The organism is Pseudomonas sp. No.21 (genome assembly GCF_054558415.1).
In genome coordinates, this window is record NZ_BAAJNO010000003.1 from 217357 (window position 1) to 271277 (window position 53921).

Genomic DNA, 53921 nt, shown 5'->3' on the forward strand with positions numbered 1-53921 from the left:
TTTCATCGGCCTGGCGCTCAACCACACCTTCTGAGGATAGGGGGGACGGAAGGGCGGCTGCGGCCGCCCTTTTCCGTGGTGGCGCAGGTAAACTGCGCGGCATTCCCCCGCCCTTCAGGAGCCCGTCATGCCAGGCCCGGAAACCACCCTGCCGCTCGCCCAGCAACGTCGCCCCGTGCGTGTCGCCACCGTGCAGTGGGCGCTCGGCCAGAGCAGCGAGTTGCCGGCCCTGCTGGAGGCCCTTGAACACACGGTGGCGACCCTCGCCGGCTATGGCGTCGAGCTGGCGGTGTTCCCCGAGTTCTTCCACGTCAACCTGCTCAAGGGCGCGCGCTTCGCCCAGGGCCCGGCGCAGATGCGCAAGCTCGCCGAGTACACCGAGCCGCTGCTGGCCGCGTTCTCGCGCCTGGCCCAGCGCTACCGGGTCAACCTCTGCCCGGGCAGCCTGCCGCTGGAGGAGGGTGGGCGCCTGCTCAACATGAGCTGGCTGTGCCACCGCGATGGCAGCCAGGACCGCCAGCCCAAACTGCACATCACCCCCAACGAGCGTGAGGCCTGGGGCCTCGAAGGTGGCAACAGCCTGCAGGTGTTCGACAGCGATGTGGGCCGCGTCGGCATCCTCGTCTGCTACGACGTGGAGTTCCCCGAGCTGCCCCGGCTGCTGCGCGAGCAGGGGCTGGAGATACTCCTCGTGCCGTTCTGGACCGACACCCGACACGGCTACCTGCGTGTGCGCCTCTGTGCCCAGGCGCGGGCGGTGGAGAACGAGTGCTATGTCGCCATCGCCGGCGGCGTCGGCCTGTTGCGCGGGGTGGAGAACGTCGACACCCAGTACAGCCAGTCGGCGATCTTCAGCCCGGCCGACCTGCCATTCCCGCCCGATGCCGTGCTGGCCCAGGCGGATGCCAATATCGAATCCTTCGCGATCGCCGACCTGGATCTCGCCCGCCTTGCGCAATTGCGCGAGGCGGGCGCCGTGCGCAACGGCCGGGACCGGCGTCGCGATCTCTATCAGTTGTCCTGGACCGCTATCCGATGAGTCACGCCGTTTCCCGCCTGCGCGCCGAGCTGCTGGCGCGCAGTACCCGCCCCTTTGTCGCCCGTGGTGCCCGCTCGCCACGCTGCCCGGGTTGCCGGGTGATCGCCCCCTACTGTTTCTGTTCCCTGCGCCCGCAGGTGGATGCCCGCTCCGGCATGTGCCTGTTCATGTACTACTCGGAGCCGATGAAACCCAGCAACACCGGCTGGCTGATCGCCGACACAGTGGCCGACACCAGTGCCTTCAGTTGGTCGCGCACCGAAGTCGATCCGGCGATCATCGCTTTGCTCGACGACCCGCAATGGCAGCCGTACCTGGTATTCCCGGGGGAGTACGTCGAGCCGCAATCGCGGGTGGTCAGCGACGTGCAGGTGGAGGCGGGCAAGCGCCCGCTGTTCATCCTGCTCGACGCCACCTGGAACGAAGCCCGCAAGATGTTCCGCAAGAGTCCCTACCTGGATCGCTTCCCGGTACTCAGCCTGCAGCCGGAGCAGATCTCCCGCTACCGCCTGCGCCGCTCCAACCGCGACGAGCACCTGTGTACGGCGGAAGTGGCCGCGCTGTGCCTGGAGCTGGCCGGCGACGAGCGCGCCGCCGGGGCGCTCAATGCCTACCTAGATGTGTTCACCGAGCACTACATCGGCGCCAAGCGCGCGTTGCCGCTGGACCTCGCCAGCCCCGCGCACCAGGCGCTCGTGCCCTATCTCTGAGCGGGCGCGGTCTCTGCGCGCTCGGCCGCGACCTTCGGTTGCGGCCAGAGCTGCGCCACCAGCATGCCGACGAACATCAGCCCGCAGCCCAGGTAGCCACGGGCATGCAGCGACTCGTCCAGCAGCAGGGCGCCGGCGATGGCGGCGAAAACCGCCTCCAGGGAGAGAATGATCGCCGCGTGGGAGGCGATCGCGTGTTTCTGTGCCACCACCTGCAGGGTGTAGCCGATGGCCACGGCGATGACGCCGCCGTAGAGGATCGCCGGGCCGGCGGTGAGGATGGCGTCGAGGCGGATCTCCTCCAGCAACAGCGCCAGCACCATGCTGATCACCGCGCAGGTGATGAACTGCAGGATGGCCAGGCGGATCGGGTCGTAGCGGCTGGCGAAGAAGCCCACCAGCAGCACGTGCACGCCCCAGACGAAGGCGCCGGCCAGTTGCAGCCAGTCGCCCGAGGCGACCTGGAAGTCGTCGCCGACGCTGAGCAGGAACATTCCGGCCACCGCCATCGCGGCGCCCAGCCAGGTACCCGTGCCGGTGCGGTGCCCCAGCAGCAGCCCGAGCAGCGGCACGATGATCACGTACAGCCCGGTGATGAAGCCCGAGTTGGTCACGCTGGTGAACAGCAGGCCGACCTGCTGCAGGTTGATGCCCAGCGACAGGGCCAGGCCCATCAGCACGCCGCCCAGCAGCATGCCCCGGTTCAGCGGTGCTTTCGGTGCCGGGCGTGGCAGCAACAACAGCAGTGGCAGCAGCACCAGGGCGCCGAGGGTGAAGCGCAGGCCTGTATAGAGGAAGGGCCCGACGGCATCCATGCCCAGTCGCTGGGCGACGAATGCGGCACCCCAGATGGCGGCGGTGATCAGCATCAGGATATCGGCGCGCAGGGCATGGCTTCGCATGGTGATTCTCGGCGGGCAAAGGCGCAGACTTTGCCGTAAAGATGCCTGCTTGACCACCCCGTTGCGGGTCGGCATGCTGAGCGCCGCTTTACGGCCAACCCGTAAGCATTCAGGGCTTGGCAGAGGCGGCACCTCCCCCCGTGCCGGGTGTTTCCGACAGGATCGGCAGCATCTCTGGGCCCACAAGAAAAAGGACTCGCCCATGGCCGCATACGAAATCCTCATCGCCGATGATCACCCGTTGTTCCGCAGTGCCTTGCACCAGGCCCTGACCCTCGGCCTCGGCCCGGATGTGCGCCTGGTCGAGGTGGCCAGCATCGCCGAACTCGAATCGCGCCTCGCTGAAAAGGCCGACTGGGACCTGGTCCTGCTCGACCTGAACATGCCCGGCGCCTACGGTTTCTCCGGCCTGGTGCTGTTGCGAGGCCAGTATCCGCAGATTCCCGTGGTGATGATTTCCGCCCAGGAAGAAGCGGCGGTGGTGGTCCGCTCCCGCGAATTCGGCGCCAGCGGTTTCATCCCCAAGTCCAGCCCCCTGGAAGTGATCCAGAGCGCCGTGCGCGCGGTGCTCGATGGTGATGCCTGGTGGCCGCCGCAGGTGGAGGAAAGCGTTGCCGTTTCCGCCGAGGCCAAGGCGGCCAGCGCCGGTCTCGCCAGCCTGACCCCGCAGCAGTTCCGCGTATTGACCATGGTCTGCGAGGGCTTGTTGAACAAGCAGATCGCCTTCGAGCTCAGCGTGTCCGAGGCTACCGTCAAGGCCCACGTCACCGCGATCTTCCGCAAGCTCGGCGTGCGCACCCGCACCCAGGCCGCCTTGCTGTTGCAACAGATGGAATCGATTCCCTCGGCCTGAGCCGGCGGTTTTCACGCAATTTTGATTCGTCGCGGGTTAGCCTGCGGCCTCCTTACCAAGCAGTCCCGCCTCTATGTCATCGCCATTCAAGGGCCAGACCGGCCTCAAGCGTATCCTCAATGCCGCCGGCTATTCCCTGGACGGCATGCGCGCAGCCTTCACCGGCGAAGCCGCGTTCCGCCAGCTGGTGCTGCTCAACGTCGTGCTGATCCCCATCGCCTTCTTCCTCGACGTCAGCCGTGGCGAGCGTGCACTGATGATCGCCGCCTGCCTGCTGGCGCTGATCGTCGAGCTGCTCAATTCGGCGGTGGAGGCGGCCATCGACCGTATCTCCCTGGATCGCCACCCCCTGTCGAAGAACGCCAAGGACATGGGTAGCGCCGCCCAGTTCGTCGCCCTGAGCCTGATCACCGCCGTCTGGGCCACCATCCTGCTGGGTTGATCAGGCGATCGATGGCAGCACGATCTGGTCGCTGCGTTGCACACCCGCCGTCAGTTCGCGGCACTGGTCGAGGAATTCACGCATCGCCGCGGTCTGGTACTTCTGCCGGTGCCAGATGAAGTAGAACTGCCGGCGCAGGTCGATCCCCGGCGTCTCCAGCGGCACCAGGCTGCCCCGGCGGAAGGCGTCGCGCAGCGCCAGCCGCGAGATGCAGCTGATGCCCAGGCCCGACTCCACGGCACGCTTGATCGCTTCGGTGTGTTCCAGCTCCAGGCGGATGTTCAGCGGGGTGGGGTGGTGACGCATGGCCTGGTCGAAGGTCAGGCGCGTGCCCGAGCCCTGTTCGCGGAGGATCCAGGCCTCGCGGCTGAGTTCCTCCAGCGAGGCATGGCCGCTTTCGGCCAGGCGATGGCCGGGGGCGCAGAACACCACGAGTTCGTCCTCCACCCAAGGCAGGACCTCGATATCCGGATGCTGGCAATCGCCTTCGATTAGACCCAGATCAAGTTCGTAGTGGGCGATCTGCTGGACGATATTCATCGTGTTCTGCACATGCAGCCTCACCTGGCACTCCGGGTGGCGCTGCATGAAGCTGCCGATCAGCAGTGTCGCCAGGTAATTGCCCACCGTGAGCGTGGCGCCGACCGCGAGGGAGCCGAAGCCGCTCTTGCCGTTGAGCAGCGCCTCGATCTCCCGGGCCTGGTCCAGCAGCCCCACGGCCTGGGGCAGCAACTGGTGGCCCAGGGCGTTGAGGCTGAGGCGCTTGCCGACGCGATCGAACAGCTGGCAGCCGGACTGCCGCTCCAGTTCGGTCAGCGAGGTGCTCGCCGCGGACTGCGACAGCGACAGCGATTCGGCGGCACGGGAGACGCTGCCCTGCTGGGCGACGCTGACGAATACCTGGAGTTGACGGAGTGTGAATCGCATATCGATATAACCGATAACCTATATCTTGATAATCCAGTTAACAGATATTGTGGCTATCAATACAATGTCGCGCAATTGCGCCCCGAGGCGCTGGCGACATTCCAATTTTCGGAGCCCCCGTAAATGAGCAACATGAACTCCGAGCGCGTCCTCAGCGTTCACCACTGGAACGATACGCTGTTCAGCTTCAAGTGCACCCGCGACCCGGGCCTGCGCTTCGAGAACGGCCAGTTCGTCATGATCGGCCTGCAGCAGCCCAACGGCCGCCCGCTCATGCGTGCGTATTCCATCGCCAGCCCCAACTGGGAAGAGCACCTGGAGTTCTTCAGCATCAAGGTGCCGGATGGTCCGCTGACCTCCCAGCTGCAGCACCTGAAGGAAGGCGACGAGATCATCATCAGCAAGAAGCCCACCGGCACGCTGGTGCTCGACGACCTCAACCCCGGCAAGCACCTGTACCTGCTGAGCACTGGCACCGGCCTCGCGCCCTTCATGAGCGTGATCCAGGACCCGGAAACCTACGAGCGCTTCGAGAAGGTGATCCTGGTCCACGGCGTGCGCTACGTGAACGAGGTCGCCTACCGCGAGTTCATCACCGAGCACCTGCCGCAGAACGAGTTCTTCGGCGAGGCGCTGCGTGACAAGCTGATCTACTACCCCACCGTCACCCGCGAGCCCTTCGAGAACCAGGGCCGCCTGACCGACCTGATGCGCAGCGGCAAGCTGTTCACCGACATCGGCCTGCCGCCGATCAACCCGCAGGACGACCGCGCGATGATCTGCGGCAGCCCCAGCATGCTCGACGAGACCAGCCAGGTCCTCGACAGCTTCGGCCTGAAGATCTCCCCGCGCATGCGCGAGCCCGGCGACTACCTGATCGAGCGTGCATTCGTCGAGAAGTAACCGCCGCCAGCGTCATGAGAAAGCCCGCCGATCGGCGGGCTTTTTCGTTTCCGTGATCCTGGTCCGGCCTTCATCCCCGCGAACGCGGGGACCCTCTGAATGCGTTCAGAGCGGCGAGCCGAAGCGTTGGCCGGAGATTGCCGGGTGGTAGATCGGCTGGATCTTGTTCCCCGCCGGGTCCAGCATGTGGAAGCTGTGGGCGCCGTCGCCATGGGCGAAGGGACGGTCGAGCAGGGTCACGCCGCAGGCCTTGAGGTAGTCGTACCAAGCGTGTAGCTCGTCCAGGCTATCCACCACGAAGCCATAGTGATCCACCGCCTGCATGCCGCTGCTGGGCACGTCGGAGCGGCCCAGGGAAAGGTTGTCGTTACCGCAGGTGAGGTAGACCAGGTCCTCGTGGGCGCGGTTGAGCACCTGCATGCCGAGGATGTCCACGTAGAAACGTTCGCACTCCTCGAGGTTGGGTACCACGATCGCCAGGTGGCGGAGACCATTGAGGCGGCTCGGACGGACAGGCATGAGCGGGATTCCTTTTTTTGTATACAATTTCCAGGAAATATAAAACAAAAGGAGTCAAACGTGTATTGCCTTCTGCTCAAGACCCAGCTCAAGCCCGGCAGCCTCGATGCCTTCATGGATGCCATGCGCGTCAACGCCGCCGCCTCCGTGCGCGATGAACCCGGCTGTCTGGTGTTCGACGTATTGCGTGATCGCAGCGACCCGGACCTGGTGTGGCTTTACGAGGTCTACACCGACGAGGCGGCCTTCGAGGCGCATATGGAGACACCGCACTTTCTCGCCAGCCGCCCGCTGGTGAACCCGCTGATCGTCCAGCAGGACGTCATCGAGGCGGATGTGCTGGCGCTCAACGCGGCCCGTTAGGGAGCGTTCAGGCCGAAGGGCTGATTTCCAGCACGCGGATCAGCCCCGGGCGCGGGTAGTGCCAGCGCACGTCCAGGTCCCAGAGGCGCGCGCCATAGCGGCGCTCCGGCTCCGGCTGCTGGTAGGCCGGACGCGGGTCCTGGCCCAGGCACTGCTCGACCAGCTCCACCAGCGGTTCGCCCAGGCGCAGGGCGTGCTCGCGGGCCTGGACCAGCGCCGCGTCGTCCCACTCCACCGGAATCGGCTCCGGCGCCGCCTCGGCGATGCGGTTGGTGGCGCCGTCCTGGCGGTCGACGTAGGGGACATAGGGCTTGATGTCCAGGACCGGGGTGCCGTCCAGCAGGTCGATGCCCGAGAGCCAGAGCCGCCCGGCTTCGACCTTGTCCAGCTTCACCACCGACTGGCCGATGCCGTTGGGCCTGTGGGTCGAGCGTGTGGCGAACACCCCCAGGGAACGGTTGCCGCCCAACCTGGGCGGGCGCACTTTCAGGCGCGGTTTGTCTTCCAGCGCCTGGTGGAAGAGGAACAGCAGCCAGACGTGGCTGACCTCCTCCAGCCCCTGCACCGCATCGCCGCTGTCGAAGGGCGGCAGCAGTTCCAGTATGCCGCGCGCGGCGGGCGCCAGGTGCGGCTGGCGGGGGATGGCGAATTTTTCCTTGAAGCAGGAGCGAACGATGCCCACGGGCGAGACGGAATGCGACATGACGATGGGCTCAGCGGCTGCGGATCGGAGCGTCGAGGGGAACCCGGCAACCCGCGTCGCGGTAGGGGCCGCTGTGGCGCAGCCAGCCTTCGCCAGGTTGCACCTGGGCGCAGCTGTAGCGGCCATCCTGCTTGCTCTGCCAGAGGTAGAACGGCGCCGGCGCGGCGAAGGCCGGGGCGGCGAGGGCGAGCGAAAGGAGCAGGGTGAACAGGCGCATGGTGCGGGTATCCGGGGCGGTGGCGGGGCTACCCTAGCGCCCCGGTGGCGCCTTGCGCAAGCCGCCGTCGCCCGGCGGCCTGCGCAGTGCCATCAGAGGTGGAAGCCGCCGTCGATGGGGATGATGTTGCCGGTCATGTAGGCGCCGGCGGTGCTGGCCAGGCTCAGGGCCAGGGCGGACATCTCCTCCTCGCGGCCCCAGCGTTTCATGGGGATGTGCGCGACATCGGCGGCCAGGGCCTCGCTGTCGTTGGCGATGAACTGGGTCATCTTGCTGGGGAAGCGGCCGGGCGCGATCACGTTGACGTTGATATGGTCGGCCACCAGCTCCTTGGCCAGCATGCGCGATAGCTGGTGCAGGGCCGCCTTGCTCGGGCCATAGGCGTAGGCCTGTTCGCCCAGGGAGCTGATGCCGGCCACCGAGCCGATGTTGATCACCCGCGCCGGGTTCTGCGCGCTGCCGGCCTTGCGCAGCAACGGCAGCAGTTGCTGGATGCAGCTGAACACCGAGGTGACGTTGAGCTGCATGACCTTTTCCCAGCCCTTGACCGGGTAGCTTTCCAGGGGCGCACCCCAGGTGGTGCCGGCGTTGTTGACCAGAATGTCGAGGTGCTCGATGCGCCCGGCCAGCTCGCTGGCCAGGGCCTTGGCGCCTTCCTCGCTGGAGAGGTCGGCGGCCAGGCCGATGCACTCGCCGTAGACGGAAAGCTCGGCCGCGGTCTCGGCACAGGCCTCGGCGTTGCGGGCACAGATGAACACGCGGGCGCCGGCTTCGAGGAAGCCCTGGGCGATCATCCTGCCGATGCCGCGGGTGCCGCCGGTCACCAGGGCGGTGCGGCCCTGGAGGCTGAAGTAGTGATGCATGGAAACCTCGTCGCTGATCGGGTGAGGTCGATACCCTAGCCTGGCGCTGCCTCACGCGGCGGCATTATCGAGGGGCGGAATGCGCCGGCATTCCGCCGTTTCGCCTCATTCCGCCTTCTGGCTCTCGGCGAGCTCGACGTCCCTGGCCCTCGCCCGTTGCACTGCGGGGCGTGCGAGGAAGCGCTCGACGTAGGCGCGGAACACCGGCCGCTCGGGGATCAGGCCGAAGGCCATGGTCCAGTTCAGCGCGGTGCCCCAGAGCACGTCGGCGACGCTGTAGCTGTCCCCCAGCATCCAGGTCCGCCCCTGCAGGTGGTTGGCCAGGGTATCGAGCACGGTGGCGAAGTCGCCATAGGGCGAGCGGGAGGGCTCCACGGGCGCGCGTTGCAGCGCGTGATCCACCACCGCCGGTTCGAAGCAGGTGCCGGAGAACACCATCCAGCGCAGGAAAGCGCCGCGCTGCGGGCTGTCCAGCGACGGCGTGAGCCCGGCGTCGGCATACAGGTCGGCGAGATACAGGTAGACCGCGACCTGCTCGGTGATGATGGTTTCCCCATGGCGGAGGGCCGGCACCTTGCCCATCGGGTTGATCGCCAGGTAGGCGGGCTGTCGCTGCTCGCCCTTGTGCATGTTCATCAGGTGCAGCTCGTAATCGGCGCCCAGTTCCTCCAGCAGCGTGAGGACGCCGGACGAGCGGGTGTGCGGGCAGTGAAAGAGGGTGACGTGGCGGTTCATGGCATTTCTCGCGATCAATAGAGGTGGGCGTAGCCGTATTGCGGGCCGATCCCCAGGCTGGGTTTCATGCCCAGTTCGATGATGTGCACCTGCACGTCGGTGAAGGTCTGCTTGAAGGCGTTGATGCTGTGGGGCACGCAGGTGCCGCAGCAGTCGATCTCGCTGACCAGGGTCACGTCGGTGAGATGGCCGATGAAGCCCGGGCGCCCATGGATGTAGTTGATCAGCCGGGGCTCGGTGTGGAACTGGCCCATGCCGCCGCAGGCGAAGGTGCGGATATGGGTCGCCACGTCCGGTACGAATTCCACGCCCCACTCGTGCACCAGCTTGTTCAGCGCCGTCTTGCTGAAGGAGCTCATGGCCGAGAAGGAAAACAGGTTCAGCGGCGGGGCGTTGTTGAAGGTGCAGTGAGCGATGCACAGGTTGTGGGCTTCGGGGTCGAAGTTCGAGAGCTTCTGGTTCTTCTCGAAGGATTCGTTGACGGCGTAGCGCAGGGTGGCGATCAGCTCGTGGGCGTCCTGGTGGTTCATCTTCGGCATGTGGGTCTTCCTTGGTCGAGAGCTTCCTGTATAGGCCAGCATCGCTGGGGTGCAAGGTCGAGCCGACAACGGGCGCGAGCCAATGCCAACCCCATCCCACCGCAGCCCGGACTTCAGCCCGGTTTTCCGCCCCCCATGAAAAAGCCCCGCATCGGCGGGGCTTTTTCATGGCTCAGCGCAGTTTCAGACGCGCTCGGCCCAGAGGTCGTACTCGTCGGCATCGACCACGCGGACCATCACCTTGTCGCCCGGCTTCAGGTCGGTGCTGTCGATGAATACGCTGCCGTCGATCTCCGGGGCATCGGCGAAGGAGCGGCCGACCGCGCCTTGCTCGTCCACTTCGTCGATCAGGACCTCGATCTCCTTGCCGATCTTCAGTTGCAGGCGCTCGGCGGAGATCGCCTGCTGGTGCGCCATGAAGCGCTCCCAGCGCTCCTGCTTGATGTCGTCGGGCACCGGCTCCAGGCCCAGGTCATTGGCCGGGGCGCCTTCGACCGGGGAGTACTGGAAGCAGCCGACGCGATCCAGCTGGGCTTCGCTCAGCCAGTCGAGCAGGTACTGGAAGTCTTCCTCGGTCTCGCCGGGGAAGCCGACGATGAAGGTGGAGCGGATGGTCAGCTCGGGGCAGATCTCGCGCCACTTCTTGATGCGCGCCAGGGTCTTGTCTTCGAAGGCGGGGCGCTTCATGGCCTTGAGCACCTTCGGGCTGGCGTGCTGGAAAGGGATGTCCAGGTAGGGCAGCAGCTTGCCGGCGGCCATCAGCGGGATCACGTCGTCGACGTTCGGGTACGGGTAGACGTAGTGCAGGCGCACCCACACGCCCATGCTCGACAGCGCCTGGCACAGCTCCAGCATGCGGGTCTTCACCGGCTGGCCGTTCCAGAAGTCGGTCTTGTACTTGACGTCGACGCCGTAGGCGCTGGTGTCCTGGGAGATCACCAGCAGCTCCTTCACGCCAGCCTTGACCAGGCGCTCGGCTTCGCTCAGCACGTCGCCCACCGGGCGGCTGACCAGCTTGCCGCGCATGGACGGGATGATGCAGAAGCTGCAGGTGTGGTTGCAGCCCTCGGAAATCTTCAGGTACGCGTAATGGCGGGGAGTCAGCTTGATGCCTTGCGGCGGCACCAGGTCGATCAGCGGGTTGTGCTCGGCTTTCGGCGGGATCACCTCGTGCACCGCGTTGACCACCTGCTCGTATTGCTGCGGGCCGGTGACGGCGAGCACGCTGGGGTGCACGTTGCGGATGCTGTCCTCGGCCACGCCCATGCAGCCGGTGACGATGACCTTGCCGTTCTCGGCGATGGCTTCACCGATCACGTCCAGGGACTCGGCCTTGGCGCTGTCGATGAAGCCGCAGGTGTTGACCACCACGACGTCGGCATCCTGGTAGGTCGGGACGATCTCGTACCCTTCCATGCGCAGCTGGGTGAGGATGCGTTCGGAGTCGACCGTGGCTTTTGGGCAACCAAGGGATACGAAACCGACTTTGGGCGTTGCGGTGGACATTGGCGGCTAACCTCGAAGGGCACCTCGCTGGGTGCCTCTGATCAAAAAGTGCGCAATTCTAGCGGCAGCCCGCGCACTTGACCAGCTTCTTTGGGACAAGCTGTCGCAGGCCGGTCAAGGCTCGCGATGCCCGGTAATTGTAGGGGGCAGGCTCTATAGTCAGTCAGGACCACACCGCCCGACTCTTGCAACGACGAATGGGTCGGAGCAGGATGCGCGGAATTTTTCTTGAGGAATCTTGTTACATGTCCGATGCAAGCGCCGGCGCCGTTGAACATGAACAGCCCCATTCCAGCTCCGCGATCGGCCTGATGGTCGGCGCCGTGGGCGTCTGCTACGGCGATATCGGCACCAGCCCGCTGTACACCCTGAAGGAAGTCTTCATCGGTGGTTATGGCGTGCAGGCCAACCACGATGGCGTGCTCGGCGTGCTTTCGCTGATCTTCTGGTCGCTGATCTGGGTGGTGTCGATCAAGTACGTGATCTTCGTGCTGCGCGCCGACAACGAGGGTGAGGGCGGGGTGATGGCCCTGTCGGCGCTGGCCCGCCGTGCCGCTGCCGGGCGTCAGCGCTTGCAGGCGATGGTGGTGATCGCCGGCCTGATCGGCGCCGCGCTGTTCTACGGTGACAGCATGATCACCCCGGCGATCTCGGTGCTCTCCGCCATCGAGGGCCTGGAGATCGCCTTCGACGGGCTGGAGCACTGGGTGGTGCCCCTGTCGCTGATCGTGCTCGTCGGCCTGTTCCTGATCCAGAAGCACGGCACCACGCGCATCGGCATCCTCTTCGGGCCGGTGATGGTGGCCTGGTTCCTCGCCCTCGCGGCCCTGGGCATCTATGGCGTGTCGCAGGAGCCGGAAGTGCTCAAGGCGATGAGCCCGACCTGGGCGATCAATTTCTTCGTCTCCCACCCCGGCATAGGTGTGGCCATCCTCGGCGCCACGGTGCTGGCGCTGACCGGTGCCGAGGCGTTGTACGCCGACATGGGCCACTTCGGCCGCAAGCCCATCGCCCGCGCCTGGTTCGCCCTGGTGCTGCCGGCGCTGGTGCTGAACTACTTCGGCCAGGGCGCGACCATCCTGGTCAACCCGGAGGCTGCGCGTAACCCCTTCTACCTGACGGCCCCCGGCTGGGCCCTGCTGCCGATGGTGGCGCTGTCCACGGCGGCGACCGTCATCGCCTCCCAGGCGGTGATTTCGGGCGCTTTCTCGCTGACCCGCCAGGCGATCCAGCTCGGCTACGTGCCGCGCATGTTCATCCAGCACACCTCCAGCCAGGAGCAGGGACAGATCTACATCCCGGCGGTGAACTGGGCGCTGATGGTCGGCGTGGTACTGCTGGTGCTGGGCTTCGAGTCCTCGGCGGCGCTGGCCTCGGCCTATGGCGTGGCGGTGACCGGCACCATGCTGATCACCACCCTGCTGATGGGCGTGGTGATCTGGTTGCTGTGGAAGTGGTCGCTGTGGCTGGCCGTGCCGTTCTTCCTGCTGCTGTTGCTGGTGGATGCGCTGTTCTTCGCCGCCAACCTGCCCAAGGTCATCCAGGGCGGTGCCTTCCCGGTGATCGCCGGTCTCGCCCTGTTCATCCTCATGACCACCTGGAAGCGGGGGCGCCAGCTGCTGGTGGAGCGTCTCGACGAGGGTTCGCTGCCCCTGCCGCTGTTCATCGCCAGCATTCGCTCGCAGCCACCGCACCGCGTGCAGGGCACCGCCGTATTCCTCACCGCGCGCTCCGATGCCGTGCCTCACGCGTTGTTGCACAACCTGCTGCACAACCAGGTGCTGCACGAGCAGGTGATCCTGCTTACCGTGGTCAACGAAGACAGCCCGAGGGTTCTGCCGGAGCGACGCTTCGAGGTGGATGCCTATGGCGAGGGCTTCTTCCGCGTGGTGCTGCACTTCGGTTTCATCGAGGACCCGGACATCCCCCAGGCCCTGAAGCTGTGTCACCTCAACGAGCTGGATTTCAGCCCCATGCGCACCACCTACTTCCTCAGCCGCGAGACGGTGATCCCGTCCAAGCTGATCGGCATGGCGCGCTGGCGCGAGGCCCTGTTCGCCTTCCTGCTGAAGAACGCCAACGGCAACCTGCGCTACTTCAACCTGCCGCTCAACCGCGTGATCGAGCTCGGCACCCAGGTGGAGATCTAGCCGGCGACGGTGTTCGCCGCGATGAAAAAAAGCCCGGGCATGCCCGGGCTTTTTCATGGATGGGACCAGTCAGCGGCCCGGGCACGGGCCCGGAGGGCAGGACTCAATCCCGCCCCGGCAGCATGCGCCGCACGGTGTCGTCCTTGCTGATGAAGTGGTGGAACAAGGCCGCCGCCGCGTGCAGGCCGATCAGCCAGTAGCCGAGAACGGCCACGGTCTCGTGCACTTCCTTGATCTGCCCGGCGAGGTCGGGGTTCTTGTCGATCAACGGCGGCAGCTCGAAACCGAAGAAGGGGATCGGCTTGCCGGCCGCGCTGAGGATCAGCCAGCCCGCCAGCGGCAGGCCCAGCATCAGGCCGTACAGCGCCAGGTGCGCGAGTTTGGCCAGGGCGTTCTGCCAGGCCGGCGGGTTCGGTGTGATCGGCGGGGTGGGCGAGAGGAAGCGCGCGGCGATGCGCACCACTACCAGGGCGAACACCGAGAGGCCCAGCATGAAGTGCCATTGCTTGAGCAGTTCGCGGGTTTCGCTGCCCTTGGGAAAGTTGCCCTTCAGCTCGATGGTGGCGTAGACGGCGGCAATCAGCAGCAGCATCAGCCAGTGCAACGCGATTGAGAGTGTCCCGTAGCGGGACGTTTGGGTGGTCATCACGGCTCCTTGTTGTCCCGCATCGTAGCGGCGGGCTTGTTCCCAGTTTAGCGGCCGTGGCTTAAGTGAAAATGAAGCAGATCAAGGGTCGCGCTGCCCGCTACCTGGCGGGTAGCGGGCAGGCGGCGTCATGGGGTGGGCTGGCGCTTGGCGATGGCGGCGACCAGGCGTTCCGCCAGGGCGGGGTAGTTTTCGTCGTAGTGGTGGCCGCCGGGCAGCGCCAGCACTTCGCCTGGGGCGCCGGGCTGGGTGCAGCCGCTCTCGCCGGCCTCTTCCTTGCCATAGACGCAAAGCACCTTCTCGGCCGGCAGCTTGATCAGCTCCGGGCCTGTGGGCGCTTCCTGGCCGGCCTTGCCGAGCCAGCCCTGTACCTCGATCTCGAAGCTGCCACTGCGCGCCAGCGCCAGCAGGAGGACGGCGTCCACTTGCTGCTGGTCGGCCTTGGGCAGGCGGTTATAGAAGGCCGGCAGCACGTCGGCGCCGAAGGAGTAGCCCGCCAGCACGAAGCGTTGGGCTCCCCACTTTTCGCGGTACTGCTTCATCAGGCGGCTGAGGTCGGCGGCGCCCTGCTCGGGGCTCTTGTGCTGCCAGAAATAGCGCAGCGCATCGATGCCGACCACCGAGTGGCCGCGCTTGGCCATTTCCTCGGCCACGGCGCGGTCCAGGTCACGCCAGCCGCCGTCACCCGAATAGAACAGGGTGACGGTGGAGGAGGGCTTGGCGGCGGGTACCTCGACCACCGGCATCGGCGTGCCTTCGCCTTGCAGCAGGGCGTGCAACTGCTCATCGAGCAGCTGGGGCAGGGTGGTGTCGTAGTCGCTGATGCTGGTGTCGGCGTTGGCCTGGCCCCGGGCGAAGGCGGCACTGGGGTCGTCCGGGTTGTCGTTCCAGGCGATGGTCCAGTGGCCATGGGGGGCGGCCTTGGGCAGCGGGGTCGGGCAGTCGGCGTGTTCCAGGCTGAAGTCGATGGACAGGGCGCGTGCCTCGTCCTTGTCCTGGCCGGCCAGCCAGCGCCAGGCGAAGGCGGCTCCCGGGCCTATGCCCGCCACCAGGGTGGGTTCGCCCTGGAGCAGGTCCCGCGCGTTCTGCAGCAGGTGCTGCTGGGCATCGCAATCATTGGCCGGCAGGGCGAGCTGGACGATGCGCGCCGCACCGTCGTGGGCCAGGGCCAGCAGTTCGGCTTCCTTCGGCTGCTGGTCGCTGTCCACCAGGACCAGTACCCGTGCCTTGGTGTCCGCCGGCGGGCTCGCCAGTGTCGCGGAGCTGCCATCCGCCAGGCGCTTCTGCTCGACCCTGGCCTGGGGCGCGGGGCGGCTCCAGAGCAGCAGGCCGACGCCGATGCCGAGGAGGAGGGCGACGACCAGGATGCGCTTCCAGTTGCGTTTGAGCATGGTTCCCTCAGCGTTTGACCAGTCCGGTGAAGCCGCCGGCGATGAGCGCGGCGGTATCGGCCAGCGCCACCAGCGGGTCGAGGCCTGCGGGAACCGCCATGTAGCGTGGCTCCCACTCGGGCTGGAACTTGTCCTTGAAGCGGCGCAGGCCCTGGAAGTTGTAGAACTGCTCGCCACGGCGGAACACCAGGGCCCCCAGGCGCTGGGTCAGCGGCGCGCCACGGCGCGGCTGCAGGCCGGCCAGGGGCACCATGCCGAGGCTGAAGCGCTCATGCCCGCGCTCCTTGAAGTGCAGCAGCAGGTTGAGCATGAGGAACTCCATGGTCAGCTTGGGCGCCTCGGGGTGCACGCGCATCAGGTCCAGACTGGCCAGCTCGCTGCTGCTGGTCTCCAGCAGGTTGGCGAAGGCCATGGGTTGGCCTTCGAAGGAGACCACGGCGATGCGGAAGTGCTTGAGGTAGTCGGGGTCGAAACGGCCCAGGGAGAAGCCCTTCTCGCGCACCTGCTTGCCCTGCATCCAGGCTTCGGAGATGGCCCGCAGCGCATCCAGCGGCGCCTGTCCGGCGTCGAATATCTCCATCGACAGGCCGTCGCGCTGGCCCCGGCTGAGGGTGTAGCGCAGATCCTTCATGGCCTTGTTCTTGGCTTCCAGGTCGAAGCGGCGCAGGTCGACCCGCGCCTCTTCGCCGAGCTTCAGGGCGCTGAGGCCGATATCCATGTAGTAAGGCAGGTTCTCCGCACGCACCTGGTAGAACACCGGGCGCGCGTGGTGCACGTCGCAGAGGTCGCGGAACTGCCAGATCAGCTCGGCGCGGTGGTTGGCCTTGCCGATGGGGTCGAACAGCGCCACCAGGCTGCGCCCGCGACGGGCGAACATCAGGAAGGCGTCCTCCTCGGGGTGGAACAGCAGCGCCTTGTCGCCGGTGAGCACCAGGCCACCGTCGGGCTGGCCCGATGCCTTGACGATATCGGCGGCCTTGAGCAGTTCTTCCTCGGTGGGCTCGTGGATCACCAGGGGGATCGGCCGCAGCAGCCAGATCAGCGCCAGGCCCGCCAGCAACAGGCCGCTGCCCAGGGTCGCACGCAGGGTGCGCGGGGCGTCGGCGTCCACGGCGAACTGCCAGAACAGTTCATGGCTGTAGGGCACGTCCTGGTAGGCGAAGAACATCAGCCACAGCGACGCGGCCAGCACGCAGGCGCTGGCGCCCAGGTTGACCGGCGAGAAAGGCATCTCCAGCAGGCGGCTGGGGCGATAGAAGGCATTGCGGAACATCGCCAGGAGGGTCGCGGTGAGCACCAGCAGGCTGGCCTCTTCCCAGTCGAAGCCCTTGAGCATCGACAGCCCGGCACCGGCCAGTAGCAGCACCACCGTCAGCGCCCAGGCTGCCGACAGGCGCCGGCGCAGGCCGTGGGCGAGCAGCAGGCAGAGCACGCCCACCAGGCTGGCGGCCAGGTGCGAGGCGTCGATCAGGCGATGGGGGATGAGGAAGCTCAGGTGCTCCAGGCGGGTGTCGATGGCCGGGGTGGCACCGGAGAACAGCAGCACCACGCCTGAGAGGAACACCATCAGCGACAGCACCGGCGCAGCCAGGCCGGAGGCGGCGCGCACCGCCTGGCGCCCGGCGGGCAGGAAGCGTTGCGCCTCGTTGGCCAGCAGCAGCAGGCAGGCGAGGATCAGCGGCAGGCCCACATAGATGAGGCGATAGAGCAGCAGGGCGGCGGCCAGGGGAGCGGCACCGAGTTGCCCGGCGAAGGCCGCCAGCAGCACGGCTTCGAACACGCCTACACCGCCCGGCACATGGCTGAGCACGCCGGCCGCCAGGGCCAGCAGGTAGACCAGCAGGAAAGCGCCCAGAGGCGGCGCTTCCGGCAGCAGTACATAGAGCACGGCAGCGGCGGCGCAGACATCGACCAGGGTGATCACCAGTTGCAATGCGGACAATTGCAGGCCCGGCAGGCGCAGGGTGCGATGGCCGATGCGGATGTTCACGCAACCCGGGGTCGGGGCCACGGGCTCGCGCAGGCGCGACAGCCAGAGCACGGCGATGACGGTGGCGGCGAGCACGGCGCTGGCGATGATCGCCACCAGGTCGGTGGACAGGCGCAGCGCCTGGGCGGCGGCAGGCAGGTCACTCAGCGCGGCCACGGCGGCCAGGGGGGGCAGGGCGCTGCCCAGGGCCAGGCTGGCGAACAGCGTGATGCGGGCGATATCGCCGGTGCCGACGTTGTCGCGGCTATAGAGGCGGTAGCGCACCGAGCCCCCGGTGATCACCGACAGGCCGATGGCGTTGCCGATGCCCGTGGCGCAGAAACTGCCCAGCGCCATGCGCGGGAAGGGCAGCTTGACCCCAGCGAAGCGGCAACCGGACCACTCGTAGCCCATCAGCGCGACGAAGCCGATCGCCGTGGCGCCGATCGCAAGCAGCAGGCTGGTGCCGGGTACATCACGCACGGCCGTACGCAGCGCATCGGGGTCGAGCTCGCGCAGCAGGTGCCAGCAGGCGACCAGGCCGATGGTGAACAGAAGAAGGGTGAAGGCCAGCCCGATGGGCTGTCGGTAGGCGCTTATGCGATCGAGCCAGCGCAGTTGCGCGGGTTCGTCCTGCAGCGTGGAATCGTCGGAGAGCGGATTTTCAACGGTGGGGTTGGCGCGCATCGAGCACCTCATGCAATGTGCGCCACAGGATGTGGGCAGCGCGGGCAAGTTCCAAGCCCTGTCATGCAATATTTTCCTTGGCGCATGGCCTGGCTGAGAGAGGGGCGGCTCCAGCCTAAGAAAAGACGCCCAAACGAAAAAGGCCACTCTTTCGAGTGGCCTTTCCGTATTTGGTTGCGGGAGCTGGATTTGAACCAACGACCTTCGGGTTATGAGCCCGACGAGCTACCAGACTGCTCCATCCCGCGTCTGTGGGTCGGCATTCTAGCGATTTAATTCACCCTGTCAACGCCTGATTGAGAAAAAAGTGTTTTTTCTTCAGATGCTTAGCGTGATCCGAGTGGTCAGATAGTCCTCCAGCCCGTGCCGGGCGGGGTTCTTCAGACTTTTCGGGGGCGAGGTGCGCAGGTGCGGGAATGGACCGGATGAACCTCGGGCCCGGAACGGGGAACCGGGCCCGAGGGCGGCAGGAGGTCCATTTCCTGGCCGCTGGACGAGCGTAACGGGGAGGCGCTGTAGGAGAGTTCCAGACACCGGTAGGCTCGGGCTGATTCCGCCCCGCGTCCGTTGTAGCGATTTGGGCTCCGGCGATACTGCTCCGCTTCAACGGGGTGCCGGTGGTGCCCCATCCGCGTTGGTCGCGCCCCGTTCCACGGGGCGTTTCGTTCCGGAGTTCCCATGACGCTCGATTCCCTCAGCCGCCTCGTCATCGAGCCGGCCCTGGCCCTGCTGCCCAATGAGATGAACAGTCCCGAGGCGCAATTGATGCTGCTCGCCATCGGCCTGCAGGAAAGCGGGCTGGAGAAGCGCCCACTGGTCAAGGGCGGGCCTCACAGCTATTGGCAGTCGGAGTCGCCCGATGAAATGGTCCACTTCGTCCTGCGCTGCCCGGTGACCCGGGATGTCGCCGTCGAGGTATGCGATGCCCGCCAGGTGCCGCCGGTGGATGAGCGGGTCCGCGTTGCACTGGGGCATGACGATACGCTGGCGGCCGCTTTCGCGCGGCTGTTGCTGTGGAGCGACCCGGCGCGCCTGCCTGCGCTCGATGAGGTGGAGGCGTCCTGGGACCTCTATATAAGGACCTGGCGCACCCCCGACCCACGGCCCGAACGCTGGCCGCTGCATCACGCCCGGGCCGCCCAGGTCGTGCGCACATCCGGCCGCTGAAACCCGCCTGGCAAATCGGCTAGACTTGCCCGCCTCCCGTCCGTGGAGGCTCCCCCGGCGGCATCCGCCCGCCCGAGCGTGCTTCCTTCGCTCCACCGGTAACCAGGCGTCCATGAGTCAAAGGAAGATCATCCACATCGATTGCGACTGCTTCTATGCAGCCATCGAGATGCGCGACGACCCCTCGCTGGCCGGTCGCCCCCTGGCGGTCGGCGGCTCGGCGGAGCGGCGCGGGGTGATCGCCACCTGCAACTACGAGGCACGTGCCTATGGCGTGCGTTCGGCCATGTCGTCGCGCCATGCGCTGAAACTGTGCCCGGACCTGTTGATCGTGCGCCCGCGCTTCGATGCCTACCGCGAGGCCTCGCGGGAGATCCATGCCATCCTTCGCGACTTCACCGAGATCATCGAGCCGCTGTCCCTGGACGAGGCCTATCTCGATGTATCCGCGAGCCAGCACTTCAGTGGCAGCGCCACGCGCATCGCCCAGGAGATCCGCCGGCGGGTGTGGCAGGAGCTGCGCATCACCGTTTCCGCCGGAGTGGCGCCGACCAAGTTCCTGGCCAAGATCGCCAGCGACTGGCGCAAGCCCGACGGCCTCTTCGTGATCACGCCCGACCAGGTGGACGACTTCGTCGCCGAGCTGCCGGTGAGCAAGCTGCACGGCGTGGGCAAGGTGACGGCGGACAAGCTCGGCCGCCTGGGCGTGATCAGCTGCGCGGACCTGCGCGAATGGAGCCGCCTGGCCCTGGCTCGCGAGTTCGGCAGCTTCGGCGAGCGCCTCTACGGCCTGGCGCGCGGCATCGATGAGCGTGCGGTGCAGGTGGACAGCCGCCGCCAGTCCTTGAGCGTGGAGAACACCTACGACCAGGATCTGCCTGACCTCGGCGCCTGCCTGGCGCGCCTGCCGGAACTGTTCGAGGAGTTGCAGCGGCGCCTGCAGCGGCTCGACTCCAGCTATAAGCCGGACAAGCCCTTCGTGAAGCTGAAGTTCCACGACTTCTCCCAGACAACCCTGGAACAGGCCGGTGCCGGGCGTGACCTGGACAGCTACAAGCTGCTGCTGGGCGCGGCCTTCGCGCGGGGCGACAAGCCGGTGCGCCTGATCGGGGTGGGGGTGCGCCTGCAGGACCTGCAAGGCGTTGCCGAGCAGCTCAAGCTCTTCTGAGCGCGCCCCGCGTACTGCATGCGGGGCCTGGCATACGTCGGACTCAGCGTTCCGGCCACAGGCGCAGCGGCTTGCCTTCGGCGGGCCACAGGCGCAGTTGCTCGATCGCCGAGAAGTCCCAGCGCTGCACGCCCGGCAGGGCGTCGAGGAAGCGCTGCTCCTGCTCCATCAGCGCTGGTGCGCACATCTTGCGGGTGCTGCCGACCGGGCCGAAGCTGATCCTGTCGTCCTTCAGCTCGTAGGAGGCGAACCAGTGGTTGCAGCCGCCGTTGCCATAGGCACGGCCGTCGCGGCCCAGGGTGATGGTCAGGTGGCTGTTGTCGATCAGCGGGCGTTCGCCGATCCACTCCACCTGGTAGGTACGTTCGGTCTCGATGCTCGGGCCTTCGCTGGCGCAGCCCACCAGGGCCAGGGCGCCGACGGCGGCACTGATTGCGTTGCGGTTCATGGGGTCTCCTGACGGCATGTCGGGCAGAGGTGCTTGCCTTCCCTGTTCAACCAGCCCAGCTCGGCGATGCGGGCTTCCGCGGCCGGTGCCTGCGCGGGCTTGCCGAGGCTGGAATCGACGGCGAACTCGAAGTCCAGGCGCTTGGCGCAGGCGTCGCAGTCCACGTGCCAGTTGAGGATGGACAGCTCCTTGAAGACCGGGCCCTTGGCCACGGCCAGCCATTGGCCGGGCGGGTTGATCAGGTGGCGGACCTTCTCCACTTCCAGGCGCATGGCCAGGTCGCGGCTGCCCTTGAGGGTGACGACCAGGGTGTCGCCGTTCTGGATCGAGCCACCGGTGCCGGTGACCTGATAGCGGCCCGGCACGAGCGCACGGCACTCGCTTAGGGTGTGGGCGGGGTTGAGCAGGTTGTAACGGAAATCGTGTTCGGCCATAGGTCCTCCAGAAACGCCGCGCATCCTATCACGGCCTAGGCGTCGACCTGGTTGCACGGCCGCCCGGCGGCCCAGGCGGCGATGTTGTCCAGCGTGGTGCGGGCGATGGCCGCCAGAGCCTCGCGGGTGAGGAAGGCCTGGTGCGCCGTGACGATGACGTTGGGGAAGGTCAGCAGCCGGGCCAGAACGTCGTCCTGCAACGGCAGGTCGGAGCGGTCTTCGAAGAACAGGTTCGCTTCCTCTTCATAGACGTCCAGGCCCAGGTAGCCGAGCTGGCCGCTCTTCAGTGCCTCGATCAGCGCCGGGGTTTCCACCAGGGCGCCGCGTCCGGTGTTGATGAGCATCGCGCCGGGCTTCATGTGCTGCAGGCTGTCGGCGTTGATCAGGTAGCGGGTGGCGTCGTTGAGGGGGCAGTGCAGGCTGATGATGTCGCTCTCGGCGAGCAACTGGCCCAGGGGCAGGTAGCGTGCCCCCATGGCTTCCACGGCCGGGCTGGGGAAGGGGTCGTAGGCCAGCAGCTGGCAGCCGAAGCCGGCCATGATGCGGGCGAAGGTTTCGCCGATCTGCCCGGTGCCGACCACGCCCACCCGCTTGCCCACCAGGTCGAAGCCGGTGAGGCCGTGCAGGCTGAAGTCGCCTTCGCGGGTACGGTTGTAGGCGCGGTGCAGGCGCCGGTTGAGGGCGAGGATCAATGACACCGCATGTTCGGCGACCGCGTGGGGCGAGTAGGCCGGCACCCGCACGATGGTGAGGCCGAGCGCGCGGGCTGCCGTGAGGTCGACGTGGTTGTAGCCGGCCGAGCGCAGGGCGATCAGGCGCGTGCCGCCCGCCACCAGGTGCTCCAGCACCGGCGCGGACAGGTCGTCGTTGATGAAGGCGCAGACCACGTCGAAGCCATTGGCCAGCGCCGTGGTGTCGAGGGTCAGCCGTGCCGGCTGGAAATGCAGCTCGATGCCTGCCGCGGCGCCGAGGAAGCTGTCGCGGTCATGGTTCTGGCTGCTGAAAAGAATGGTGCGCATGGGCTCTCCTTTTATCCCCCGGCCATTCTAGACCGCCGGGCAATAGGCGCCCTGCATCAGATCAGTTCACGCGTTCACCCGCGTTTCCCCGGCGAGGCGGACGATGGCCACGTCGAGTTCGTCCAGCGCCTGGCGATAGGCCGGGTCGTTCTTCTTGAGCAGGGTTTCGCTGCGCTGGCAGGCCGCGCGCAACTGCGGCACGCCGCAATAGCGGGTGGCGCCGTGCAGGCGGTGGACGCGTTCCAGCAGGGTCGCGTGATCGTCGCTGTCCAGCGCCTGGCGGATGGCCTGGCGGTCTGCTGCGAGGGAGGCCAGCAGCATCGCCAGCATGTCGGCGGCGAGATCGGCCTTGCCGGCGGCCAGGCGCAGGCCTTCCTCCGGGTCCAGCACGCTCGGCTCATCCTCGCTGGCCGGGTGCTCGGCGCCGCGCTCGGGGGCCGGGCTGTGCAGGACCAGGCCGGTCCACTTGAGCACCACCTGGGCCAGTTGGCGCTCGCCGATGGGCTTGGTCAGGTAGTCGTCCATGCCGCCTTGCAACAGGGCGCGTTTTTCGTTGGCCAGGGCATGGGCGGTGAGGGCGACGATGGGCACCGGACTCAATTCGCTGCCGGCTTCCAGGCGGCGGATTTCCTCGGTGGCCTGGCGCCCGTCCATGCCCGGCATCTGCACGTCCATGAGGATCAGGTCGAAGTTGTGTTGCTGCGCGGCCTCGACGGCGGCATAGCCACTGTCGACTGCGGTCACCTGGGCGCCCATGTCGCCGAGCAGGGTCTCGACCAGCAGCAGGTTGGCCGGGTTGTCGTCGACGCAGAGGATCTTCGGCGCACGCGTGCTCTGTGGCTGCGGTGCCTCCAGGCGCGGCTGCTGGCGCGGGCTGACCAGGCCGGTGAGGGCACGGTGCAGCTTGCGCGTGCACGCCGGCTTGGCCTGCAACTGGTTGTGCGAGTCGGGCAGCACCTGGTGATACAGCGCCTGCTCGGTGGTGGGGCAGAGCACCAGGCTCTTGCAGCCCAGCTGGTCCAGTTCCCAGATGTACTGGCTGAGGCGATCCGGTGGCAGGTCGCGGGCGGTCACGCCCATGACCGCGAAGCCGATGGCGCGGGTGCCGTTGCGCTGGGTCTCGACCGCCTCCAGCAAGGCTTCCAGGCTCGGGTAGTCCTGCACCTCCAGGCCGCAGTCCTCGAGCTGGTGGTGCAGCGCCTGGCGGGCCAGTTCCTGGGGCTCGAACACCGCAGCGTAGCGCCCGGCTAGCAGGGCCTTGGGCAGGTCGTCGGCGTCGTCGCGGGCCTTGGGCAGGCTGACGCTGATCCAGAACTCCGAGCCTTCGCCCGGGGTGCTGGCCACGCCGATCTCGCCGCCCATCTGCTCGATCAGGCGCTTGGAGATGACCAGCCCCAGGCCGGTGCCGCCCGCCTGGCGCGACAACGAGTTGTCGGCCTGGCTGAAGGCCTGGAACAGGGCGCGCAGGTCCTCGTCGGAAAGGCCGATGCCGGTGTCCTGCACGCTGATGCGCAGTTGCACCAGGTCGGCATCGCTGTCGTCCTCGAGCATGGCGCGCACGGCGATGGTGCCCTCGCGGGTGAACTTGATGGCGTTGCTCACCAGGTTGGTCAGCACTTGCTTGAGGCGCAGGGGGTCGCCCACCAGCTGCAGCGGAGTGTCGCGGTAGACCAGGCTGACCAGCTCCAGGCGCTTTTCGTGGGCAGCGGGGGCGAGGATGGTCAGGGTGTCCTGGATCAGGTCGCGCAGGTTGAAGGGGATGTTCTCCAGCACCAGCTTGCCGGCCTCGATCTTCGAGAAGTCGAGGATCTCGTTGATGATCCCCAGCAGGTTGTCGGCTGACTTCTCGATGGTCGACAGGTAGTCCTGCTGGCGCGGCGACAGCTCACTCTTCTGCAGCAGGTTGGTGAAACCGAGGATGCCGTTGAGCGGGGTGCGGATCTCGTGGCTCATGTTGGCGAGGAACTCGGACTTGATCCGGCTCGCTTCCAGGGCCTCCTTGCGCGCCAGGTCCAGCTCGATGTTCTGGATTTCGATGGTCTCCAGGTTCTGGCGGACGTCCTCGGTGGCCTGGTCGATGTTGTGCTGCAGTTCTTCCTGGGCGCTCTGCAACGCCTCGGCCATGCGGTTGATACCCCCGGCCAGCTCGTCCATCTCGTGGTTGCCGAGCTGCGGCAGGCGGGTTTCCAGGCGGCCTTCCTTGAGCAGCGCGACGCCCTGCTTGATGCGCCGCAGCGGCTCGTTGATCTGATGGCTCATGCGCAGGGCGAGCAGCGCGGTGACGGCGAGGCCGGCGGTGATCAGCAGCAGGCTGGCGAACAGGCTGCGATAGCCCTTGAGCAGCGTGCCGTGGTGCGACATCTCCAGCTCGACCCAGCCCAGCAACTGGTCGTCGCCGAGCTTGGCAGTGTCGCCGGAGAGCACCCGATGGCGCTCGAACACCGGCTGCATGAAGCGCGTGGCATCGGTGTTGCTGGTCAGGCTGAGGTGGCTGCCGTCGCTGTCGGGCGTGCCGTTGAGCATGCTCGGCCCGGCATGGGCGAGGCGTGCGCGCTCCAGGCTGAGGAAACTCACCGCGCGCACGTCGGGCTGGTCCAGTGCGTGGTCGGCGATGCGCTCCAGCAGCACCGCATCGCCACGGACCAGGGCCGGCGCCGCCAGGGGGGCCAGTTGCTCGGCGATCATCTGGCCGCGTTGCAGCAGCTGCGCCTGCATGTCGGAAAGCTGCGCCCAGATGAAGTAGCCGCCCAGCACCAGGGCCAGCAGGCTGGTGGGCAGCAGGGTGAGCAGCAGAACGCGGCCCTTGATGCCTAGATCCTTGTACACGCTCGTTCCTTCGTCAGTGAATGCCGGAAGTGTAGCGATTCGGCCGGGCGGAATCCTCCCGCTTATAGGCGGGAAACCAGGCGGTGATATGGGAATCCAGGCGGCGATTTGCCAGAATGCGATTCTATTAACGAATAATTCGCATTTGCTGGTGATTCCATGAACGTCAGTATCCCCCCGAGCGCTCGCATCCTCGCCATCGAGGACGACCCCGTCCTGGCCTCCCATCTCTGCGATCACCTCGGTCGCCGGGGGTTCGAGGTGACCCTGCGGCGGGACGGCGAAGAAGCGCTGGGCCTGGCCTGCGCCGAGGATTTCGACCTGATCCTCATGGACATCCTGCTGCCCGGGCGCAGCGGCCTGGAGGTGCTCGCCGAGCTGCGCCGACGCCGCCGCGTGCCGGTGATCCTGATGTCCGCGCTGGGCGCCGAGCAGGACCGCATCGCCGGCTTCAGCCAGGGGGCGGACGACTACCTGCCCAAGCCCTTCAGCATGGCGGAGATGCAGGTGCGGGTGGATGCCGTGCTGCGTCGCGTGGCCTACGAACGGCGTGAGCCGGAACCGCCCAGCGAGGCACTGGAGCTGAAGTTCGACGAGGGGCGCGCGGACATCAGCTATCGCGGGCGCTGGGCCGAACTCACGCCCACCGAATACCGCCTGCTGGTGACCTTCTCGCGGCACATGGAGGAGGCGCTGAGCAAGGCCTTCCTCTATCAGCATGTGCTGCATCGCGCCTACTCGCAGCACGACCGCAGCCTGGACATGCACGTCAGCCACATCCGTCGCAAACTGGCGCGCCTCGACTATGCCGAGTGGCGGCTGGAGACCGTCTGGGGCAAGGGCTATGTGCTCACCAGCGGGAAAGGCTGATGCCCGGTCGCCATTCGCTGTTCTGGAAGCTGGCGATCATCCTCGTCTGCTTCTGCCTGGTGATGATCGCCCTGACGCTGTCGTTCGGGCAGATGATCGGCCAGCGCACCTCCTACCTGTCCGACGCGGCGCGTTCGACCTTGCGCGGGTACGCCCGTGAGGCCGAGCAGGCCTGGCGTGAGGGGGGGCGGGCCGGCGTCGATGCCTTCCAGGGCGACCTGGAGCGCCGCGAGGGCAGCTGGGTGCTGGTGCTCGATGCGCATCTGTTCCCCCTGGGCAGCCGCCCGGTCAGCGAGGAGCAGCGCCGTCGCCTGAGCTTCATGCGGCAACTGGATTGGCCGATGGGGCGGCAGACGCCGGACCCCCGCACGCTGAGCATTCCCTTCGAGGGCCAGGACGGGCAGCTGGTGATGCTCCTGCCGCAACGCTTCAGCCCCTGGGGCCCCCGGCCGCTGTTGTTCTTCATCGCCCAGAAAGTGGTGCCCGGGTTGCTCGCCCTGCTGCTGTGCATGCTGCTCTACCGGCTGTTCATCGCCCCGCTGACGCGCCTGCGCGAACAGGCCAATTCGCTGAAGGCGGACGACCTCGCCGCGCGTCTCGGCGAACCCTTCGTTTCCCGGCGGGACGAGCTTGGTGAGCTCGGCCGGGCCTTCGATCACATGGCCGATCGCCTGCAAGGCACCGTGCTCTACCAGCGCCGGCTGCTCAGCGACCTCTCTCACGAACTGCGGACCCCGCTCAGCCGCCTGCGTGCGGCCAGCGAGCGCGAGGACGACCTGCCGGCGCTGCGCCAGCGCCTGGAGCGGGAGATCGGCGTGATGCAGCAACTGGTGGAAAACACCCTGGAGCTGGCCTGGATGGATTCCGAGCGCCCGCATTTCCCCCAGGAGGCTGTGCCGTTGCGGCCGCTCTGGGACGTGCTCACGGAAGACGCCTGTTTCGAGACGGGATGGCCACGGGAGCAACTGCGTTTCGAGCTGGACGAGCGGTGCGTGGTCAAGGCCCACCTCAACAGCCTGGCCCAGGCCCTGGAGAACATGTTGCGCAATGCCATTCGCCATTCACCGGCGGGCGGGCTGGTCACGCTGTCCGGCCGCCAGGAGGGCGAGCACTGGCTGCTGTGTCTCCGCGACCAGGGGCCGGGGGTGGCGGAAGAACATCTGGAGCTGATCTTCGAACCCTTCTCCCGGCTCGACGAGGCGCGGCCCGGTGATGGCGGTTTCGGCCTGGGGCTGAGCATCGCCCGCAGCGCCATCGATCTTCAGGGCGGCCGACTGTGGGCGCGCAACCTGAATCCGGGGCTGGGCTTGCACATGCGCCTGCAAGCCTGGCCGGGCGGCGCCTGACGCCGCCCGACCGCAGGTTCAGAACCTGAAGTTGGCCGTCAGCTCGGCCGAGCGGCCGGGTGCCACGTTGGCGAAGATGCCGACGTGGGAGGCATCGTAGAGGGTCTCGTCCGCCAGGTTCAGTACGTTCAGCTGCAGGTCCAGGTTCCTGTTCACCTGGTAGCCGAGCATCGCGTCGTAGCGCCAATAGGACTCGAGCTTGCGGGTGTTGGCGTCATCCAGGTAGCGCTCGTCCATGTAGGTGGCGCCGCCGCCGACCGTCCATTTCCCGGTGAGCGCATAGGTGCTCCAGAGGCTGAAGCTTTCCGGTGCGATGAACTTCATCTGGTTGCCCGAGAAGTCGGTATTGCCGCTGCGGTACTTGCGGGTTTCCGGGTCGAGGTAGGTGTAGCCCGCCCAGACCTGCCAGGCCTCGGTGAGGTGCCCGGTGGCGCCCAGTTCGAAGCCGTCCACGCGGCTATCGCCGGAGAGGGTGACCTCTCCCGTGGTTGGGTCCTGGGAGCGGCCGTTGGTCTTCTCGGTGCGGAATAGCGCGGCGGTCAGCGACAGGCGCTCGTCGAGCACATCCCACTTGGTGCCCAGTTCCAGGCTGCGGTTCTTCTCCGGGTCGAGGTCGTTCACCGCCGCTCCCCCTGCCGCGCCGTCAGCGCCGCCGGCCTGGCCGACGGTCTCGCCCGCCGGGTTGGAGGAGGTGGCGTAGGTCAGGTAGATGCTGCCGTTGGGGAGGGGCTTGAAGACCACGCCAAGCTGGTAGTTCAGCATCTCGCTGGAGTTGGAGGCGCTGCCGTTTTCCACGTGGTAGTCGTCGTAGCGCAGGCCGAGGTTCAGGTCCCATTGCTCATGCAGCTTGAGGGTGTCGAACACGTAGAGAGCCCGCACGCTCTGCTTGGTTTCACTGGTGGCGCCGCTGCCACGGGTGACGGCAGGGAAGGGGTCGTGGGGGTTCGGGTCCTGGAGGTTGGCGTTGCTGCCCACCGGGGTGACATAGCGCGCCTTCTGGTCGATGGTCTCGCGGCTGAATTCCAGGCCGGCGGAATAGTTGTGCTGCAGCGTCCCGGTGAAGAACTCGCCGAACAGATCGGTCTGGTTGACCAGTGTCTGGGTCACGCTGTTGCGCGAGCGGCCGTCGCGTACCACCTGGCCGTTGAGCTCGCGGTTGATGGCCGCTGTGAGTTGGGCCGGTGTGTTGGTGCTGCCAAAGCTGGGGCGGGTCATCACGTAGTCGAGCAGGGTGCGGCCGCCGCGGGTGGTATTGCGCACGGACAGCGTTTCGCTGAAGTCATGGTCCAGCACGATGCTCGCGATGTCGGCGGAGGTCGTGCTGAAGTCGCGATCGACTAGGCCATAGAAGTTGTCACGGTCGACCTTCACCGGTTTGCCGGTGATGTTGGAGATCGGGTGGCCGAGGTCCGACAGGTCGTCGGTTTCCATGTGGTAGTAGCTGAAGGTGGCGCGGGTCGGGGTGTTCAGGCCGAAGGTCACGGTCGGGGCCAGGCCCCAGCGCTTGACGTCGACCTCGTCGCGGCCGGGGGTGTCGGCTTCGTGCTTCATGGCGTTGAGGCGCAAGGCCATGTTCTGTTCGGGCAGGTACTGGTTGACATCCAGCGTGGTGCGCCAGAGCTGGTCGGTGCCCAGGGTCAGGCTGCCGGCGACGAAGTCGGCCATCTGCGCCGTCTTGCTCACCAGGTTGATGCTGCCGCCTGTGGCTCCGCGGCCGGTGTAGGCGGACCCCGGGCCCCTGATGATCTCCACGCGCTCCAGGTTGAAGGCTTCGTGGGCATTGCGGCCGACATCGCGGACGCCGTCGATCATGATGTCGGTGCTGGCTTCGTAGCCTCGGATGAAGGGCCTGTCGCCGACCGGTGTGCCGCCTTCGCCCGCGCCCAGGGTGATGCCCGGGGTGGTGCGCAGTACGTCCTTCAGCGAGCTGGCGCCGCGTTCCTTGATCAGCTCCTCGGTGATCACCGTGACCGACTTCGGCGTGTCGCGCAGCGGAGCGGTGAATTTCGGCGAGGAGGCCTGGTCGACCTTGTAGCCATCGACGGCGTGGGAGCGGATGTCGGTGGCATCCAGTTCGAGGGGGCTGGCGGCGATGGCGCTTTCTTCGTCCTTCTTCGCTTCAGCGGCGAATCCCAGGCCGGCGAACGAGGCGAAGGCCAGGCCCACGGCAGAGCTGGAGAGGTTGGCCTGGGCGAGGTTAAGGCCCCGAGGCTTCTTGGCGGTCATCGGAATTTCTCCCTGAAAAAGATGAGCGGCCAAGCTAGTTGAGAATATTTATCAAACGAAACTGTTTTACATCTGCTTTACGGGTGTGCTGTTAGCAAATATTTCCCTTCCGCTCCACGCCGCTGCTGCCCTGGGCCAGGAAGCGGTGCTGGGCCTGGCGGTCGCTGTCGTCGCCGAGTTCGCTCGCGCGCTGGTGGAAGTCGCCGGCCAGGGCCCGTATGTGCGGATCACTGGCCTGAGCCAGGCTGGCACGGCTGGTGCGGAGGAAGTTGAGATTGCCGGCGGCCAGCGAGCGTCGCAGCCAGCCCAGGGCCTCGTCGATCCGCCCCTGGGCCGCCAGGACCGCGGCATAGCTGAACTGGCCACGAAAGTCGCCAGCCTCTGCCGAGCGCCGGTACCACTCCAGGGCGATTCCGGCATCGCGTGCCACGGCGATGCCCTCTTCGAAATAGCGCCCCACCAGGTTCATCGACTTGGCGTGCCCTGCCTGGGCCGCCTGCAGGTAGAGGGCGAAGGCGGCCGCCTGGTCGCGCTCGACGCCGCGTCCGGTGGCCAGAAGGCCCGCGTAGTTGTACAGGGCCCAGTCGAGCCCACTGGCGATGGCCTGCCGGTACTGGTTGGCGGCCTCCGCCAGGTCGACGTCACCGCCCCAGCCGTGCTCCAGGCAGCGGCCGAGCATGTTGCGCGCCATGGCGTCACCGTTGCTGGCGGCGATGCGGAACCAGGCGCGGGCCAGGGCCGGGTCTTTCTCGATGCCCCTGCCGTCGAGGAGGATCTGCCCCAGCAGCGTCTGCGCATCGGTCAGGCCGTCGCGGGCGGCACCGAGGATGATCCGTGCCGCCTGGCGCGGGTCGTTGGCCAGTCGCTCGCGCAGTTCTTCACCGCTGAGGGTTTCGGTGCGCCTGAGGGTGACGTTCATTTCAGGTGTCTGCCCAGCGCCGCAGCAGGTTGTGGTAGGTGCCGGTCAGTTGGATCAGCGCGGGGTGCTCGGGCACGTCGCGGGTCAGGCTCTGGATGGCCTGGTCCATCTCGTAGAGCAGGGTGCGCTGGCCGTCGTCGCGGACCATGCTCTGGGTCCAGAAGAACGAGGCGATGCGCGCGCCCCGGGTCACGGGCTCCACCTTGTGCAGGCTGGTGGAGGGGTAGATGACCAGGTCACCGGCGGCGAACTTCACGCGTTGGGTGCCGTAGGTGTCCTGGATCACCAGTTCGCCGCCGTCGTAGCTGTCCGGTTCGCTGAAGAACAGCGTGGCGGAGACGTCGGTGCGGACCTGCTCGGGGCTGCCCTGGATGCGGCGGATGGCGTTGTCGATGTGGTAGTCGAAGGTGCCACCGCCCGTATAGCGGTTGAACAGTGGCGGGAACACCTTCAGCGGCAGCACGGCGGAGACGAACAGCGGGTGGGTCCAGAGGCGCTGCAGCATCGCCGTGCTGATTTCCTTCGCCAGGGGATGGCCTTCCACCAGTTGCTCGTTGTGCTTGGCTTTCGCCGACTGGTGCCCGGCGGTGACACGGCCATCCGCCCAGTCGGCCTGTTCCAGCGCTTCGCGGATGCGGGCGGCCTCGTCGGGCGTGAATACGCCGGGTATGCGCAGGAGCATGGTCTGGGGCCTCCGGATGGAAAAAGGCGCAAATGATAGTGATTTACATTTGTTGCTTGCAAGGGGATTTGCCGGGCCCGCCGACGGCTTGCGCTGACGAATGTAAAGTTTGTAAAAAAGATGCAAATGAGAATATATGGCAATTGATAGTGTAAATGTTTTGAAATAAATTCCGCGACCTCTGAGATCCCTGGGGAGGGAAAACGATGTCGCGTCAGTCACTCGAATCCACCGCTTCTGCCCAGCGCCTGCTGGCATCCGCCATCGGCGTCGCCCTGTCGGCCGCTTCCCTGGCGCCGGTTGCCCATGCCGCGCAAGCGGAGAAGAAGGACAGCGAACAGGACGGCGTGATCTCGCTCGATGCCACCTCGGTGGTCGGTGAGCAGATCGGGAGCGAGGACTACCAGGTCCAGCGCTCCGCTTCGCAGAAGTACACCGCGCCGCTGGTGGACACGCCGCGCTCCGTGACCGTAATTCCGCAGCAGGTGATCAAGGACACCGGCGCGCTGAGCCTGCAGGACGCGCTGCGTACCGTGCCGGGTATCACCATGGGGGCGGGCGAGGGTGGCAACCCTCAGGGCGATCGCCCCTTCATCCGGGGCTTCGACGCCCAGACAGACACCTACCTGGACGGCGTGCGCGACACCGGCGCGCAAACCCGCGAGATCTTCGCCATCGAGTCGGTGGAAGTGAGCAAGGGCCCGAACTCCTCCTTCGGCGGCCGTGGCTCGGCTGGTGGCAGCCTCAACCTGGTGACCAAGAAGGCGCACCTCGGCGACTCCATCGACGGCGGCTTCACCTGGGGCTCCGACCAGACCCAGCGCTACACCGCCGACATCAACCAGCAGTTCCTCGACACCGCCGCGTTCCGCCTCAACCTGATGAGCCACGAGAGCAACGTCGCCGGCCGCGACAAGGTCAACTACGACCGCTGGGGCGTCGCGCCCTCGCTGGCCTTCGGCCTGGGCACCGACACCCGGCTGAACCTCGACTTCTATCACATGGAAAGCAACGACCTGCCGGACTCGGGCATCCCCTACGGTTACTCGGTAGGCACCACCCACACCGCCGCCAGCCCGGACAAGCCGGTCGATGGCGGTGACAGCAGCAACTTCTATGGCCTGACCAATCGCGACTTCCGCAAGACCCGTGCGGACGTCGCGACCATCGCCATCGAGCATGACCTGAACGACTCGCTGACCCTCAAGAACACCCTGCGCCACGGCAACAGCATGCAGGACTACATCCTGACCCAGCCGGACGACAGCCAGGGCAACGTGCGCCAGGGCAACGTCTGGCGCCGCGTCAACAGCCGCGTGGGCAACACCGCCACCACCACCAACCAGACCGACCTGTTCGGCGACTTCCAGCTGGCCGGGTTCAAGAATAGTTTCTCCACCGGCATCGAGCTCTCCCGTGAGAAGTCGGACCGCAGCAGCTACACCGTCAACACCGACACCACGCCGGCCACTCCCGGCAACAGCAGTACCAACTGCACCACCGGCATGATCGGTTCCGGCAGTGGCTACAACTGCACCTCGCTGGGCAATCCCAACCCGGACGATCCCTGGGCCGGCAGCGTCGCGCGCAACTACGCGGGCACCGTGACCACGGGCGACACCCGCGCGATCTATGCCTTCGACAGCATCGAGCTTGACCCGCAGTGGATCCTCAACCTGGGCTTGCGCTACGACAGCTTCGAGACCGACGCCAAGACCAAGGCGGCCTCGGGGGCCACCACCTTCAAAGCGTCCGACACGTCCGAGTTCGTCAACTATCAGGTGGGCCTGGTGTGGAAACCGGCCAGCAACGGCAGCATCTACGCCTCCTACGCCACCTCCGCGACCCCGCCGGGCGCCATGCTCGGCGAAGGTACCGAAGGCAACGCCCTGCCGACGTCCGTGGGCACGCCGACCAGTATCGTCAGCGACCTGGAGCCTGAAGAGACCGTCAACTACGAGCTGGGCACCAAGTGGGACCTGCTCGATGAGCGCCTGTCGCTGACTGCCGCGATCTTCCGCACCGAGAAGGAAAACACCCGCATCCTGGTGAGCAACTACACCTACGAAAACGCCGGCAAGACCCGTGTCGACGGCTTCGAGCTGAGCGCCAGCGGCAAGCTGACCGACAAGTGGCAGGTGTTCGCCGGCTACAGCTACCTGGACAGCGAGCTGGTCGACCCGGGCGCGGTGGGCAACCGTACCGGTGTGGTCACCAGCACCACCAACGCGGCCAAGGGCAACGAGATGCCCAACACGCCGAAGAATAGCTTCAGCCTGTGGACCACCTACCAGGTCCTGCCGCAGCTGACCGTCGGTGGTGGCGCCTTCTACGTGGACGATGTGTTCGGCGACAACAACAATTCCGTGTATGTGCCGTCCTACTGGCGCTACGACGCGATGGTCGCCTACAAGCTGACCAAGAACGTCGACCTGCAGCTGAACGTGCAGAACCTCACCGACGAGACCTACTACGACAAGGCCTATTCCACCCACTTCGCCAACCAGGCAGCGGGCCGTACGGCGCTGCTGAGCACCAACTTCCACTTCTGACCGGCGCGGCCCTGCCGCCTTGCCAGACACCAAGCCCCGGCCGCGAGCGCTGCCGGGGCTTCGTCGTTTCCGCCCACCGGTAGAAGAGGGAGGCGCGCCGCCAAGCGAATCGGCCCTGCAATAGCCGCCGGTTCCATGCATATAGCCTCATGGCATAACGCGACACCTTCCGGCGATATGGCCATCGCCGGTTTGCCGGTATCATGTGCACCCCCTGCGTCTGGATTGCGAACCCCGCCATGACCCTGCAGTACCCAACCATCGCCGACTGCATCGGCAACACTCCGCTGGTGCGCCTGCAGCGCCTGGGCGGAGCCACCAGCAACACCCTCCTGGTCAAGCTCGAAGGCAACAACCCCGCCGGTTCCGTGAAGGACCGCCCGGCCCTGTCGATGATCACCCGCGCCGAACTGCGCGGCGCCATCCAGCCCGGTGACACCCTGATCGAGGCGACCTCGGGCAACACCGGCATCGCACTGGCCATGGCGGCGGCCATCAAGGGCTACAAGATGGTCCTGATCATGCCGGACAACATGAGTGCCGAGCGCAAGGCGGCGATGACCGCCTACGGCGCCGAGCTGATCATCGTCAGCAAGGAAGAGGGCATGGAAGGCGCCCGCGATCTGGCCGAGCGCATGCAGGCCGAAGGCCGTGGCAAGGTGCTGGACCAGTTCGCCAACGGCGACAACCCCGAGGCCCACTACGTCGGCACCGGCCCCGAGATCTGGCGCCAGACCCAGGGCACCATCACCCACTTCATCAGTTCCATGGGCACCACCGGCACCATCATGGGCACCTCGCGCTACCTCAAGGAGCAGAACCCCGCGATCCAGATCGTCGGCCTGCAGCCCCAGGAAGGCTCGGCCATCCCCGGCATCCGTCGCTGGCCCGAGGAATACCTGCCGAAGATCTACCAGGCCGACCGCGTCGATCGCGTCGTCGACATGGCCCAGGTCGAGGCGGAGCAGACCATGCGCCGACTGGCCCGCGAGGAAGGCATCTTCTGCGGCGTCTCCTCCGGCGGCTCGGTGGCGGCCATGCTGCGCCTGTCCCGCGAGGTGGAGAACGCGGTGATGGTAGCGATCATCTGCGATCGCGGCGACCGCTACCTGTCCACCGGCGTGTACGACCCGATCCCGTGAGACTCGTCATTCCCCGTCCCGATGGCTGTGCAGGCCGCTACTCGCTGCGCGCCTATCGCATTCACTTGCACCCCGTGAGCGGCAATGGCCGGGGCATCGTCCTGGGCGCCGCTCCGGCCGTTTCCCGTTATGCGCCGTCGGTTTTGCTGCAGCGCCCCTGGTTCCTGCCCAAGAGTGTGAAAAATGGCCAAGCGTAGTGGCGGCCTGCGGTTCCAGCCCAGTGGCGGTTCGCGCCCGGCGCAGCAGGTGCCGACCGGCAAGAAACAGCGCCTGTCCATCGAGCGCCTGGCCAATGACGGCCGTGGCATCGCCTTCGTCGAAGGGCGTACCTGGTTCGTTTCCGGTGCGCTGGCGGACGAGCAGGTCGAGGCCCGGGTGCTCGGCGCCCGCGCCCAGATCGTCGAAGCCCGCGCGGAGAAGGTGCTGGTGGCCAGCCCGCTGCGGCGTGTCGAGCCCTGTGCCCATGCCGGCCATTGCGGCGGCTGCACCCTGCAGCACCTGCCCCATGCCGAGCAGCTCGCCCTGAAACAGCGCACGCTGGCCGAGCAGTTGTCGCGCGTCGCCGGGCTCGAGCCCCAGGCCTGGGCCGCACCGCTGGTGGGGCCGGAGTTCGCCTACCGTCGCCGTGCTCGCATCGCCGTGCGCTGGGACGCCAAGGCCGCGCGCCTGGACGTCGGCTTCCGCGCCGCTGCCAGCCAGACCATCATCGGCATCGATGACTGCCTCGTGCTGGTACAGCCCTTGCAGTCGATCGTCCGTGCGTTACCGCAACTGCTGCGCAGCCTGGAAAGGCCGCAAGCCCTCGGTCATGTCGAGCTCTTTCACGGCAATGCCTCGTCGCTGCTGCTGCGCCACATCCAGCCATTGGGTGAGGCGGACCTGCAGCGCCTGCGGCATTTCTGCGCCGAACACCAGGCCCAGCTGTGGTTGCACGGTGCGGGCGAACCGCACGCGGACGACCCGGCCATGCGCCTGGGTTACCGTTTGGAACAGTGGGGCCTGGAGCTGGAGTACCGCCCGGGGGATTTCGTCCAGGTCAACGCATCGGTCAACGAGGCGATGGTCGCCCAGGCGCTAGACTGGTTGGCACCGCAGGCGTCCGAGCGGGTGCTGGACCTGTTCTGCGGGCTCGGCAATTTCGCCCTGCCGCTGGCGCGCCTGGTGCGCGAGGTGGTGGCGGTGGAGGGTGTGGATGCCATGGTCGAACGCGCCCGTGGCAATGCTGTAATCAACGGCCTGGAGAATGCGCACTTTTTCCAGGCCGACTTGTCGAAGCCGCTGGCCGAGGCCCGGTGGGCCCGGCAGGGGTTCGATGCAGTGCTGCTGGACCCGCCGCGCGACGGCGCTTTCGAGGTCGCCCGCCACCTGGGCGGGCTCGGCGCGAAACGCGTGGTGTATGTGTCCTGCAACCCGGCGACGCTGGCACGCGACAGTGCCGAGCTGGTCCGGCAGGGTTATCGGCTCAGGAGAGCCGGCATCCTCGACATGTTTCCGCAGACGGCCCATGTCGAGGCCATGGCGTTATTCGAGGCGGGCTAGGATGCTCGCGTAATCCGACTGGCCCAGAGAGGCTGGCGAACATTCGGCGTGACGGGCGTACGTCGTAGGGAAGGTAAGGCAAGATGGTACAGGTCAGAGCGCAACAGCCGGTCAACACCGACGGCAGTATCAACCTCGAGGCGTGGCTGGACCATGTCCTCAGTCTCGATCCGGTGCTGGACCGCGAGGTGCTGAAACAGGCCTGCGAATTCGCCCGGGACTCCGAGCAGCAGGCCAACGCCGCGCAGAACCTCTGGGCCGAGGGCACCTCCAGTTTCCAGACCGGCCTGGAGATCGCCGAGATCCTCGCCGACCTCAAGCTGGACCAGGAGTCCCTGGTGGCGGCGGTCATCTACCGCGGCGTGCGCGAGGGCAAGATCCAGCTCGCCGACGTCAACCAGCGCTTCGGCCCGGTGGTGGCCAAGCTGATTGAGGGCGTGCTGCGCATGGCCGCGATCAGCGCCAGCCTCAACCCCCGCCATTCCCTGGTGCTGGGCACCCAGGCCCAGGTGGAGAACCTGCGCAAGATGCTGGTGGCCATGGTCGACGACGTGCGTGTCGCGCTGATCAAGCTGGCCGAACGCACCTGCGCCATCCGCGAGGTGAAGAACGCCGACGACGAGAAGCGCCACCGCGTCGCCCGCGAGGTCTTCGACATCTACGCGCCCCTGGCCCATCGCCTGGGCATCGGCCATATCAAGTGGGAGCTGGAGGACCTGTCCTTCCGCTACCTGGAGCCTGACCAGTACAAGCAGATCGCCAAGCTGCTGCATGAGCGCCGCCTGGATCGCGAGCAGTACATCGCCGATGTGATGAACCAGCTGCGCGAGGAACTGGCCGCCACGGGCATCAAGTCCGACATCAGCGGTCGTGCCAAGCACATCTATTCCATCTGGCGGAAGATGCAGCGCAAGGGCCTGCAGTTCAGCCAGATTTACGACGTGCGCGCCGTGCGCGTGCTGGTACCGGAGGTGCGCGACTGCTACACCGCGCTCGGCATCGTGCACACCCTGTGGCGCCACATCCCCAAGGAATTCGACGACTACATCGCCAACCCCAAGGAGAACGGCTACCGCTCCCTGCACACGGCGGTGATCGGCCCGGACGGCAAGGTGCTGGAGGTGCAGATCCGCACCCACGCCATGCACGAGGAGGCCGAGCTCGGCGTCTGCGCCCACTGGCGCTACAAGGGCACCGACGTCAAATCCAGCTCCAACCACTACGAAGAGAAGATCTCCTGGCTGCGCCAGGTGCTGGAGTGGCACGAGGAGCTGGGCGACATCGGCGGGCTGGCCGAGCAGCTGCGGGTGGATATCGAGCCCGACCGCGTCTACGTCTTCACCCCCGATGGCCACGCCATCGACCTGCCCAAGGGCGCGACGCCGCTGGACTTCGCCTACCGCGTGCACACCGAGATCGGCCACAACTGCCGGGGCGCCAAGATCAACGGGCGCATCGTGCCGCTGAACTACAGCCTGCAGACCGGCGAGCAGGTGGAGATCATCACCGGCAAGCAGGGGTCGCCCAGCCGTGACTGGCTCAACCCCAACCTGGGCTACATCACTACCTCACGGGCGCGGGCGAAGATCGTCCACTGGTTCAAGCTGCAGGCGCGCGACCAGAACGTCGCCGCCGGCAAGGCCATGCTCGAGCGCGAGCTGGCCCGCCTGGCGCTGCCGCCGGTGGATTTCGAGAAACTCGCCGAGAAGTGCAACCTGCGTACCGCCGAGGACATGCATGCCGCCCTGGGCGCCGGAGACCTGCGCCTGGCCCATGTGGTCAATTGCGCGCAGCAACTGGTGGAGCCGGAGCGTGGCAGCAGCGAACAGCTGGAGCTGATCCCCCGTCGCGTCGCCGGCCAGCACAAGCCGGGCAAGCGTGGCGACGTGCAGATCCAGGGCGTCGGCAACCTGCTCACGCAGATGGCCGGCTGCTGCCAGCCGCTGCCGGGCGACCCGATCGTCGGCTACATCACCCTCGGTCGCGGCGTCAGCATCCACCGCCAGGATTGCGCCTCGGCGCTGCAGCTGGCCGGTCGCGAGCCGGAGCGGATGATCCAGGTCAGTTGGGGCCCGGTGCCGGTGCAGACCTACCCGGTGGATATCGTCATCAAGGCGTACGACCGTTCCGGCCTGCTGCGCGACGTCTCCCAGGTGCTGCTCAACGAGCGCATCAACGTGCTGGCGGTGAACACCCGCTCGAACAAGGAGGACAACACCGCCTCCATGCTGCTGACCATCGAGATTCCCGGGCTGGATGCGCTGGGGCGTCTGCTGGCGCGTATCTCGCAGCTACCCAATATCATCGAAGCCCGCCGCAATCGCGCTGCCTGAACTACTGCGCTCGATCTGGCGTTGTTGGAACGGGGTCGGAAAATGCTCATTGGCAATAGCCAACTCCGCTTTTCTGGCCCATTCCGCCTAGCCAGTCCTTCGCTCGTGACGTTCAGGTCGTGCCGGGCATAAATCACTGGACCTGCCATGTACCGACTCGACGACCTGCTGCACCTGATGGCCCGGCTGCGTGACCGGCAGTACGGCTGCCCCTGGGACCTGAAGCAGGACTACGCGACCATCGTCCCGCACACCCTCGAGGAAGCCTACGAGGTGGCCGACGCCATCGAGCGTGGCGACTTCGAGCAGTTGCCGGGCGAGCTGGGCGACCTGTTGTTCCAGGTCGTCTACTACAGCCAGCTGGCGCGGGAGGAGGGCCGCTTCGAGTTCGCCACCGTGGTCGATGCCATCACCCGCAAGCTGGTGCGCCGCCACCCTCACGTGTTCCCCGATGGCGACCTGTACGGCGCGCCGGACATGGCGCGCCTGGAAGAGGCCGCCATCAAGCAGCGCTGGGAGGAGATCAAGGCCGAGGAGCGCGCGGAGAAGGCCGCAGCGCCCGAGCAGTTGTCCCTGCTGGATGACGTGCCTGCCGTGCTGCCTGCCCTGAGCCGTGCCGCCAAGCTGCAGAAGCGTGCCGCCCAGGTCGGTTTCGACTGGCCCGAGGCGCTGCCGGTGGTGGACAAGGTGCGCGAGGAACTGGACGAGGTGCTGGAGGCGATGGCCGACAACGACCCTGCTGCCGTGGCCGAGGAGATCGGCGACCTGCTGTTCGTGGTGGTCAACCTGGCGCGCCACCTGAAGGTGGACCCGGAAACCGCCCTGCGCTCGGCCAACGGCAAATTCGAGCGGCGCTTCCGATTCATCGAACAGGCATTGCGCGAAGCGGGTCGTCCCATTGAAGATTGCACCCTGGACGAACTGGATGCCCTGTGGGGCGAAGCCAAGAAACAGGAAAAAGCCGCCCTTGGCTGCTAAGCAGAGAGACTGAATTACCCATGAGCCTTTCCCTCCGTGACCAACTGCTGAAAGCCGGGCTGGTCAATGAAAAGCAGGTCAAGCAGGCCGGCAAGCAACAGCAGAAGCAGCAGCGCCTGGAGAAGAAGAACCAGGTCGAGAAGGACGATTCCCAGCGCCAGGCCGCTCTCAAGGCCCAGGCCGAGAAGGTCGCCCGGGACCAGGAGCTGAACCGCCAGCAGCAGGAGAAGGCCGAGCAGAAGGCCCGGTCGGCGCAGATCAAGCAGCTCATCGAGAGTTCGCGCCTGCCCAAGCTGACCACCGAGGACTACTACAACTTCGTCGACGACAAGAAGGTCAAGCGCATCGCCGTCAACGACATGGTTCGCGACAAGCTCAGCCGTGGCTCCCTGGCCATCGTCCAGCACGGCGGCGGCTACGAGATCATCCCGCGTGACGCGGCGCTGCGTATCCAGGAGCGCGATCCGCGCCGCATCCTGCTGCTCAACACCCCCACCGAGGAAGCGGATGCGGACGATCCCTACGCTGCCTACAAGGTGCCGGACGACCTGATGTGGTGAGTGCGGGACGGGTATGAAGGAAGCCGGGCGATGCCCGGCTTTTTCATGGGCGTCAGGTGAGGTGGGGGCGGGAATGAGTCCGCTTTCCGTAGCCCGGGCTTCAGCCCGGGAGGCGGCCTATCAGCAGATCTGGTTGCCCAGCAGTACCCGACCGAAGCTCGCGCCTTCGGTCAGCGGGGTGATGGCGGCGATGTGGTCCAGGCGCAGGCGCTCGCGACCGCCTTCGCCCTGGACGATGAAGAACTCTTCCTTCGTCGGCGTGGTCTCGGTACTCACCGCACGGGCTTCGAGGCTGGCGCCGTCGTCCAGCTCGATCAGCAACTGGTAGCGGTGCATGCAGGCGATCTCGATGAAGTCGTAGAGCTCGCAGGACAGGGGCAGGTAGTGGCTCATCTCGGTCTCCTCGGGCGGGAGTCTCGATCCAGGGTTCCGATCATCCTATACCCCCGCCAGCACGCTGCCAGCCCACCTTTTTAAGGGCATGAAAAAGCCGGGCATCGGCCCGGCTTCCCGGTGTCGCTTGCGCCTTACTGGGCGCCTTCGACCTTGCGACCATCGACCGTGCCGTCCTTGAGCATGATCTGGTATTCCTTGCCGTCCTTCTCCACCTGGTTCAGGCGCACCAGCAGGTAACCCCAGTCCTTGGCGAACCAGAGCATGGTCTTGCGGTTGCTCTGGGTGGGATCGCGCACGCGTTCGACCTTGATGGCATCGACCGTGCCGGCCTTGGTTTCCACCTTCTCCTCGCCGAGCACGCGGAAGTCGTAGGTCTCGACCTCGTCGCCGTCGATCACCTGGTAGCTCATGCTCTTCTTGCCGGCGGCGACGTCGTGCTGGAGCACCAACTGGTAGGTGGACTTGTCCACCAGGCCACGGTTGAGCGGTACGCGTACCTGATTGCCGCGATCGGTGCCGATCACCTGCTTCTCGCCCCAGTCGAAATCCAGCTCGATCTGCTTGCTCTTGCCCAGTCCGCTGCGGTTGAAGCGGTAGGTCTGGGGCAGGAAGGCATTGTTCTCCAGGCGGAACACGCTCGTTTCGGTGAGGCTGGCCACCAGCATGGAGGCCTCGAAATCCAGCTGCCAGCGGCCATCGTCCAGTTTCTTCAGGCTGCGCCCGGCGGTGCCGCTGATGGGCATCGTCTTCCAGTCGGCGGTGTAGCTGGCCTCGAAGGGCTTCAGCTCGGCCGCCGTGACCGGCAGGGTGAACAGGGCGAGGAGCAACAACAGGGCACGACGCATCGGCAAAATCTCCTAGTTACGCAGTTGCTGCCCGCAGGGGGGCAGCGCTTGGCCATCCAGTAGCGCGCCTTGCTCGCCCAGGCTCAGGCGACCTTCGGCGAACCAGCGCATGGCCAGCGGGTAGATACGGTGTTCCTCGGCATGCACCCGTCTGGCCAGGCTTTCCGGCGTATCGCCAGACTCTACCGGGATTACCGCCTGTACGACCAGAGGGCCTCCGTCGAGTTCCTCGGTGACGAAATGCACGCTGCAGCCGTGCTCCGCATCGCCGGCTTCCAGCGCACGCTGGTGGGTGTGCAGGCCCTTGTGCAGGGGCAGCAGGGACGGGTGGATATTGAGCAGGCGCCCCTGGTAGTGGCGCACGAAGCCGGAGGTGAGGATGCGCATGAAGCCAGCCAGCAGCACCAGGCGTGGCGCATGGGCGTCGATGGCCTCGATTAGCGCCGCATCGAAGGCTTCGCGGCCTGCGTACTGGGTGTGGTCGAGCACCTGGGTGGCGATCCCCGCCTGGCGGGCGCGTTCCAGCCCGTAGGCATCGGCGCGGTTGGATATCACCGCGCGGATGCGTGCCGGGCTGTCGGCGTTGGAGCTGCTGTCGATCAGGGCCTGGAGGTTGCTGCCGGAACCGGAGATCAGCACCACCACATCACAGCGGTCGGACATCAGTGGCTTTTCAGGTTGTTCAGGACGACGCGTTCGCTGCCTTCGGCGCCTGCGGCGATCTGGCCGATGACCCAGGGCTGCTCGCCGGCGGCGCGCAGGGTTTCCAGGGCCACGTCGACCTGCTCGGGGGCGATGCAGATGACCATGCCGACGCCGCAGTTGAGTACGCGGTGCATCTCGCGCTCGTCGACGTTGCCTTTCTCCTGCAGCCAGTCGAACACGGCCGGGCGGGTCCAGCTGGCGACGTCGATCACCGCCTGGGCGCCTTCGGGCAGGACGCGCGGGATGTTCTCGGTCAGGCCGCCGCCGGTGATGTGGGCCATGGCCTTAACCGCGCCGGTGTCCTTGATCAGCTTGAGCAGCGGTTTCACGTAGATGCGGGTCGGCGCCATCAGCAGGTCGGCCAGGGGCTTGCCGTCGAGCTGCACGTTCTCGATGTCGGCACCGCTGACTTCGATGATCTTGCGGATCAGCGAGTAGCCGTTGGAGTGCGGGCCGGAGGAGGGCAGGGCGATCAGGGTGTCACCGGTGGCGACCTTGGAGCCGTCGATGATCTCGGCCTTTTCCACGACGCCGACGCAGAAGCCGGCCAGGTCGTAGTCTTCGCCTTCGTACATGCCGGGCATCTCGGCGGTCTCGCCGCCCACCAGCGAGCAGCCGGCCAGTTCGCAGCCGGCACCGATGCCGGTGACCACGGTGGCGGCCACGTCGACGTTGAGCTTGCCGGTGGCGTAGTAGTCGAGGAAGAACAGCGGCTCGGCGCCACAGACGACCAGGTCGTTCACGCACATGGCGACCAGGTCCTGGCCGATGCTGTCGTGCCTGTTCAGGTTCAGCGCCAGGCGCAGCTTGGTGCCGACGCCGTCGGTGCCGGAGACCAGCACGGGCTGCTTGTAGCCGGCCGGGATTTCGCAGAGGGCGCCGAAGCCACCCAGGCCGCCCATCACTTCAGGGCGCGCGGTGCGCTTGGCCACGCCTTTGATGCGTTCGACCAGGGCTTCGCCCGCGTCGATGTCCACACCAGCGTCCTTGTAGCTCAGGGAGGGTTGCTTGCTCATAAATCCAGGCCTATAGGGGAAATTCGAGGATCGACCGGCACGTCTGGCTGCCGGTTTGCGAAGGCGCGCGATTTTATCAGGCTTGACCCACAGCGGCCATCGGCAGCGGTCGGTGTTGGCGAAAAGCGTTCAAATAAGTGCTCGCCCGGTATCCGGCCCGTTGCCGGTGAGGTTGGGCCTGTTTAAGGTATAGCCCTTCACTCGCGGCCAGCCGCCGTCCAACAGAATGTCGAGAGTCCCAATGCGCCTGATCGCCCGCCTGCTCATGGTCTGCCTGCCGTTGTCCAGCCTGCCGGCCTTCGCCGAAACGGTCGGTGGCCTCTACCAGGTGCGCGAACCTGTCGCCTCGCAGCAGCCGGCCGAGCGTGACCAGGCCCTGAACCGCGCGCTGGAGACCCTGGTCATCCGTCTCGCGGGCGATGCCAAGGCGCTGGATAACCCGGCCCTGGCCGAGGCGCGCAAGAATCCCCAGCAATTGATCAGCCAGTTCGGCTACGAGGGCCAGTCCCTGCTGGTGGACTTCGACCCGGTGACCACCGAGCGCACCCTGCGCCAGGCCGGCGTTCCGCTGTGGGGCGCCAATCGCCCGGCGATCCTCGCCTGGTGGCTGAACCAGGGCAGCGACGGCGCGAGCCTGGTGGGGGATGCCCAGGAGGCGGCCAAGCCGCTGCGTGACGCCGCCCAGCACCGCGGCCTGCCCCTGCGCTTGCCGCTGGCGGATCTCAGCGAACAACTGGTGGCCACGCCCGAGACCCTGGTGGCGACCGACCCCGAGGCGCTGCGCCCGGCCTCCGAGCGTTATTCCGCCGACGCCCTGCTCGCCGTGCTGGCCAGCGAGGCCGATGGCAAGTGGAAGGCCCAGTGGCACCTGTGGCTGGGCGACAACCGCGACCAGGGCAGCGTCGAGGGTGCCGACCAGGCCGCCGTCGCCGATGCCGTGCTGCTCGCCGTGAGCCAGCGCCTGGCGCCGCGCTTCGTCGTGGCGGCGGGTGTCGGCCAGAGCCAGGTCCTGGAAGTGAAGGGCGCCGATCTCGCGCGCTACGCCGAACTGTCCCGCGCGCTGGAGCCTTTCGGCGCCCGCCTGGTGCAGGTCGAGGGCGACCTGCTGCGCTACCAGATCAACGCCAGCAGCGAGCAGCTGCGTGCCCAGCTGGCCCTGAGCGGCCTGCAGGAGTCCGCTCCCGAAGCCGCTCCGGTGGATGCCGGCCAGGCTCCGGCCACCCCGGGGGCGCCGCAGGTGCAGCCGCGCGACCCGGTATTGCGATTCCATTGGTGAGGGCCCGGACGGCCGCTCCCGCAACTCAAGGCTGAGGTTTCTCCATGACCGATTCGCGTCGCTGGCTCTGGCTGGGGGGCGTCCTGCTCCTGTGCTGGCTGCTGTACCTGCTGCACCCGATCCTGTCCCCCTTCCTGATCGGCATGCTCCTGGCGTACCTGGGCGATCCGCTGGTGGATCGCCTCGAGCGCCTGGGCCTGTCGCGCACCTGGGGCGTGGTGGCGGTGTTCACCCTGTTCAGCCTGATCCTCCTCGCCCTGCTGCTGGTGCTGGTGCCCATGCTCGGCCGTCAGCTGGTGCGCCTCTACGAGCTGGCGCCGCAGATGCTCGACTGGTTGCAGAACAGCGCGCTGCCCTGGGTGCAGGCCAAGCTGGGCCTGCCGCAGGGCTTCTGGCGCTTCGACAAGCTCAAGGAAGTGATCAGCGGCCACCTGGGCCAGACCACCGACATGGTGGGCGTGCTGCTGGCCAGCGCCACCGCCTCGGGCCTGGCGCTGGTGGGTTGGGTCGGCAACCTGCTGTTGATCCCGGTGGTCGGCTTCTACCTGCTGCGCGACTGGGACCTGATGGTCGCCAAGCTCCGCGGGCTGCTGCCGCGTGCCCGCGAGGGGCTGGTGGTGAAGCTCGCCGGTGAGTGCCACGAGGTGCTCGGCGCCTTCATCCGTGGCCAGTTGCTGGTGATGCTGGCGCTGGGGACCATCTATGCCGTAGGCCTGATGTCCATCGGGCTCGATCTCGGGCTGCTGATCGGCCTGCTCGCCGGGCTCGCCAGCATCGTCCCCTACATGGGCTTCGTGGTCGGCTTCGGCGCCGCCGTGGCAGCCGCGCTGTTCCAGTACAGCGGCTTCGACCTGTACCCGCTGATCGGCGTCGCGGTGGTGTTCGGCGTCGGCCAGTTGCTCGAGGGCATGCTGCTGACCCCGTTGCTGGTGGGCGATCGCATCGGCCTGCACCCGGTGGCGGTGATCTTCGCCATACTCGCCGGCGGCCAGCTGTTCGGTTTCACCGGCGTGTTGCTGGCGTTGCCGGTTGCCGCCGTGATCATGGTTTTGCTGCGCCATGCGCATGATTTCTATAAACTTTCCCAACTTTACGGAGAGACCGGCAGCGGTTCCGACGAACCCAGCGACTCGGCATGAAACCCATTCAGCTTCCCCTCGGCATCCGCCTGCGTGACGACGCGACCTTTGCCAACTACTACCCCGGCGCCAACGCCGCGGCACTCGGCTATGTCGAGCGCCTCTGCGAGGCCGATGCCGGTTGGACCGAAAGCCTGATCTACCTCTGGGGTGGGGAGGGCGTCGGTCGCAGCCACCTGCAGCAGGCGGCCTGCCTGCGCTTCGAACAGCGGGGCGAGCAGGCGGTCTACCTGCCGCTGGCGGAGCTGGCGCAATACGGGACGGCGATCCTCGACAACCTGGAGCAGTGCGAACTGGTCTGCCTCGATGACCTGGATGCGGTAGCCGGACGCGCGGACTGGGAGGAGGCGCTGTTCCACCTCTTCAACCGCCTGCGTGATTCGGGGCGCAAGCTGCTGCTGGCGGCCAACACCGCACCGCGCGGCTTGCCGGTGAAGCTGCCGGATTTGAAATCACGCCTGACCCTGGCGCTGATCTTCCAGTTGCAGTCACTGTCCGACGAGGACAAGCTGCGCGCCCTGCAACTGCGTGCTTCGCGCCGTGGCCTGCACCTGACCGACGAGGTCGGGCGTTTCATCCTCACCCGCGGGTCGCGCAGCATGAGTGCCCTGTTCGAGTTGCTCGAACGTCTCGATCAGGCCTCCCTGCAGGCCCAGCGCAAGCTCACCATCCCCTTCCTCAAGGAAACCCTGGGCTGGTGAGCCCGGCGCGGCCCTTGGCCGCGCCGTTTCGCATTTCCCTTCAGCTTTCCCCGGCCAGCTTGCGGTTGTACTGGAAGCGCCAGCGCGTGTAGAGCAGCGCGGCGCAGAACAGCAGCAGGCTCAGCCCGCCCATCAGCCAGCCGAACAGCGCGCGGTTCGGGTCGGTGGCCGCCAGCACGCCCTGGATGAAGTACAGGTTGATCACGAAGCAGGCCCAGGCATGCGCGCGTGCGTTGCCGAGGACCATGCCCGGCGCCAGCAGCGCCAGCGGCAGCAGCTCGATGCTCAGTACCACCCAGGGACGGGCGCCGTTGAGTTCGGCGTACACCAGGGTCCAGACCACCAGCAGCAAGGCCAGGCCGAAGAAGGCGATGAGGCTGAGGGCCCGGCTGATGGCCAGGCGCGGGGCGAGCCACTCCAGTTCGGGGAGCACTTTGGGTTTCTTAGCCACGGGGCTTCTCCAGGCGGATCGCCGTCGTGGCCAGGCGTTGGCCCAGGGCGCGGCAAAGGGTGGTTTCGTGTTCGTCGAGGGCGCGCTTGCCGTCGGCACCGGCGTAGTGGCTGGGGCCGTAGGGGGTGCCGCCGCCGCTGGTGGATAGCAGGGCCGGTTCACTGTAGGGCAGGCCGGTGACCAGCATGCCGTGGTGCAGCAGCGGCAGGAGCATGGACAGCAGGGTGGTCTCCTGCCCGCCATGCAGGCTGGCGGTGGAGGTGAAGACGCCGGCCGGCTTGCCGACCAGTTCGCCACTGAGCCAGAGGCTGCTGGTGCCGTCGAGGAAATACTTCATCGGCGCGGCCATGTTGCCGAAGCGCGTCGGGCTGCCGAGCGCGAGGCCGGCGCAGTTCTTCAGGTCGTCGAGGCTGGCGTAGAGCGGGCCGTCGGCGGGGATGTCGCTGGCCACCGCCTCGCATTCGCTGGAGACGGCGGGCACGGTGCGCAGGCGCGCCTCCATACCGCCCAGCTCCACGCCACGGGCGATCTGCCGGGCCATCTGTTCGGTGGCGCCATGGCGGCTGTAGTAGAGAACCAGGATGTAGGGCGTGCTCAAGGCAGGATCTCCAGGACCTTCTCCGGTGGGCGACCGATCACGGCCTTCTCGCCGACCACCAGGATCGGGCGCTCGATCAGCTTGGGGTGGGCGTGCATGGCGGCGACCAGTGCAGCGTCATCGAGGCCGGCGTCGTCCAGGCCGAGGTTCTTGTATTCGTCCTCGCCAGTGCGCAGCAGTTGGCGTGCGCCGATGCCGAGGCGGCGCAGCAGGGTCTCGATCTCGGTGACGCCGGGCGGGGTTTCCAGGTAGCGCACGATATGCGGCGAGTGGCCTCGCGCCTCGAGCAGTTCCAGGGCGCCGCGGGATTTCGAGCAGCGGGGATTGTGATACAGCGTCATTTCGGTCATGGCGGGGGTCGCAAGGCCTTGTGGGAGGCGGCTATTCTAACCGCGTCCGGGCGCAGGCCTGAACCTTGCGTGTCGAGTCGGCCGGCGGACAGGGCACCCAGCATTAAGGAGATGGAATGCGCCAACGCATCAAAGACCTGGAAGAGTTCTGGCGCTTCCTTTTGCATCGCTTCATCAGCGACCACGGTTTCAACAGCGCTGCAGCGCTGACCTATACCAGTCTGTTCGCCGTGGTGCCGATCATGACGGTGACCTTCACCATGCTCTCGGCGATCCCGGCCTTCCAGGGCATGGGCGAGCAGATCCAGCGTTTCATCTTCCACAACTTCGTACCATCGACCGGCGAGGCGGTGCAGGAGTACCTGCAGGGCTTCACCCTGCAGGCGCGGCACCTGACCTGGGTGGGCGTGGCGCTGCTGGCGGTGACGGCCTTCACCATGCTGGTGACCATCGAGAAGGCCTTCAACACCATCTGGCGGGTGCGCCAGCCGCGGCGCGGGGTTTCCAGCTTCCTCCTGTACTGGGCCATTCTCAGCCTGGGGCCGCTGCTCTTGGGGACGGGGTTCGCAGTGAGCACCTACATCACCTCGCTGTCGATGCTTTCCAGCCTCAACGAGATCGCCGGCACCCGCATCCTCCTCGGCTTCACGCCGCTGCTGTTCAACGTCGCGGCCTTCACGCTGCTCTACGCGGCCGTGCCCAATGCCCGCGTACCGCTGCGCCATGCGTTGACCGGCGGTGCTTTCACCGCGCTGCTGTTCGAGTCGGCGAAGGCGCTGTTCGGTCTCTACGTGAGCTTCTTCCCGGGCTACCAGCTGATCTATGGTGCCTTCGCCACGGTGCCGCTGTTCCTGCTGTGGATCTATGTGTCCTGGCTCATCGTGCTGTTCGGCGCTGAGCTGGTATGCAACCTCACCAGTTCGCGCCATTGGCGGCGCCAGGCGATGCCGCGCCTGCTGGTGCTGATGGGCGTGCTGCGGGTCATGCACGACCGCCAGCAGCGGGGTCTGCCCACGCGGCATCTGGATGCACAACGTGCCGGCTGGCTGCTGCCGGAGGATGAGTGGCTGGAGCTGATGGAACTGCTCGAAAGCCAGCACCTGGCGTGCCGCGTGGGAGGTGGCTCCTGGGTGCTGTCGCGGGACCTGAATAACTACAGCCTGCACCAGTTGCTCAGCCATTGCCCCTGGCCGTTGCCGCGCTCATCGCAACTGCCGGCGCATCTGGACGAGGCCTGGTATCCACCGCTCAAGGCCGCGCTGGAGGCGTTGCACCAGGAGCAGCAGGCCCTGTTCGACGGCAGCCTGGCCGGCTGGCTGCGCCCTGCGGTCGAGTGACAAAAAAAGGCAGTTTGCGGCACATTGCCAGCGGCTCCCCGCTAACGGGGCCGCTGCCAGGGCCCGATGGCGCTGCTAGCAGAATGTGGCACGTTTCTGGCAATCTCAGGCAAAGTCTGCTGTCACTCTGCTATCAGACAGGGATTAGCCAAGGAAGTAAGAGTTCTATGAGCAAGGCCAAGGGCAAAGTCGTCCATCTTCATGAGCGTGATCCTCAGGAGGCGCTCGAGCGTCTGAACCGGATCACCGGCCTGCAGTTCTCGCAATGGCCCGAATCCCTGGTGCCGCCCACCCCCGTGCCCGAAGCTCGTCGGGACGAGGACCAGGAGCCGCCCACTCCGAGCAACGGCGCCGCGCGCGCCTGAGCCGAACGCCAATGAAAAACCCCGCGACTGGCGCGGGGTTTTTCGTTGCAGCCTGGCGTTCTCAGGCGAGGGCTTGGCGGCTGTCCGCTCCGGCCTGCTCGACGGCCTGCACGAAAAGCTCTTCCACCAGCAGGCCCTGGACGGGCACCGCCGATCTCAGGCGGACCTGCATGTCTTCGATCTTGTGCTTGACCGTCATGCGGGCGATGCCCGAGAGCAGGATCTTGCCGTGGGCGTTGACCTTGCCGTGGTCCACCGAGACTTCGCGGCGGATTTCGCCGTCGCGGTAGTTGATCAGCAGCGACACCGGCAGGTTGGCCAAGCCTGGCAGTTGCAGCCAGGAGGCGACGTTGAACTCGGCGACCCGCCCTTCATAGGGGGTGACGATCAGGCGAGCCGCCTCGACGATGCGGGAAGGCACGGGGCCGATCAGCTTGTCTTGGTTCTGGGACATTGGGCGATATTTCCAGGCTGATAGCGGTACGTTCGTACGGTTAGTGCGGGGAATTATAAGGAGGACGCGCGGACGAAACTGTGCGCTTGGCCGATGGGCGGCGTGACCCGTCTCGCACTTTCGCCGATCAGGCCATTTTCAGCGGGTAGCGCGTGACCATCGAGGTGCCGAGGTTGGGCTCGGGGAGCGGCAGGATGGCCTGGTTGTGCACGCTGGCGAGTTGCAGCCAGAGGTGTTCGCCGCTGACGAACTGGTTCTTCGGCAGCCACAGGCCGTGGTGCCAGCCGTTGCCGGGGGCGGGGGTGCTCTGCAGTACGCCGGGGTGGGTTTGCGAGTTGGGGGCGCGGCGCAGCCAGACCGGGCGCGGCAGGCCCTTGAGGTAGCGCAGGCCCAGGTGCAGGCCTTCCTGGTTGGTGTGGCGCCAGCGCACCAGTGCCAGGGTCGGCGTGCCACTGTTGAGCAGCAGGGTCAGTTGGCCCACCGGCAGTTGCGGACCCTGGTCGGCGTGGCACAGCAGGCGGGCACCGCCGGCGCTGGCGTCGAGCATCTGGGCATCGAGGCTGGCCGGGCGTTGCGCCAGCAGTTGGGCATGGATGGCGGGCAGGCCCACCACCATGCTGCAGGAGCCTTCGTATTCGGTGCGTGGGTGGCGGCGCTGCTGGCGTCCCTGCCAGTTCTGCCTGACGCGCTCCAGCAGGTCGTGCTCGGCGGTGCTGCGCAGCGGGGCGGGTTCGTGCAGGGCGATCAGCAACGGACCCAGTTCCAGGCGACGCAGGTAGGGACCGCCGGCCAGTGCCTGCAGGCGGTCATAAGGCACGTAGGGCTGGGCGTCGGTGAGATCGACGGTCGGGCCGTCGCTCTCGTCTTCCTGGTCCCAGGGCAGCAGGTGTGCGAGCCCGGCCAGGGGGGCGAGGGCGCCGAACAGCAGGGGGCACTCGCCCTCGGTGAGGTGGAAGGGGTTGCTCAGGGCAAGCAGCAGCACCTGCTGGTAGAGGCCGCGCAAGGTGCTGGCCGGAACCGGGCGGAAGGCGGCGGCGACCGGCTCGTCCAGGCAGCCTTGGTGCTCTCCGATCCAGTAGAGCAAGTGGCTGTCGCGCCACAGTGCGCCAGGTGGCTCCTGGTAGTGCTGGTAGTGGCGCATCAGCGTCTGCGCGATGAAGTGCTGGGCCATGTACAGGCACCAGGCCAGGTGCGGCAGCGAGGGCTGGCGCCCCTGGAGGATCTGCAGCAGCAGGCGCTTGAAGCCGGCGGCCAGTTCGCTGCACAGGCGCAGGAACAGCATCGGCGGCAGGGCGCCGTGTTCATAGGCCGTGGCGTAGTGGCGGTATTCCTCGCTGAAGCTTTGCAGCGCGCGCTGTCTTTCGAGTAAGGTCACCGCACTTCGATTGAGCCGGAACAACTGGCCGAGCACCTGCTGCAACGCGCCGTCCTGCGGCTGCTGGCGGGCGTCGGCGAGGAACTGGTTCAGGCCCGCCAGGATAGGGGTGTCCTCTTCGAGGATGTCCGGCACTTCCAGGCACAGGGCATCCAGCGTCATATCAACCCTGCATATACGAGGATCGATTGCATGGGATCACGACTCCAGGCTGTTTTCGGGGCGCTCATTCTCATGGGTGCCGGGCTGTTGCTGGGAGGCTGTTCGGACGATATCGGCCTCGACCAACATGGACAGAAGGTAGCGACTGCCGGCCTCGAAAACCAGTGGTTGGTGATTAATTACTGGGCAGAGTGGTGTGGCCCCTGCCGCACCGAGATCCCCGAGCTCAACGCGTTGGCCGGCCAGTCCGAGGGCAAGGGTGTACGCATACTGGGCGTGAACTTCGACGGCCTGCAAGGGGCCGAACTGGAGAAGGCCGCGAAGCAGATGGGCATCACCTTCACGGTGCTCGCCCAGGACCCTGCGGAGCGCTACCAACTGCCGCGCAGCGAGGCATTGCCGGTGACCTACATCATCGATCCCCAGGGCAAGGTGCGCGAGCGCCTGATGGGCGAGCAGACCGCCGCCGGGCTCAACGAGCGGCTGGTCGCTCTGAAGGAAGGGGAATGAGCATGGCGCGCATCTGTCTGCATGGCTACGTCAGCGGCAAGGTCCAGGGGGTCTCCTACCGTCAGTCGACCCAGGATCAGGCGGACCGCCTCGATCTGGATGGCTGGGTGCGCAACCTGGCGGACGGCCGCGTGGAGGTGCTGTTCGAGGGGGAGGAGCCGGCGGTACGCGAATTGGCTGCCTGGCTCGAACAGGGCCCCCGCGGGGCGAAGGTGACGGCGGTCGAGCTGGAAGAGCAGCCCTTGCAGGGAATCGCCGGTTTCATCGTGCGCCGCTAGGGGCGGACGTACCAGATGTCCTGCCACAACCCGACCACCTTGGCCGGGTACCAGCTTTCGCCGAGGCTGCCGTTGTAGCGCGCCAGTGCCCGGTTGATGTCACCCCGTTCCTTCTTCAGGTAGTAGCTCAGGATGGTGCAGCCGTAGCGCAGGTTGGTGGCGTTGTCGGTGAGGTTGTCCTGGGGGCGGCCCAGCTCGGCCTTCCAGAAGGGCATCACCTGCATCATGCCCTGGGCGCCCACTGCGGAGATGGCGAAACGGTCGAAACGGCTTTCCGTATGGATCAGCGCCAGCACCAGATCGGGCCTGAGGCCGGCCTTGCTCGCCTCGTGGTGCACCAGCCTGAGCAGTTCCAGGCGCTCGGCCGGGTCGGGTACGTAGCGCTTCAGGCGGGTGGACATGTCGAGCAGCCAGACTTCGGCGTCGAATCGATCACCGAAGCTGTCGGCCTCGGTGACCGTGCGTTGCAGCAATTGCCGCAGTTCGGGTTCCGGCGCCTGGCGCAGGCTGCCGAAGGCGGGGGCCGTCAGCGCCAGCAGGCCGCTCAGGAGCAGCGTTGGCCAGGGCGCGGGCATTGGTGGGTCAGTCGCTTTCGCCGGGGTCGGCAGCCAGGCGCCCTGCATCTTTCATCAAGGCCTTGAGGAATTCCTGCTGCAGCTCGGGGTCGTTGCGGGTCAGCTCGATCAGGCTCTGTTCCAGCTCGCTGGCTTCTTCTTCGAGGCCCAGCTCGGATAGGCGCTTGACTCGATGCACCCACTGCGGCACTTCATCGTCTTCCAGGTCCTCGAAGATCAGCGCGTGGGCTTCCTGCAGCTTGCCGCGCAGGGAGCGGCTGACCATCAGGCTGGATTCGGAGCGGGTGCCGTCGAGTGGGTCTTCCACGCTGAGCAGCAGCTTGCCGATGCGGCTGGTGTCCTGCTCGGCGAAGGGGCCATCGAGCAGGTTCAGGCGCAAGACGCCGTGGCGGTCGGTGAGCAGTTCGTTGCTCTGCTTGCCGGCGGTCACCAGTACCGGGCGCTCGGCCCAGGGCAGGCTGGAGTATTCGACGCGCTTGTCGCGCTGCTGCTCGTCGATATCGGCCAGGTTCTGTTCGGAGCGGCCATTGGACTCGACGTTCATGAAGGGGTTGAGGCCGGCGAAACCGTAGCTGATCCAGTCCTTGGTCGCGGTATCGGGCAGGCTGCCCAAAAGCACCACGTTGAGCACGTTGGCGCCGACACCGGCCACCACGGCCACGGCGCCCAGCGGGATCTCGTAGATCTCGCGCCAGGGCTGGTAGGGCGTGTAGCGATCGTAGCGACGGGTGACTTCGAACTCGGTCACCTCGAAGGTCTTCTGTTCGTTCACGCGCACGCGGCGTTGCGGCAGTTCCAGCACACGTGGCTCGCCGACGTCGATCTGCAGCTCATGGCTCAGCAGCTTGCGCTCGACGCGCTCCTCGTGTTCGGCCCGTTGGGGCAGGTGGTTGGCGCAGCCGCTGAGGAAGAGGGCGCCGCCGAGGGCGGCGCCGGTGAGGCGGATGGAACTACGCTTGAACATTTCTTCTCGATCAGCGACGGACGCGTGCTGTGATGTAGGACAGAACCTCGTCGACGGCGACAGCCTGGCTATCGGTCTCGCGGCGGCTCTTGTATTCCAGGTTGCCTTCGGCCAGGCCGCGCTCACTCACCACGATGCGGTGGGGGATGCC

At 66.7% G+C, this 53921-nt stretch carries 56 protein-coding genes and 1 tRNA gene (2 of these 57 only partly in view); 25 read left to right on the top strand and 32 right to left on the bottom strand.

Annotated features, from left to right (window positions below; genetic code table 11):
- The 3 genes from ACYJSS_RS06770 to ACYJSS_RS06780 all read left to right on the top strand — a co-directional run.
- Positions 1 to 34: the 3' portion of an OmpP1/FadL family transporter gene (locus ACYJSS_RS06770; protein WP_236204543.1), read on the top strand. It extends 1667 nt beyond the left edge of the window; 34 of the gene's 1701 nt are visible here — the last part of the coding sequence; its start codon lies off the left edge, out of view; it ends in the stop codon at positions 32 to 34.
- 93 nt (positions 35 to 127) lie between these two features.
- Positions 128 to 1039 (top strand): carbon-nitrogen hydrolase family protein, encoded by a 912-nt coding sequence (locus tag ACYJSS_RS06775; protein ID WP_158545605.1) that lies wholly within the window; start codon positions 128 to 130, stop codon positions 1037 to 1039.
- A complete protein-coding gene (locus tag ACYJSS_RS06780) occupies positions 1036 to 1749 on the top strand; it encodes a tRNA-uridine aminocarboxypropyltransferase (protein ID WP_111261752.1) in 714 nt (237 codons plus the stop codon). Before ACYJSS_RS06775 ends, ACYJSS_RS06780 begins: the two co-directional genes overlap by 4 nt.
- On the opposite strand, the gene ACYJSS_RS06785 is transcribed toward ACYJSS_RS06780, so the two are convergent.
- On the bottom strand, positions 1740 to 2726 hold the full coding sequence (locus ACYJSS_RS06785; RefSeq protein WP_373875095.1) for a DMT family transporter: 987 nt from the start codon (positions 2724 to 2726) through the stop codon (positions 1740 to 1742). The genes ACYJSS_RS06780 and ACYJSS_RS06785 overlap by 10 nt on opposite strands.
- Positions 2727 to 2853: 127 nt before the next feature.
- On the opposite strand from ACYJSS_RS06785, the gene erdR reads away from it, so the two are divergent.
- Both erdR and ACYJSS_RS06795 read left to right on the top strand, forming a co-directional pair.
- Positions 2854 to 3504: a response regulator transcription factor ErdR gene (gene erdR, locus ACYJSS_RS06790; protein WP_111261750.1), complete on the top strand. Its 651-nt coding sequence runs from the start codon at positions 2854 to 2856 to the stop codon at positions 3502 to 3504.
- 73 nt (positions 3505 to 3577) lie between these two features.
- Complete coding sequence (locus ACYJSS_RS06795; RefSeq protein ID WP_021222523.1) at positions 3578 to 3946, top strand: diacylglycerol kinase; 369 nt, start codon at positions 3578 to 3580, stop codon at positions 3944 to 3946.
- Here the strand turns inward: ACYJSS_RS06795 and ACYJSS_RS06800 are convergent, their stop codons facing one another.
- Complete coding sequence (locus ACYJSS_RS06800; protein ID WP_236204541.1) at positions 3947 to 4873, bottom strand: LysR family transcriptional regulator; 927 nt, start codon at positions 4871 to 4873, stop codon at positions 3947 to 3949.
- Between the two features lie 123 nt (positions 4874 to 4996).
- Here ACYJSS_RS06800 and fpr point away from each other — a divergent pair, with 123 nt between their 5' ends.
- Positions 4997 to 5776, top strand: coding sequence for a ferredoxin-NADP reductase (fpr, locus tag ACYJSS_RS06805; RefSeq protein WP_111261748.1), 780 nt, complete (start codon positions 4997 to 4999; stop codon positions 5774 to 5776).
- 105 nt (positions 5777 to 5881) lie between these two features.
- Here the strand turns inward: fpr and ACYJSS_RS06810 are convergent, their stop codons facing one another.
- Positions 5882 to 6295 (bottom strand): VOC family protein, encoded by a 414-nt coding sequence (locus ACYJSS_RS06810; RefSeq protein ID WP_236204540.1) that lies wholly within the window; start codon positions 6293 to 6295, stop codon positions 5882 to 5884.
- A gap of 60 nt (positions 6296 to 6355) precedes the next feature.
- Here ACYJSS_RS06810 and ACYJSS_RS06815 point away from each other — a divergent pair, with 60 nt between their 5' ends.
- Positions 6356 to 6658: a putative quinol monooxygenase gene (locus ACYJSS_RS06815; protein ID WP_111261746.1), complete on the top strand. Its 303-nt coding sequence runs from the start codon at positions 6356 to 6358 to the stop codon at positions 6656 to 6658.
- Between the two features lie 7 nt (positions 6659 to 6665).
- Here the strand turns inward: ACYJSS_RS06815 and tsaA are convergent, their stop codons facing one another.
- From tsaA to rimO, 6 genes are all read right to left on the bottom strand, one after another.
- Positions 6666 to 7361: a tRNA (N6-threonylcarbamoyladenosine(37)-N6)-methyltransferase TrmO gene (tsaA, locus tag ACYJSS_RS06820; protein ID WP_236204539.1), complete on the bottom strand. Its 696-nt coding sequence runs from the start codon at positions 7359 to 7361 to the stop codon at positions 6666 to 6668.
- Positions 7362 to 7371: 10 nt separating this feature from the next.
- A complete protein-coding gene (locus ACYJSS_RS06825; RefSeq protein ID WP_111261744.1) occupies positions 7372 to 7578 on the bottom strand; it encodes a hypothetical protein in 207 nt (68 codons plus the stop codon).
- 92 nt (positions 7579 to 7670) lie between these two features.
- Positions 7671 to 8441 carry an SDR family oxidoreductase gene (locus ACYJSS_RS06830; RefSeq protein ID WP_111261743.1) on the bottom strand — a complete coding sequence of 257 codons (771 nt, stop codon included), beginning with the start codon at positions 8439 to 8441 and terminating at the stop codon, positions 7671 to 7673.
- A 105-nt stretch (positions 8442 to 8546) separates the two neighbouring features.
- Entirely contained in the window at positions 8547 to 9176 is a 630-nt protein-coding gene (locus ACYJSS_RS06835; RefSeq protein WP_236204538.1) for a glutathione S-transferase family protein, read from the bottom strand.
- Between the two features lie 14 nt (positions 9177 to 9190).
- The gene (locus tag ACYJSS_RS06840; RefSeq protein WP_173171803.1) at positions 9191 to 9715 is read right to left on the bottom strand and encodes a hypothetical protein; all 525 of its coding nucleotides are present in this window, start codon (positions 9713 to 9715) and stop codon (positions 9191 to 9193) included.
- Between the two features lie 183 nt (positions 9716 to 9898).
- Positions 9899 to 11221 (bottom strand): 30S ribosomal protein S12 methylthiotransferase RimO, encoded by a 1323-nt coding sequence (rimO, locus tag ACYJSS_RS06845; protein ID WP_111261740.1) that lies wholly within the window; start codon positions 11219 to 11221, stop codon positions 9899 to 9901.
- 245 nt (positions 11222 to 11466) lie between these two features.
- Between rimO and ACYJSS_RS06850 the strand changes: the two genes are divergently transcribed.
- Positions 11467 to 13371 carry a potassium transporter Kup gene (locus tag ACYJSS_RS06850; protein WP_111261739.1) on the top strand — a complete coding sequence of 635 codons (1905 nt, stop codon included), beginning with the start codon at positions 11467 to 11469 and terminating at the stop codon, positions 13369 to 13371.
- Between the two features lie 103 nt (positions 13372 to 13474).
- On the opposite strand, the gene ACYJSS_RS06855 is transcribed toward ACYJSS_RS06850, so the two are convergent.
- The 4 genes from ACYJSS_RS06855 to ACYJSS_RS06870 all read right to left on the bottom strand — a co-directional run bounded on the left by ACYJSS_RS06855 (position 13475) and on the right by ACYJSS_RS06870 (position 18312).
- The gene (locus ACYJSS_RS06855) at positions 13475 to 14017 is read right to left on the bottom strand and encodes a cytochrome b (protein WP_111261738.1); all 543 of its coding nucleotides are present in this window, start codon (positions 14015 to 14017) and stop codon (positions 13475 to 13477) included.
- A 128-nt stretch (positions 14018 to 14145) separates the two neighbouring features.
- Positions 14146 to 15408 (bottom strand): virulence factor family protein, encoded by a 1263-nt coding sequence (locus tag ACYJSS_RS06860; RefSeq protein ID WP_236204537.1) that lies wholly within the window; start codon positions 15406 to 15408, stop codon positions 14146 to 14148.
- Between the two features lie 7 nt (positions 15409 to 15415).
- Positions 15416 to 18064: a bifunctional lysylphosphatidylglycerol flippase/synthetase MprF gene (gene mprF / locus ACYJSS_RS06865; protein WP_236204536.1), complete on the bottom strand. Its 2649-nt coding sequence runs from the start codon at positions 18062 to 18064 to the stop codon at positions 15416 to 15418.
- A 171-nt stretch (positions 18065 to 18235) separates the two neighbouring features.
- Positions 18236 to 18312 (bottom strand) — tRNA-Met (locus tag ACYJSS_RS06870).
- Between the two features lie 430 nt (positions 18313 to 18742).
- Between ACYJSS_RS06870 and ACYJSS_RS06875 the strand changes: the two genes are divergently transcribed.
- Both ACYJSS_RS06875 and dinB read left to right on the top strand, forming a co-directional pair.
- Positions 18743 to 19231: a hypothetical protein gene (locus ACYJSS_RS06875; protein WP_111261735.1), complete on the top strand. Its 489-nt coding sequence runs from the start codon at positions 18743 to 18745 to the stop codon at positions 19229 to 19231.
- Between the two features lie 112 nt (positions 19232 to 19343).
- Positions 19344 to 20399, top strand: a complete 1056-nt coding sequence (dinB, locus tag ACYJSS_RS06880) for a DNA polymerase IV (protein ID WP_459479524.1) — start codon at positions 19344 to 19346, stop codon at positions 20397 to 20399.
- Positions 20400 to 20442: 43 nt separating this feature from the next.
- Here the strand turns inward: dinB and ACYJSS_RS06885 are convergent, their stop codons facing one another.
- The 4 genes from ACYJSS_RS06885 to ACYJSS_RS06900 form a co-directional block, all read right to left on the bottom strand.
- Positions 20443 to 20847, bottom strand: coding sequence for an META domain-containing protein (locus ACYJSS_RS06885; RefSeq protein ID WP_213625879.1), 405 nt, complete (start codon positions 20845 to 20847; stop codon positions 20443 to 20445).
- Entirely contained in the window at positions 20844 to 21281 is a 438-nt protein-coding gene (locus ACYJSS_RS06890; RefSeq protein WP_111261732.1) for a hypothetical protein, read from the bottom strand. Before ACYJSS_RS06890 ends, ACYJSS_RS06885 begins: the two co-directional genes overlap by 4 nt.
- A 35-nt stretch (positions 21282 to 21316) precedes the next feature.
- Positions 21317 to 22300, bottom strand: coding sequence for a 2-hydroxyacid dehydrogenase (locus tag ACYJSS_RS06895; RefSeq protein WP_236204535.1), 984 nt, complete (start codon positions 22298 to 22300; stop codon positions 21317 to 21319).
- Between the two features lie 66 nt (positions 22301 to 22366).
- Positions 22367 to 25126, bottom strand: coding sequence for a response regulator (locus ACYJSS_RS06900; protein WP_236204534.1), 2760 nt, complete (start codon positions 25124 to 25126; stop codon positions 22367 to 22369).
- A 159-nt stretch (positions 25127 to 25285) separates the two neighbouring features.
- On the opposite strand from ACYJSS_RS06900, the gene ACYJSS_RS06905 reads away from it, so the two are divergent.
- Both ACYJSS_RS06905 and ACYJSS_RS06910 read left to right on the top strand, forming a co-directional pair.
- Positions 25286 to 25996 carry a response regulator transcription factor gene (locus tag ACYJSS_RS06905; RefSeq protein ID WP_111261729.1) on the top strand — a complete coding sequence of 237 codons (711 nt, stop codon included), beginning with the start codon at positions 25286 to 25288 and terminating at the stop codon, positions 25994 to 25996.
- Positions 25996 to 27342, top strand: a complete 1347-nt coding sequence (locus ACYJSS_RS06910; RefSeq protein WP_236204533.1) for a sensor histidine kinase — start codon at positions 25996 to 25998, stop codon at positions 27340 to 27342. Before ACYJSS_RS06905 ends, ACYJSS_RS06910 begins: the two co-directional genes overlap by 1 nt.
- 18 nt (positions 27343 to 27360) lie before the next feature.
- Here ACYJSS_RS06910 and ACYJSS_RS06915 read toward each other — a convergent pair whose 3' ends face one another.
- The 3 genes from ACYJSS_RS06915 to ACYJSS_RS06925 form a co-directional block, all read right to left on the bottom strand.
- On the bottom strand, positions 27361 to 29568 hold the full coding sequence (locus tag ACYJSS_RS06915) for a TonB-dependent receptor (protein ID WP_236204532.1): 2208 nt from the start codon (positions 29566 to 29568) through the stop codon (positions 27361 to 27363).
- Between the two features lie 91 nt (positions 29569 to 29659).
- Positions 29660 to 30487 carry a tetratricopeptide repeat protein gene (locus tag ACYJSS_RS06920; protein ID WP_236204531.1) on the bottom strand — a complete coding sequence of 276 codons (828 nt, stop codon included), beginning with the start codon at positions 30485 to 30487 and terminating at the stop codon, positions 29660 to 29662.
- A 1-nt stretch (position 30488) separates the two neighbouring features.
- Complete coding sequence (locus ACYJSS_RS06925) at positions 30489 to 31169, bottom strand: Fe2+-dependent dioxygenase (protein WP_111261725.1); 681 nt, start codon at positions 31167 to 31169, stop codon at positions 30489 to 30491.
- Positions 31170 to 31375: 206 nt separating this feature from the next.
- Here ACYJSS_RS06925 and ACYJSS_RS06930 point away from each other — a divergent pair, with 206 nt between their 5' ends.
- The 6 genes from ACYJSS_RS06930 (at position 31376) to ACYJSS_RS06955 (ending at position 40273) form a co-directional block, all read left to right on the top strand.
- Entirely contained in the window at positions 31376 to 33721 is a 2346-nt protein-coding gene (locus ACYJSS_RS06930) for a TonB-dependent receptor (protein WP_111261724.1), read from the top strand.
- A gap of 239 nt (positions 33722 to 33960) precedes the next feature.
- Positions 33961 to 34863 carry a cysteine synthase CysM gene (gene cysM, locus ACYJSS_RS06935; RefSeq protein WP_111261723.1) on the top strand — a complete coding sequence of 301 codons (903 nt, stop codon included), beginning with the start codon at positions 33961 to 33963 and terminating at the stop codon, positions 34861 to 34863.
- Positions 34864 to 35046: 183 nt separating this feature from the next.
- A complete protein-coding gene (rlmD, locus tag ACYJSS_RS06940; RefSeq protein ID WP_236204530.1) occupies positions 35047 to 36402 on the top strand; it encodes a 23S rRNA (uracil(1939)-C(5))-methyltransferase RlmD in 1356 nt (451 codons plus the stop codon).
- Between the two features lie 83 nt (positions 36403 to 36485).
- A complete protein-coding gene (gene relA, locus ACYJSS_RS06945; protein ID WP_111261721.1) occupies positions 36486 to 38735 on the top strand; it encodes a GTP diphosphokinase in 2250 nt (749 codons plus the stop codon).
- A 147-nt stretch (positions 38736 to 38882) separates the two neighbouring features.
- A complete protein-coding gene (gene mazG / locus ACYJSS_RS06950) occupies positions 38883 to 39713 on the top strand; it encodes a nucleoside triphosphate pyrophosphohydrolase (RefSeq protein ID WP_236204529.1) in 831 nt (276 codons plus the stop codon).
- A gap of 20 nt (positions 39714 to 39733) precedes the next feature.
- Complete coding sequence (locus ACYJSS_RS06955; RefSeq protein ID WP_111261719.1) at positions 39734 to 40273, top strand: DUF2058 domain-containing protein; 540 nt, start codon at positions 39734 to 39736, stop codon at positions 40271 to 40273.
- Between the two features lie 120 nt (positions 40274 to 40393).
- Here the strand turns inward: ACYJSS_RS06955 and ACYJSS_RS06960 are convergent, their stop codons facing one another.
- From ACYJSS_RS06960 to purM, 4 genes are all read right to left on the bottom strand, one after another.
- Positions 40394 to 40666, bottom strand: coding sequence for a Rho-binding antiterminator (locus ACYJSS_RS06960; protein WP_111261718.1), 273 nt, complete (start codon positions 40664 to 40666; stop codon positions 40394 to 40396).
- Positions 40667 to 40800: 134 nt separating this feature from the next.
- Positions 40801 to 41514 (bottom strand): DUF3108 domain-containing protein, encoded by a 714-nt coding sequence (locus ACYJSS_RS06965; RefSeq protein ID WP_111261717.1) that lies wholly within the window; start codon positions 41512 to 41514, stop codon positions 40801 to 40803.
- A 12-nt stretch (positions 41515 to 41526) separates the two neighbouring features.
- Complete coding sequence (purN, locus tag ACYJSS_RS06970) at positions 41527 to 42177, bottom strand: phosphoribosylglycinamide formyltransferase (RefSeq protein WP_236204528.1); 651 nt, start codon at positions 42175 to 42177, stop codon at positions 41527 to 41529.
- On the bottom strand, positions 42177 to 43235 hold the full coding sequence (purM, locus tag ACYJSS_RS06975; protein WP_236204527.1) for a phosphoribosylformylglycinamidine cyclo-ligase: 1059 nt from the start codon (positions 43233 to 43235) through the stop codon (positions 42177 to 42179). Before purM ends, purN begins: the two co-directional genes overlap by 1 nt.
- A gap of 241 nt (positions 43236 to 43476) precedes the next feature.
- Here purM and ACYJSS_RS06980 point away from each other — a divergent pair, with 241 nt between their 5' ends.
- The 3 genes from ACYJSS_RS06980 to hda are packed head-to-tail and all read left to right on the top strand — an operon-like array spanning position 43477 to position 46351.
- Complete coding sequence (locus ACYJSS_RS06980; protein ID WP_111261714.1) at positions 43477 to 44511, top strand: DUF2066 domain-containing protein; 1035 nt, start codon at positions 43477 to 43479, stop codon at positions 44509 to 44511.
- Positions 44512 to 44555: 44 nt separating this feature from the next.
- Positions 44556 to 45650 (top strand): AI-2E family transporter, encoded by a 1095-nt coding sequence (locus ACYJSS_RS06985; RefSeq protein WP_236204526.1) that lies wholly within the window; start codon positions 44556 to 44558, stop codon positions 45648 to 45650.
- The gene (hda, locus tag ACYJSS_RS06990; RefSeq protein ID WP_111261712.1) at positions 45647 to 46351 is read left to right on the top strand and encodes a DnaA regulatory inactivator Hda; all 705 of its coding nucleotides are present in this window, start codon (positions 45647 to 45649) and stop codon (positions 46349 to 46351) included. The genes ACYJSS_RS06985 and hda overlap by 4 nt, the downstream gene beginning before the upstream one ends.
- A gap of 40 nt (positions 46352 to 46391) precedes the next feature.
- Here the strand turns inward: hda and ACYJSS_RS06995 are convergent, their stop codons facing one another.
- From ACYJSS_RS06995 to arsC, 3 genes are read right to left on the bottom strand one after another with little or no spacing between them, the layout of a single operon-like run.
- Entirely contained in the window at positions 46392 to 46802 is a 411-nt protein-coding gene (locus ACYJSS_RS06995) for a DUF2069 domain-containing protein (protein ID WP_236204525.1), read from the bottom strand.
- Positions 46795 to 47400: an NAD(P)H:quinone oxidoreductase gene (wrbA, locus tag ACYJSS_RS07000; RefSeq protein WP_111261710.1), complete on the bottom strand. Its 606-nt coding sequence runs from the start codon at positions 47398 to 47400 to the stop codon at positions 46795 to 46797. The genes ACYJSS_RS06995 and wrbA overlap by 8 nt, the downstream gene beginning before the upstream one ends.
- Entirely contained in the window at positions 47397 to 47750 is a 354-nt protein-coding gene (gene arsC / locus ACYJSS_RS07005) for an arsenate reductase (glutaredoxin) (RefSeq protein WP_236204524.1), read from the bottom strand. Before arsC ends, wrbA begins: the two co-directional genes overlap by 4 nt.
- Before the next feature lie 116 nt (positions 47751 to 47866).
- Between arsC and ACYJSS_RS07010 the strand changes: the two genes are divergently transcribed.
- On the top strand, positions 47867 to 49087 hold the full coding sequence (locus ACYJSS_RS07010) for a YihY family inner membrane protein (protein ID WP_111261708.1): 1221 nt from the start codon (positions 47867 to 47869) through the stop codon (positions 49085 to 49087).
- 167 nt (positions 49088 to 49254) lie between these two features.
- Complete coding sequence (locus ACYJSS_RS07015; RefSeq protein ID WP_111261707.1) at positions 49255 to 49452, top strand: hypothetical protein; 198 nt, start codon at positions 49255 to 49257, stop codon at positions 49450 to 49452.
- Positions 49453 to 49513: 61 nt separating this feature from the next.
- Here ACYJSS_RS07015 and ACYJSS_RS07020 read toward each other — a convergent pair whose 3' ends face one another.
- Both ACYJSS_RS07020 and ACYJSS_RS07025 read right to left on the bottom strand, forming a co-directional pair.
- Complete coding sequence (locus ACYJSS_RS07020) at positions 49514 to 49906, bottom strand: hypothetical protein (protein ID WP_111261706.1); 393 nt, start codon at positions 49904 to 49906, stop codon at positions 49514 to 49516.
- A gap of 127 nt (positions 49907 to 50033) precedes the next feature.
- Entirely contained in the window at positions 50034 to 51443 is a 1410-nt protein-coding gene (locus tag ACYJSS_RS07025) for a PilZ domain-containing protein (RefSeq protein WP_236204523.1), read from the bottom strand.
- A gap of 30 nt (positions 51444 to 51473) precedes the next feature.
- On the opposite strand from ACYJSS_RS07025, the gene ACYJSS_RS07030 reads away from it, so the two are divergent.
- Positions 51474 to 51953 (top strand): TlpA disulfide reductase family protein, encoded by a 480-nt coding sequence (locus ACYJSS_RS07030; RefSeq protein WP_111263858.1) that lies wholly within the window; start codon positions 51474 to 51476, stop codon positions 51951 to 51953.
- A gap of 2 nt (positions 51954 to 51955) precedes the next feature.
- Positions 51956 to 52231 carry an acylphosphatase gene (locus ACYJSS_RS07035; RefSeq protein ID WP_236204644.1) on the top strand — a complete coding sequence of 92 codons (276 nt, stop codon included), beginning with the start codon at positions 51956 to 51958 and terminating at the stop codon, positions 52229 to 52231.
- Here ACYJSS_RS07035 and ACYJSS_RS07040 read toward each other — a convergent pair.
- The 3 genes in view from ACYJSS_RS07040 to ACYJSS_RS07050 are tightly spaced (at most 10 nt apart) and all read right to left on the bottom strand, a layout consistent with a single transcriptional unit that may run on beyond the window.
- Positions 52228 to 52806, bottom strand: coding sequence for a lytic transglycosylase domain-containing protein (locus tag ACYJSS_RS07040; RefSeq protein WP_111263857.1), 579 nt, complete (start codon positions 52804 to 52806; stop codon positions 52228 to 52230). The two genes, ACYJSS_RS07035 and ACYJSS_RS07040, sit on opposite strands and share 4 nt — an antisense overlap.
- 7 nt (positions 52807 to 52813) lie before the next feature.
- Positions 52814 to 53770, bottom strand: coding sequence for a hypothetical protein (locus ACYJSS_RS07045; RefSeq protein ID WP_111263856.1), 957 nt, complete (start codon positions 53768 to 53770; stop codon positions 52814 to 52816).
- Positions 53771 to 53780: 10 nt separating this feature from the next.
- Positions 53781 to 53921 carry the final stretch of a proline--tRNA ligase gene (locus ACYJSS_RS07050; protein ID WP_111263855.1) on the bottom strand. Its footprint extends 1575 nt past the window's final position, so 141 of the gene's 1716 nt are visible here — the last part of the coding sequence; its start codon lies off the right edge, out of view; it ends in the stop codon at positions 53781 to 53783.

Bases quoted from the DNA above. Each gene is read 5' to 3' on its own strand.
- ACYJSS_RS06775 (WP_158545605.1), top strand. From the start codon at position 128: ATGCCAGGCCCGGAAACCACCCTGCCGCTCGCCCAGCAACGTCGCCCC.
- ACYJSS_RS06780 (WP_111261752.1), top strand. From the start codon at position 1,036: ATGAGTCACGCCGTTTCCCGCCTGCGCGCCGAGCTGCTGGCGCGCAGT.
- ACYJSS_RS06785 (WP_373875095.1), bottom strand. From the start codon at position 2,726: ATGCCGACCCGCAACGGGGTGGTCAAGCAGGCATCTTTACGGCAAAGT.
- erdR (WP_111261750.1), top strand. From the start codon at position 2,854: ATGGCCGCATACGAAATCCTCATCGCCGATGATCACCCGTTGTTCCGC.
- ACYJSS_RS06795 (WP_021222523.1), top strand. From the start codon at position 3,578: ATGTCATCGCCATTCAAGGGCCAGACCGGCCTCAAGCGTATCCTCAAT.
- ACYJSS_RS06800 (WP_236204541.1), bottom strand. From the start codon at position 4,873: ATGCGATTCACACTCCGTCAACTCCAGGTATTCGTCAGCGTCGCCCAG.
- fpr (WP_111261748.1), top strand. From the start codon at position 4,997: ATGAGCAACATGAACTCCGAGCGCGTCCTCAGCGTTCACCACTGGAAC.
- ACYJSS_RS06810 (WP_236204540.1), bottom strand. From the start codon at position 6,295: ATGCCTGTCCGTCCGAGCCGCCTCAATGGTCTCCGCCACCTGGCGATC.
- tsaA (WP_236204539.1), bottom strand. From the start codon at position 7,361: ATGTCGCATTCCGTCTCGCCCGTGGGCATCGTTCGCTCCTGCTTCAAG.
- ACYJSS_RS06825 (WP_111261744.1), bottom strand. From the start codon at position 7,578: ATGCGCCTGTTCACCCTGCTCCTTTCGCTCGCCCTCGCCGCCCCGGCC.
- ACYJSS_RS06830 (WP_111261743.1), bottom strand. From the start codon at position 8,441: ATGCATCACTACTTCAGCCTCCAGGGCCGCACCGCCCTGGTGACCGGC.
- ACYJSS_RS06835 (WP_236204538.1), bottom strand. From the start codon at position 9,176: ATGAACCGCCACGTCACCCTCTTTCACTGCCCGCACACCCGCTCGTCC.
- ACYJSS_RS06840 (WP_173171803.1), bottom strand. From the start codon at position 9,715: ATGCCGAAGATGAACCACCAGGACGCCCACGAGCTGATCGCCACCCTG.
- rimO (WP_111261740.1), bottom strand. From the start codon at position 11,221: ATGTCCACCGCAACGCCCAAAGTCGGTTTCGTATCCCTTGGTTGCCCA.
- ACYJSS_RS06850 (WP_111261739.1), top strand. From the start codon at position 11,467: ATGTCCGATGCAAGCGCCGGCGCCGTTGAACATGAACAGCCCCATTCC.
- ACYJSS_RS06855 (WP_111261738.1), bottom strand. From the start codon at position 14,017: ATGACCACCCAAACGTCCCGCTACGGGACACTCTCAATCGCGTTGCAC.
- ACYJSS_RS06860 (WP_236204537.1), bottom strand. From the start codon at position 15,408: ATGCTCAAACGCAACTGGAAGCGCATCCTGGTCGTCGCCCTCCTCCTC.
- mprF (WP_236204536.1), bottom strand. From the start codon at position 18,064: ATGCGCGCCAACCCCACCGTTGAAAATCCGCTCTCCGACGATTCCACG.
- ACYJSS_RS06875 (WP_111261735.1), top strand. From the start codon at position 18,743: ATGACGCTCGATTCCCTCAGCCGCCTCGTCATCGAGCCGGCCCTGGCC.
- dinB (WP_459479524.1), top strand. From the start codon at position 19,344: ATGAGTCAAAGGAAGATCATCCACATCGATTGCGACTGCTTCTATGCA.
- ACYJSS_RS06885 (WP_213625879.1), bottom strand. From the start codon at position 20,847: ATGAACCGCAACGCAATCAGTGCCGCCGTCGGCGCCCTGGCCCTGGTG.
- ACYJSS_RS06890 (WP_111261732.1), bottom strand. From the start codon at position 21,281: ATGGCCGAACACGATTTCCGTTACAACCTGCTCAACCCCGCCCACACC.
- ACYJSS_RS06895 (WP_236204535.1), bottom strand. From the start codon at position 22,300: ATGCGCACCATTCTTTTCAGCAGCCAGAACCATGACCGCGACAGCTTC.
- ACYJSS_RS06905 (WP_111261729.1), top strand. From the start codon at position 25,286: ATGAACGTCAGTATCCCCCCGAGCGCTCGCATCCTCGCCATCGAGGAC.
- ACYJSS_RS06910 (WP_236204533.1), top strand. From the start codon at position 25,996: ATGCCCGGTCGCCATTCGCTGTTCTGGAAGCTGGCGATCATCCTCGTC.
- ACYJSS_RS06915 (WP_236204532.1), bottom strand. From the start codon at position 29,568: ATGACCGCCAAGAAGCCTCGGGGCCTTAACCTCGCCCAGGCCAACCTC.
- ACYJSS_RS06920 (WP_236204531.1), bottom strand. From the start codon at position 30,487: ATGAACGTCACCCTCAGGCGCACCGAAACCCTCAGCGGTGAAGAACTG.
- ACYJSS_RS06925 (WP_111261725.1), bottom strand. From the start codon at position 31,169: ATGCTCCTGCGCATACCCGGCGTATTCACGCCCGACGAGGCCGCCCGC.
- ACYJSS_RS06930 (WP_111261724.1), top strand. From the start codon at position 31,376: ATGTCGCGTCAGTCACTCGAATCCACCGCTTCTGCCCAGCGCCTGCTG.
- cysM (WP_111261723.1), top strand. From the start codon at position 33,961: ATGACCCTGCAGTACCCAACCATCGCCGACTGCATCGGCAACACTCCG.
- rlmD (WP_236204530.1), top strand. From the start codon at position 35,047: ATGGCCAAGCGTAGTGGCGGCCTGCGGTTCCAGCCCAGTGGCGGTTCG.
- relA (WP_111261721.1), top strand. From the start codon at position 36,486: ATGGTACAGGTCAGAGCGCAACAGCCGGTCAACACCGACGGCAGTATC.
- mazG (WP_236204529.1), top strand. From the start codon at position 38,883: ATGTACCGACTCGACGACCTGCTGCACCTGATGGCCCGGCTGCGTGAC.
- ACYJSS_RS06955 (WP_111261719.1), top strand. From the start codon at position 39,734: ATGAGCCTTTCCCTCCGTGACCAACTGCTGAAAGCCGGGCTGGTCAAT.
- ACYJSS_RS06960 (WP_111261718.1), bottom strand. From the start codon at position 40,666: ATGAGCCACTACCTGCCCCTGTCCTGCGAGCTCTACGACTTCATCGAG.
- ACYJSS_RS06965 (WP_111261717.1), bottom strand. From the start codon at position 41,514: ATGCGTCGTGCCCTGTTGTTGCTCCTCGCCCTGTTCACCCTGCCGGTC.
- purN (WP_236204528.1), bottom strand. From the start codon at position 42,177: ATGTCCGACCGCTGTGATGTGGTGGTGCTGATCTCCGGTTCCGGCAGC.
- purM (WP_236204527.1), bottom strand. From the start codon at position 43,235: ATGAGCAAGCAACCCTCCCTGAGCTACAAGGACGCTGGTGTGGACATC.
- ACYJSS_RS06980 (WP_111261714.1), top strand. From the start codon at position 43,477: ATGCGCCTGATCGCCCGCCTGCTCATGGTCTGCCTGCCGTTGTCCAGC.
- ACYJSS_RS06985 (WP_236204526.1), top strand. From the start codon at position 44,556: ATGACCGATTCGCGTCGCTGGCTCTGGCTGGGGGGCGTCCTGCTCCTG.
- hda (WP_111261712.1), top strand. From the start codon at position 45,647: ATGAAACCCATTCAGCTTCCCCTCGGCATCCGCCTGCGTGACGACGCG.
- arsC (WP_236204524.1), bottom strand. From the start codon at position 47,750: ATGACCGAAATGACGCTGTATCACAATCCCCGCTGCTCGAAATCCCGC.
- ACYJSS_RS07010 (WP_111261708.1), top strand. From the start codon at position 47,867: ATGCGCCAACGCATCAAAGACCTGGAAGAGTTCTGGCGCTTCCTTTTG.
- ACYJSS_RS07015 (WP_111261707.1), top strand. From the start codon at position 49,255: ATGAGCAAGGCCAAGGGCAAAGTCGTCCATCTTCATGAGCGTGATCCT.
- ACYJSS_RS07020 (WP_111261706.1), bottom strand. From the start codon at position 49,906: ATGTCCCAGAACCAAGACAAGCTGATCGGCCCCGTGCCTTCCCGCATC.
- ACYJSS_RS07025 (WP_236204523.1), bottom strand. From the start codon at position 51,443: ATGACGCTGGATGCCCTGTGCCTGGAAGTGCCGGACATCCTCGAAGAG.
- ACYJSS_RS07030 (WP_111263858.1), top strand. From the start codon at position 51,474: ATGGGATCACGACTCCAGGCTGTTTTCGGGGCGCTCATTCTCATGGGT.
- ACYJSS_RS07035 (WP_236204644.1), top strand. From the start codon at position 51,956: ATGGCGCGCATCTGTCTGCATGGCTACGTCAGCGGCAAGGTCCAGGGG.
- ACYJSS_RS07040 (WP_111263857.1), bottom strand. From the start codon at position 52,806: ATGCCCGCGCCCTGGCCAACGCTGCTCCTGAGCGGCCTGCTGGCGCTG.
- ACYJSS_RS07045 (WP_111263856.1), bottom strand. From the start codon at position 53,770: ATGTTCAAGCGTAGTTCCATCCGCCTCACCGGCGCCGCCCTCGGCGGC.